The organism is Bacillota bacterium (assembly GCA_023511455.1).
Taxonomy (GTDB): domain Bacteria; phylum Armatimonadota; class HRBIN16; order HRBIN16; family HRBIN16; genus HRBIN16.
The window spans coordinates 1-57,671 of record JAIMBJ010000017.1 but is presented as its reverse complement, the minus strand read 5'-3'; the positions used below and the strand labels follow the sequence as shown (position 1 = coordinate 57,671).

General features: G+C 58.6%; 51 protein-coding genes (1 of these 51 running past the window's edge). 31 read left to right on the top strand and 20 right to left on the bottom strand.

The window, feature by feature from the left end; genetic code table 11:
* The 7 genes from gyrA to K6U75_10480 form a co-directional block, all read left to right on the top strand.
* Positions 1–233, top strand: the 3' end of a protein-coding gene (gyrA, locus tag K6U75_10510) for a DNA gyrase subunit A (protein ID MCL6475470.1). The gene continues 2,242 nt to the left of window position 1, outside the view; 233 of the gene's 2,475 nt are visible here — the last part of the coding sequence; the start codon falls outside the window, past its left edge; it ends in the stop codon at positions 231–233.
* Complete coding sequence (locus K6U75_10505; protein ID MCL6475469.1) at positions 230–628, top strand: HEPN domain-containing protein; 399 nt, start codon at positions 230–232, stop codon at positions 626–628. Before gyrA ends, K6U75_10505 begins: the two co-directional genes overlap by 4 nt.
* Entirely contained in the window at positions 573–1,052 is a 480-nt protein-coding gene (locus tag K6U75_10500) for a nucleotidyltransferase domain-containing protein (GenBank protein MCL6475468.1), read from the top strand. The genes K6U75_10505 and K6U75_10500 overlap by 56 nt, the downstream gene beginning before the upstream one ends.
* 206 nt (positions 1,053–1,258) lie before the next feature.
* Complete coding sequence (locus K6U75_10495; protein MCL6475467.1) at positions 1,259–1,693, top strand: archease; 435 nt, start codon at positions 1,259–1,261, stop codon at positions 1,691–1,693.
* Between the two features lie 60 nt (positions 1,694–1,753).
* Positions 1,754–2,908: an acetoin utilization protein AcuC gene (locus tag K6U75_10490; GenBank protein MCL6475466.1), complete on the top strand. Its 1,155-nt coding sequence runs from the start codon at positions 1,754–1,756 to the stop codon at positions 2,906–2,908.
* The gene (locus tag K6U75_10485) at positions 2,883–3,773 is read left to right on the top strand and encodes a hypothetical protein (protein ID MCL6475465.1); all 891 of its coding nucleotides are present in this window, start codon (positions 2,883–2,885) and stop codon (positions 3,771–3,773) included. The genes K6U75_10490 and K6U75_10485 overlap by 26 nt, the downstream gene beginning before the upstream one ends.
* 739 nt (positions 3,774–4,512) lie before the next feature.
* Positions 4,513–4,788 carry a PEP-CTERM sorting domain-containing protein gene (locus K6U75_10480; protein MCL6475464.1) on the top strand — a complete coding sequence of 92 codons (276 nt, stop codon included), beginning with the start codon at positions 4,513–4,515 and terminating at the stop codon, positions 4,786–4,788.
* Positions 4,789–4,858: 70 nt separating this feature from the next.
* On the opposite strand, the gene K6U75_10475 is transcribed toward K6U75_10480, so the two are convergent.
* Positions 4,859–6,172, bottom strand: coding sequence for an IS4 family transposase (locus K6U75_10475; protein ID MCL6475463.1), 1,314 nt, complete (start codon positions 6,170–6,172; stop codon positions 4,859–4,861).
* Between the two features lie 240 nt (positions 6,173–6,412).
* Here K6U75_10475 and K6U75_10470 point away from each other — a divergent pair, with 240 nt between their 5' ends.
* The 6 genes from K6U75_10470 (at position 6,413) to K6U75_10445 (ending at position 10,927) form a co-directional block, all read left to right on the top strand.
* Positions 6,413–7,390, top strand: coding sequence for a hypothetical protein (locus K6U75_10470; GenBank protein ID MCL6475462.1), 978 nt, complete (start codon positions 6,413–6,415; stop codon positions 7,388–7,390).
* Between the two features lie 13 nt (positions 7,391–7,403).
* Positions 7,404–8,366 (top strand): 6-phosphofructokinase, encoded by a 963-nt coding sequence (gene pfkA / locus K6U75_10465; protein ID MCL6475461.1) that lies wholly within the window; start codon positions 7,404–7,406, stop codon positions 8,364–8,366.
* Between the two features lie 73 nt (positions 8,367–8,439).
* A complete protein-coding gene (pfkB, locus tag K6U75_10460; GenBank protein ID MCL6475460.1) occupies positions 8,440–9,372 on the top strand; it encodes a 1-phosphofructokinase in 933 nt (310 codons plus the stop codon).
* Positions 9,373–9,389: 17 nt separating this feature from the next.
* Entirely contained in the window at positions 9,390–10,079 is a 690-nt protein-coding gene (locus K6U75_10455) for a uracil-DNA glycosylase (GenBank protein ID MCL6475459.1), read from the top strand.
* Positions 10,080–10,193: 114 nt separating this feature from the next.
* Positions 10,194–10,460 (top strand): nucleotidyltransferase domain-containing protein, encoded by a 267-nt coding sequence (locus K6U75_10450; GenBank protein ID MCL6475458.1) that lies wholly within the window; start codon positions 10,194–10,196, stop codon positions 10,458–10,460.
* A gap of 44 nt (positions 10,461–10,504) precedes the next feature.
* A complete protein-coding gene (locus K6U75_10445; GenBank protein MCL6475457.1) occupies positions 10,505–10,927 on the top strand; it encodes a hypothetical protein in 423 nt (140 codons plus the stop codon).
* On the opposite strand, the gene K6U75_10440 is transcribed toward K6U75_10445, so the two are convergent.
* Positions 10,928–13,417 carry a prolyl oligopeptidase family serine peptidase gene (locus K6U75_10440; GenBank protein ID MCL6475456.1) on the bottom strand — a complete coding sequence of 830 codons (2,490 nt, stop codon included), beginning with the start codon at positions 13,415–13,417 and terminating at the stop codon, positions 10,928–10,930.
* Positions 13,418–13,550: 133 nt separating this feature from the next.
* On the opposite strand from K6U75_10440, the gene K6U75_10435 reads away from it, so the two are divergent.
* Together K6U75_10435 and K6U75_10430 are read left to right on the top strand one after the other, a co-directional pair.
* Positions 13,551–14,639 (top strand): uroporphyrinogen decarboxylase family protein, encoded by a 1,089-nt coding sequence (locus K6U75_10435; protein ID MCL6475455.1) that lies wholly within the window; start codon positions 13,551–13,553, stop codon positions 14,637–14,639.
* Positions 14,636–15,724, top strand: coding sequence for a uroporphyrinogen decarboxylase family protein (locus tag K6U75_10430; GenBank protein ID MCL6475454.1), 1,089 nt, complete (start codon positions 14,636–14,638; stop codon positions 15,722–15,724). The genes K6U75_10435 and K6U75_10430 overlap by 4 nt, the downstream gene beginning before the upstream one ends.
* A gap of 53 nt (positions 15,725–15,777) precedes the next feature.
* Here K6U75_10430 and K6U75_10425 read toward each other — a convergent pair whose 3' ends face one another.
* The 9 genes from K6U75_10425 to K6U75_10385 form a co-directional block, all read right to left on the bottom strand.
* Positions 15,778–17,307, bottom strand: a complete 1,530-nt coding sequence (locus tag K6U75_10425; protein ID MCL6475453.1) for a sialate O-acetylesterase — start codon at positions 17,305–17,307, stop codon at positions 15,778–15,780.
* Positions 17,308–17,339: 32 nt separating this feature from the next.
* Positions 17,340–20,027: a hypothetical protein gene (locus tag K6U75_10420; protein ID MCL6475452.1), complete on the bottom strand. Its 2,688-nt coding sequence runs from the start codon at positions 20,025–20,027 to the stop codon at positions 17,340–17,342.
* Positions 20,028–20,068: 41 nt separating this feature from the next.
* The gene (locus tag K6U75_10415; GenBank protein MCL6475451.1) at positions 20,069–22,222 is read right to left on the bottom strand and encodes a hypothetical protein; all 2,154 of its coding nucleotides are present in this window, start codon (positions 22,220–22,222) and stop codon (positions 20,069–20,071) included.
* Between the two features lie 14 nt (positions 22,223–22,236).
* Positions 22,237–22,467 (bottom strand): preprotein translocase subunit SecG, encoded by a 231-nt coding sequence (gene secG / locus K6U75_10410; GenBank protein ID MCL6475450.1) that lies wholly within the window; start codon positions 22,465–22,467, stop codon positions 22,237–22,239.
* Positions 22,468–22,917 carry a twin-arginine translocase TatA/TatE family subunit gene (tatA, locus tag K6U75_10405; protein MCL6475449.1) on the bottom strand — a complete coding sequence of 150 codons (450 nt, stop codon included), beginning with the start codon at positions 22,915–22,917 and terminating at the stop codon, positions 22,468–22,470.
* 71 nt (positions 22,918–22,988) lie between these two features.
* Entirely contained in the window at positions 22,989–24,113 is a 1,125-nt protein-coding gene (locus tag K6U75_10400) for a PmoA family protein (GenBank protein MCL6475448.1), read from the bottom strand.
* Positions 24,114–24,168: 55 nt separating this feature from the next.
* Positions 24,169–24,522, bottom strand: coding sequence for an HAD family hydrolase (locus tag K6U75_10395; GenBank protein MCL6475447.1), 354 nt, complete (start codon positions 24,520–24,522; stop codon positions 24,169–24,171).
* Positions 24,477–24,911, bottom strand: a complete 435-nt coding sequence (locus K6U75_10390) for a hypothetical protein (GenBank protein MCL6475446.1) — start codon at positions 24,909–24,911, stop codon at positions 24,477–24,479. Before K6U75_10390 ends, K6U75_10395 begins: the two co-directional genes overlap by 46 nt.
* A gap of 10 nt (positions 24,912–24,921) precedes the next feature.
* A complete protein-coding gene (locus K6U75_10385) occupies positions 24,922–25,485 on the bottom strand; it encodes a hypothetical protein (GenBank protein MCL6475445.1) in 564 nt (187 codons plus the stop codon).
* 121 nt (positions 25,486–25,606) lie between these two features.
* Between K6U75_10385 and K6U75_10380 the strand changes: the two genes are divergently transcribed.
* Positions 25,607–27,970 carry a beta-galactosidase gene (locus K6U75_10380; protein MCL6475444.1) on the top strand — a complete coding sequence of 788 codons (2,364 nt, stop codon included), beginning with the start codon at positions 25,607–25,609 and terminating at the stop codon, positions 27,968–27,970.
* A 4-nt stretch (positions 27,971–27,974) separates the two neighbouring features.
* Here K6U75_10380 and K6U75_10375 read toward each other — a convergent pair whose 3' ends face one another.
* The 4 genes from K6U75_10375 to K6U75_10360 form a co-directional block, all read right to left on the bottom strand.
* Positions 27,975–29,660 (bottom strand): carboxypeptidase, encoded by a 1,686-nt coding sequence (locus K6U75_10375; protein MCL6475443.1) that lies wholly within the window; start codon positions 29,658–29,660, stop codon positions 27,975–27,977.
* A gap of 17 nt (positions 29,661–29,677) precedes the next feature.
* A complete protein-coding gene (locus K6U75_10370; protein MCL6475442.1) occupies positions 29,678–30,331 on the bottom strand; it encodes a peptidoglycan recognition protein family protein in 654 nt (217 codons plus the stop codon).
* 269 nt (positions 30,332–30,600) lie between these two features.
* Complete coding sequence (locus K6U75_10365) at positions 30,601–31,047, bottom strand: hypothetical protein (GenBank protein ID MCL6475441.1); 447 nt, start codon at positions 31,045–31,047, stop codon at positions 30,601–30,603.
* Positions 31,044–32,405: a methyltransferase domain-containing protein gene (locus K6U75_10360; protein ID MCL6475440.1), complete on the bottom strand. Its 1,362-nt coding sequence runs from the start codon at positions 32,403–32,405 to the stop codon at positions 31,044–31,046. Before K6U75_10360 ends, K6U75_10365 begins: the two co-directional genes overlap by 4 nt.
* 287 nt (positions 32,406–32,692) lie before the next feature.
* Between K6U75_10360 and thrS the strand changes: the two genes are divergently transcribed.
* The 12 genes from thrS to K6U75_10300 all read left to right on the top strand — a co-directional run bounded on the left by thrS (position 32,693) and on the right by K6U75_10300 (position 46,942).
* Positions 32,693–34,441: a threonine--tRNA ligase gene (thrS, locus tag K6U75_10355; protein MCL6475439.1), complete on the top strand. Its 1,749-nt coding sequence runs from the start codon at positions 32,693–32,695 to the stop codon at positions 34,439–34,441.
* A 306-nt stretch (positions 34,442–34,747) separates the two neighbouring features.
* Complete coding sequence (locus tag K6U75_10350; protein MCL6475438.1) at positions 34,748–37,681, top strand: tetratricopeptide repeat protein; 2,934 nt, start codon at positions 34,748–34,750, stop codon at positions 37,679–37,681.
* A gap of 216 nt (positions 37,682–37,897) precedes the next feature.
* The gene (locus K6U75_10345; GenBank protein ID MCL6475437.1) at positions 37,898–40,132 is read left to right on the top strand and encodes a hypothetical protein; all 2,235 of its coding nucleotides are present in this window, start codon (positions 37,898–37,900) and stop codon (positions 40,130–40,132) included.
* Positions 40,133–40,208: 76 nt separating this feature from the next.
* Complete coding sequence (locus tag K6U75_10340; protein MCL6475436.1) at positions 40,209–40,727, top strand: PEP-CTERM sorting domain-containing protein; 519 nt, start codon at positions 40,209–40,211, stop codon at positions 40,725–40,727.
* Between the two features lie 130 nt (positions 40,728–40,857).
* A complete protein-coding gene (locus K6U75_10335) occupies positions 40,858–41,703 on the top strand; it encodes a Uma2 family endonuclease (protein MCL6475435.1) in 846 nt (281 codons plus the stop codon).
* 81 nt (positions 41,704–41,784) lie between these two features.
* The gene (locus K6U75_10330; protein MCL6475434.1) at positions 41,785–43,191 is read left to right on the top strand and encodes an ROK family protein; all 1,407 of its coding nucleotides are present in this window, start codon (positions 41,785–41,787) and stop codon (positions 43,189–43,191) included.
* A gap of 5 nt (positions 43,192–43,196) precedes the next feature.
* On the top strand, positions 43,197–44,045 hold the full coding sequence (locus K6U75_10325; protein ID MCL6475433.1) for a PIG-L family deacetylase: 849 nt from the start codon (positions 43,197–43,199) through the stop codon (positions 44,043–44,045).
* Positions 44,046–44,181: 136 nt separating this feature from the next.
* On the top strand, positions 44,182–45,027 hold the full coding sequence (locus K6U75_10320) for an ROK family protein (protein MCL6475432.1): 846 nt from the start codon (positions 44,182–44,184) through the stop codon (positions 45,025–45,027).
* Entirely contained in the window at positions 45,024–45,194 is a 171-nt protein-coding gene (locus tag K6U75_10315; GenBank protein MCL6475431.1) for a hypothetical protein, read from the top strand. The genes K6U75_10320 and K6U75_10315 overlap by 4 nt, the downstream gene beginning before the upstream one ends.
* Positions 45,195–45,217: 23 nt before the next feature.
* Complete coding sequence (locus K6U75_10310) at positions 45,218–45,565, top strand: nucleotidyltransferase domain-containing protein (GenBank protein MCL6475430.1); 348 nt, start codon at positions 45,218–45,220, stop codon at positions 45,563–45,565.
* Positions 45,534–45,998: a hypothetical protein gene (locus K6U75_10305; protein ID MCL6475429.1), complete on the top strand. Its 465-nt coding sequence runs from the start codon at positions 45,534–45,536 to the stop codon at positions 45,996–45,998. Before K6U75_10310 ends, K6U75_10305 begins: the two co-directional genes overlap by 32 nt.
* Positions 45,995–46,942 (top strand): endonuclease/exonuclease/phosphatase family protein, encoded by a 948-nt coding sequence (locus K6U75_10300; GenBank protein MCL6475428.1) that lies wholly within the window; start codon positions 45,995–45,997, stop codon positions 46,940–46,942. Before K6U75_10305 ends, K6U75_10300 begins: the two co-directional genes overlap by 4 nt.
* Here the strand turns inward: K6U75_10300 and K6U75_10295 are convergent.
* The gene (locus K6U75_10295; GenBank protein MCL6475427.1) at positions 46,934–48,235 is read right to left on the bottom strand and encodes a Gfo/Idh/MocA family oxidoreductase; all 1,302 of its coding nucleotides are present in this window, start codon (positions 48,233–48,235) and stop codon (positions 46,934–46,936) included. The genes K6U75_10300 and K6U75_10295 overlap by 9 nt on opposite strands.
* Before the next feature lie 14 nt (positions 48,236–48,249).
* The gene (locus K6U75_10290) at positions 48,250–49,782 is read right to left on the bottom strand and encodes an alpha-N-arabinofuranosidase (GenBank protein ID MCL6475426.1); all 1,533 of its coding nucleotides are present in this window, start codon (positions 49,780–49,782) and stop codon (positions 48,250–48,252) included.
* Between the two features lie 231 nt (positions 49,783–50,013).
* Here K6U75_10290 and K6U75_10285 point away from each other — a divergent pair, with 231 nt between their 5' ends.
* Complete coding sequence (locus K6U75_10285; protein MCL6475425.1) at positions 50,014–52,896, top strand: hypothetical protein; 2,883 nt, start codon at positions 50,014–50,016, stop codon at positions 52,894–52,896.
* Positions 52,897–52,967: 71 nt separating this feature from the next.
* On the opposite strand, the gene K6U75_10280 is transcribed toward K6U75_10285, so the two are convergent.
* A complete protein-coding gene (locus tag K6U75_10280; protein ID MCL6475424.1) occupies positions 52,968–54,242 on the bottom strand; it encodes a hypothetical protein in 1,275 nt (424 codons plus the stop codon).
* 352 nt (positions 54,243–54,594) lie between these two features.
* Between K6U75_10280 and K6U75_10275 the strand changes: the two genes are divergently transcribed.
* On the top strand, positions 54,595–55,194 hold the full coding sequence (locus K6U75_10275; GenBank protein MCL6475423.1) for a phosphatase PAP2 family protein: 600 nt from the start codon (positions 54,595–54,597) through the stop codon (positions 55,192–55,194).
* Here K6U75_10275 and K6U75_10270 read toward each other — a convergent pair.
* Complete coding sequence (locus K6U75_10270) at positions 55,169–56,203, bottom strand: hypothetical protein (protein MCL6475422.1); 1,035 nt, start codon at positions 56,201–56,203, stop codon at positions 55,169–55,171. The two genes, K6U75_10275 and K6U75_10270, sit on opposite strands and share 26 nt — an antisense overlap.
* A gap of 33 nt (positions 56,204–56,236) precedes the next feature.
* A complete protein-coding gene (locus K6U75_10265; GenBank protein MCL6475421.1) occupies positions 56,237–56,683 on the bottom strand; it encodes a hypothetical protein in 447 nt (148 codons plus the stop codon).
* A 412-nt stretch (positions 56,684–57,095) separates the two neighbouring features.
* Between K6U75_10265 and K6U75_10260 the strand changes: the two genes are divergently transcribed.
* The coding region (locus tag K6U75_10260) for a hypothetical protein (GenBank protein MCL6475420.1) at positions 57,096–57,671 on the top strand (576 nt) is incomplete at its 3' end.

The window sequence follows — 57,671 nt, the reverse complement described above, 5'->3', positions numbered from 1 at the left end:
AGCGCACGGGGCCGCTGGTGGATGCCAAAGGCGTACTTCCCGACGACCGCATCATCGCCGTGACGGCGCAGGGTAAAGCCATCCGTGTACCCGTTTCGCAAATCCGCCGAACGGGGCGCAACGCGCAGGGAGTGCGCATCATGACGCCGGACGCAGGCGATTACGTATCCGCCCTCGCGCGCATCGTGCAGCGCATCGACGACGAGGGTGTGGAGGAAGGTGAAGAGGCTTGAGGCGTGCGCCAGACTGGCTGAAACAGGCGGAAAGCGAGTATGCCGCTGCGCGTTCACTGTACGAGGATGGGCACTGGGCATGGTGCTGTTTTACCTGCCAGCAGGCAGCGGCAAAATCGCTGAAGGCGGTGCTGGAACATTTCGGAGACGTGCAGACAGGGCGCAACCTCAACCTGTTGCTGGAGGCTGCAGCAGAATACGCCCTGCCGCCGGATGAGGTCCGTCATGCGTGCGCCCGTTTGAACAGGCTCTACATACCGACACGGTATCCCGATGCCTTTTCGGAAGGTGCGCCCGCCGACCAGTACACCAGGCTGGATGCTGAAGAGGCAATTCAAGATGCCGAAACTGTGTTACGATACGCTCGCGAAGCTGTCGAATCGCCCGCACTTTGAACGTTTTCGCGCGAGCGTGGAACAAATGCTCGCCGCACGGGGCGATGACATTGCCTTCATGGTGTTGTTCGGATCGATGGCGACCGGCAAATGGATGCCATACAGCGATTACGACCTGCTGATTGGGCTGAACAAGGACGATGGCTTGCGGTTCATTGACCGTATCGGCGAGTTCCAGCGGTTTGTGCAAACGGACATTGACGTGTTCCCGTACAGTAAAAGCGAGTGGCAAAAGATGTTTGAAGACTATCACCTGTTGCTGCTGGAAGCGATGGATAAAGGCATCGTGTTGTGGGACGACGACAGCTTCGCACGCATGCGCGAGCGGTTCCTGCAGTGGCAAAGGGAAGGCATCTTGCAGCGCAGGGAGCGCGGCTGGCGTGTGGTAGTCAAGAGTGCAGGTTCTTATCAAGCTGGGCATTAGCGAAGCGTCTCGTTTGCGGTCAAGAAGTTTGCGAAGGAATGAGGGAGATTCTTCGCTTGCGCTCAGAATGACGTTCCGTGTCATGCTGAACGGAGTGAAGCATCTCTGAGATTCTTCGCTTGCGCTCAGAATGACGTTCCGTGTCATGCTGAACGGAGTGAAGCATCTCCAATTCTTCGCTGAGGCTCAGAATGAGGAAGTAGATTATGGCAGGGCGTAGCGGCTACGAGATTCTGGAACATACCGCCGACAAAGGGGTGCGGGCGTGGGGCAGAACGCTGGAAGAGGTGTTTGAAAACGCCGCACGGGGCATGTACCGGCTGGTGATAGACCCTGTGGGCAAAAAGGCAGATGTTTCCATGCCCATCTGCGTGGATATGCCCGACCCTCTGGACCGCTCTGACCTGCTGGTGAAGTGGTTGCGCGAGTTGATATACCTGACCGATGTCCAGAAGGTGGTTTTCACCGACTTCACCGTGCATCGGGTCACGGAGACCGGCGTCGAGGGCGAAGCGCGAGGGATTGTGGTGGAGGATAATTCGATGCTGGACGGCGCGCCGGTGAAAGCGGTAACTTATCACCGATTACGTTTGGAGCGAACGCCCGAGGGTTGGGAAGCGGAGTTCTACGTGGACGTGTAGAGGAATGCCACTCTGGGCACCGAAGATAACAGCTAAAACAATGAACGCGGGTTTTCGACGATGAATACTTTTGTATACATTACCTGTCCGGGTGTAGAAAGATACCGGTTTTCTGCCCACCATCCCTTACGTCCCGAGCGAGTGACATTCTCTCAGGAACTGGCGCAGATGCTGGGCGTGCTGCGAGAGGAGGATTTCGTCAAAGCGGAGCCAGCCTCTGGCGACCTTGTTGCCGAGGTGCATTCGCCGCGCTATGTGCGGGTGGTACAGGCTCTGAGCGAAGGCAAGCCCGTGCCGGGCAGTCATGTCTTTGGGTTTGCCAGCAGCGACAACCCGCCGTTTCGGGGTATGTTTGAAGCCTCGCTGGCGGTGGTGGGCGCGTCGGTGGCTGCAGCACAGGCGGTGATGGACGGTGTGCAGGTGGCGGTCAATCTGGCAGGCGGTCTGCACCATGCCCGCCGCGAGGAAGCAGCGGGCTTCTGTATCTTCAACGACCCTGCGGTGGCTATCCATGTGCTGAAACAAAAGTACCGTCGGATTGTCTATCTGGATATAGACGTGCATCACGGCGACGGCGTACAGTGGCTGTATTATCGAGACCCGCAGGTATTGACGATATCGATACACGAGTCAGGGCGGTTCTTGTTCCCCGGCACGGGGCACCCCGATGAGATTGGGGAAGGAGAGGGGCGGGGTTACTCCGCCAATGTCGCGTTTGGGCGATACGTGGATGATGAGGTCTGGTGGTGGGCATTCCAGCAGGTGGTGCCGCCACTGTTCCGGTGGTTTCAGCCAGAGGTGGTGGTGTTGCAGATGGGGGCAGACACGCACTATACCGACCCTCTGGCGCATGCGATGCTGACCACGCAGGGCTGGTTGCGTGCGGTGCAATGGGTGGCGGAGCAGGGTATTCCTGTCGTGGCAACGGGTGGAGGCGGTTATTCGCTACCTGCTGTCGTAAGGATGTGGGTACTCGCGTTAGCAACGTTGAAGGGTGTGCCGGTACCCAACTGCATCCCGCCCCAGTTTGCATTGCATGGCGAGGTCAAGACCCTGTATGACGTGGATGTTCCCGATGTACCGGATCGCATGCATGAGGCCGCAAGGCAATTTGCCGGGCAGTCGGTGGACGAGCTGAAGCAGTATCTGCAACCGTATGTGGAATGGAGTGGTATGCATGAGGAGGCGAATGGGTCTGTCCCGCAATATCCGTGAGATTCTGCAAATCAGCAAGGAGCTATCTACCGAAGAGGTGCGCGAACTTGCCGACAAACGGTTCCGCATTGCCCTGGTAGGCAGCACCATGCGCACACACGATGTGACGGAGCAACTGCTGGAAGGCTTGTCCCTGCCTGAGCGGGAGACCTCGCGTGCGTTCCTGCTTTGCGCTTCGACAGTGCCTTCGGAACCCGCTGATATCCTCATTGACTGCGGTGGTGCAGAGGAACCCGTGCTGGGTGAGCATTACACCTGGCTGTTGCCGGAGGATGGTGCCCTCGTGGCGAGGCGCATTGTGAGCGACCTGCCCGGCCTGGCGGTCGCGCTGGCGAGGCGCTTTCCGATGTTTCGCGAGCCGGCTATTGAATACCTGATTAAAGAGGCGTCCCGCGTGAACGGGCAGATTGCGATGCTGTCGGCGATACCGGGAGTCATTCCCGCTGCCAGCGTGTTCCTCCCCCCTGCAGCGGTGGCGGACATCGTGATGCTCACCAAAAACCAGATAATGCTTTTGCTGAAAATTGCCGCCGCGCTGGGCATGCCTTACCACACGCGCGACCGGCTGAAGGAGATTGTGCCGGTGGTGGCGGGAGCGATGGGCTGGCGTTCGCTGGCGCGAGAGTTTGTGGGGATGGTGCCGGGCGGGGTGGGGGTGCTGGTGAAGGGCGCCATCGCCTATGCCGGTACCTACGTGGTGGGCAAGGGCGCAGAGTGGTTCTGGCGCACCGGGCGCGAGTTGAGCCGCCAGCAGAAGGAACGCCTCTACCGGCAGATGCTGGAAGAGGCGACGCGGGTGCTTGCGCCTCCCTCCTCGCAAAACACCGCTCGCTCTAAGCAGGAAGAGGACACCAGCCATCCGTAGAGTGAAGGCAGGTTCTTCCTGGTTGTCCTGCTGAACCAAGTCAAGCATCTCTGAGATTCTTCGCTAACGCCCGCAACGACATCCGCTGTCCTTTAGGACGGCGTGGAGACTGTCGGGCATTCTGTCATGAGGCTTTGCGCACCGCAAGATATGCTACGGATGCCACTGCGAAATCTTCTCTGAACCGCTATCCGCTCCCGATAAAATTGCCAGTTTATTCCTCAGTTCTGACGTAAACTCGTAGGATACACAGGTACAGCAGAAGGTCTCATGTTCTATAGTGGAGCTAAGAAAAAACTAACTCAAGGAGGGGTTCGCTATGAAACGACTGATGACCGCCTTTGCACTGGCGTCCGCCCTGACGCTGATGACAAGCATGGGCACACTCGCGGCGACTTTCACGCCCATTTCCAGCCCCGACGCCGCGTATCTGGCAGCGACGAACTACATCGACCCGTCTGCTATACCGAATTACACCTATGTGTCTTCCATCTCCGATGGAACGCAAACGGTGTCCTTCCAACTTCCAGACGGTTCTGGCTCTTGGTCTGTTGTGAAGCTTACTGCTCCAGGTGGCGGCTGGGCGATGTGGAGTCACGAGCCGCATTCGCAGCGAGACGCCTCTGGCACTCTTCCCGTGTTCTCCTCGAACACAGCCACCATACTGCGCTTCCAACTGGCGACGCCGGTGAACATCTTCGGCTTCGAGGCGGAGCCTAATCCCTTCGAACTTCACACGATGGTCGCGAAGTTCTACGACGCCTCGGATAACCTGCTGGGCACCATCTCGCGGGATGTGGACGGCAATGCCGGCGCGCGCCTTTTCGCGGCGCAGTCAGATGTGCCTATCGCCTACGTGGTGTTCAGCTCGGATGTCGACTGGGCAGTGGGCGCGTTCCGCTACGGCTACGGCACGCTCGGGGGTTATCCAGTCATTCCCGAGCCGGGCACGATGCTGCTGATGGGCATCGGCGGTTTGGCGATTGGGCTGGGCCGGCGCTTCGGACGAAAGTAGCCCTCACCCCTGCCCCTCTCCCACGCTGTGGGAGAGGGGTGATTGTTTGCCCTCACCCATACGCATCAAGCTAAGCCCCCACCCCCAGCAAGAGTTGATAACTTCGCGGGTGGAGCCTGCTTTTGTTCATGCGACAGCCTTGCGCCACACAACCCGCAATCGTGCCGAGCACCTCGCACAATTGCCCAGCATCCCCAAAGGCACGCGCCAAACCCAATGCGAAACGCCGCACCGTTTTGGCTGCCTTCGGTAAACTCCTATCGGCATACCGCCAACAACTTACCAGCAGAACCCAGTGCTGCACCAGCATCGCCAACAACTTGGCATACACTTCACACAATATCCGCCACGGCTTCCTATTGCGCGACGTCTCCACCCGACCGTGAGACTTCCACAGTTTGAAAAGCAATTCTATCTGCCACCGCAGGCAACCCAATACCAACCCTTCGCCAACCGTCAGCAACCTCGTCGGCACGTTGGTGATGTATATCGTCCAATCTGCCCAAGCCAGTCGCCTCGGGCTGACCATCCGACCCTTGCGACGGGCTTGTGCCTTGAGGCGGCGACGACGCTGCTCTGCCTCTTGGGGTGACACCCGACGCGCTAACAACCCACAGGGCAGACATCGGTCCTTCCCCAAGCGCACGGGGATATCTACCGTGTCTTGACCTTGCGCCTGCAGCAGTTCCAAGACATCCCTTTCTTGCCCAGTCGCACCCAACACCGCCGTCTGCACCTGCAGGCGCATCAGCCAGTATACCCCGCGCGCATCCAAGCCAGCCAAACAATCGAGGCTGAAATAGCCCAAGTCAGCCAGCCACAAAGCGCCCGCCGGAAGGTCATCCGCAGGCAGAGGCGCTCTCCGATCCGAGCCACGCCCAGCCTGCAAGGCAGGTCCTTGCAGTTGACCAGTGGTCAGGTTGAGCCGCAGTTGGATTTTAAGAGAGGATTGCGTCCTTTGCTCCGTCCGCCCGCCACAGCCACGCCAGATGCCCGCCAGTTCGTCCGGCAAGGGAATAGTGGAACTATCTTGCACATAGACGCCATTGAAACGCTCTAACAGAGGGAGGGCAACGGGTTCGTCCGCCACCAGTTGTTGCAGACCCGCTTCCAAGACCTGTTGCAGACACTGTGCCGCTTCGGGGGTGAAACGCTCATCCAGCCCTTGTGGGGTAATCTGGACGCCTAAGACGGCAGCGGTTTGTGCCAGTTCCTCCAGGGTGGCTTCGGGGTTGGAGAGCCAGCCGAACACCAGCGTTTGGGCAAAAGTGCCGCCTGTCAGTTTGACTTGTCGTTGGATAAAGCCGCTGCGGCGCCCGGCGGCATCGGCTTCGTCGGTCAAGACGGTTTGCATGCATCGAGCCACTTGTGGTAAAGTGCTCATGGGAAGCTCCTCCTGGCACGAGTTGGGTATGGTCTCATTATGCCAGAGGTGCTTCCCCTTTGTCATCCCTTAGCTTGATGCGTATGGGGTTCATTGTTTCCTCACCCCCGTCCCCTCTCCTGCAAGGAGAGGCGTGTCCTTGTCTGTCTTCCGCGACCATGAAAGGGATTTAGTGGAACAGGAGTTAGCGGTGTTCTGGTGGTATTACTGGTGTGAGTTTGGTGCAAAGGAGGGGTGACGTTGGCGGAGGTGGTGTGCCTGGGTGAGGCGCTCATCGATATGGTCGCTCAACAGAAAGGCGTCACGATAGCGGAGGCGAAAGGCTTTTCGCCCGCTCCGGGCGGTGCGCCCGCGAATGTGGCGGTCGGCGTGGCAAAGCTGGGCGTGCGCAGTGCCTTTCTGGGCAAGGTCGGGGCAGACCCGTTTGGTTACCTGTTAAGAGATACCCTGTACCAGTATGGGGTAGATGTCGGAGGTATGCGGTTCGAAGAGAAAGCGCGTACCGCACTGGCGTTCGTGTCGCTAACGAAGGAGGGTGTGCCCGACTTCATCTTCTATCGAAACCCCAGCGCGGATATGCTGTATGAACCGGGCGATGTGGACACTCACCGCGTGCGCCGGGCGAAGATATTCCATTTCGGTTCCATCTCCCTGCTGGACGAGCCGGTGCGCAGTGCGACGCTGTTTGCTTTGCAGATAGCCCGTGAAAGCGGTTGCCTCATCTCGTACGACCCCAACATGCGTCCTGCCCTGTGGCGCAGCGAGGAAGAGGGCAAGCAGCAGTTGGAGGCGGGTCTGCGCTTTGCCGACGTGGTAAAGATGAACGAGGCCGAGCTGCAGTTCCTCACCGGGGTTCGCACACCAGAGGTGGGCGTTGCCCATCTGCTGAGCCTTTATCCGCAGCTGGTGCTGGTTGTGGTAACATTAGGGGAGAAGGGATGTTACTACGCGACGCCTGCCCGTAGCGGGGCAGTTTCAGGGATACCCGTGGAAGTGGTAGAGACCGTTGGCTGCGGGGATGCCTTTGTGGCAGCGATGCTGGTGCAGCTGCGCAAGAGGGCAAAGGGACGCGAGGGGGTGCGCAACCTGAGCGACTCAGACCTGCAGCGCACGTTTCTCTATGCCAATGCAGCCGGGGCAATAACCGCCACCCGCGCGGGGGCTATTCCGGCTTTGCCAACGGACGCTGAGGTGGCGGAGATGTTGCAGAGAGTGTGACGGGAGGAATGTGATGAAGCGTATCGGTGTTTTGACCAGTGGCGGAGACGCCGCTGGCATGAACCCAGCCCTGCGTGCCGTGGTGCGGACGGCGATTGTGGCGGGGTTAGAAGTCATCGGTATCGAACGCGGGTATGAGGGGTTGCTGAACGGCTGGCTTCGACCCATGGACCTCTCGTCGGTCGGGGGCATCATCAATCGCGGGGGTACTGTCCTGCGTACCGCTCGCAGTGAGCGTTTCAAAACCGACGAGGGTTTGCAGCTGGCGGCGCAGGTGCTGAACGAGAACGGAATCGAAGGGCTGGCAGTTATCGGCGGGGACGGCTCTTTTCGGGGGGCGGCGAAGCTGGAGGAGGTTTCAGGAGTAGCGGTCGTGGGCATCCCCGCCACGATTGACAACGATATCGGAGGCACGGAGTATACGCTGGGGTATGATACCGCTCTGCAGGTGGCGATGGACGCAATTGATAAGATTCGCGATACCGCGGACAGTTTCGAGCGCATCTTCGTGATTGAAGTGATGGGACGGTCGCGCGGCTTTATTGCGGCGGCGGTGGGGCTGGCTGGCGGCGCGGAGGCAGTGCTGGTTCCCGAAATCCCCTTCGACCTGATACAGATATGTGAGAAGCTGAAGCGGGGCATCGCGCGGGGCAAGCGTTCTGCCATCATCGTCACTGCAGAAGGCGCGGCAAAAGCGCAGGAGGTCGCTACGTTTGTAGAGATGTATCTGCGCGAGGAGGTGCGCGCTACCGTACTCGGCTACACCCAACGCGGTGGCTCGCCCACTGCGACCGACCGCATCTATGGCGCGCGTTTTGGTGCGCTGGCGGTGGAGGTACTGCAGCAGGGGCAGAGCGGCATGATGACCGCGGTGCAGGGAGGACAGGTGGTGGCAGTTCCGCTGAGGGCGTGCTGGGAACAGCCTCGCGTGCTGGATGAGAGCCTGTTGAAGCTGAACGAGGTGTTGGCGTCGTAGCAAGAATGCCTGCGGCGAGCCGGGAGACCGTAAGATATTGCCAGAGAGTTTCGTGTAGGAGGAGCAGATATCGATGATACTCACCGTGACCCTGAACCCTTCCGTAGACCGCCTGATCTACGTCAGACAGCTGGTGCCGCATGATACCAACCGCATCCTGCGCATTGAAGAAGACGCCGGTGGGAAGGGTGTGAACGTGGCGCGGGTGCTGAAGCGGCTGGAGGTGCCTGTGGTCGCCACCGGCTTTCTGGGCGGCAGGGCCGGAAGGTACGTGTTGCATGAGCTGAGTGAGGTAGACGGTGTGGAGTGCCGATTTGTTTGGGTAAACGGCAACACGCGTACCAACCTTGCCATTCAGGAAGAGGACGGTTCTCCACCGACCGCACTGAACGAGCGCGGACCGCAGATTTCATTGGAGGAACTCGACAGCTTGCTGCGGGCGGTGGAGGAACTTTCGCGGAGCGCGCGGTTTGTGGCGTTAGGGGGCAGCCTGCCGCCCGGAGTGCCGACGGATATCTACGCTATGCTGGCAGAAATCGCCGCACGTCACGGGGCAAAGGTGGTGCTGGACGCCGATGGCGAGCCTCTGGTGCAGGGGTTGAAAGCTTCGCCCTTCCTCATTAAGCCCAATGAGAACGAAACCGAACGGCTACTGGGGCGAACGATAGACACTGTTGAGGACGCGGCAAAAGCGGCACGGGACTTACACACGGGAGGAGTTCCGGTAGTCATCGTCTCTATTGGCGAGAAGGGGGCAGCCCTCGCCTGTGCGGAGGGATGCTGGGTGGCGATACCGCCCAAAGTGCAAGCGGTGAGCACCATTGGCTCTGGCGATTCGATGATTGCGGGCGTGCTCAGCGTGTGGATGCAGGGTGGTGCGATGGACGAGGCTCTTCGCTGGGGCACGGCAGCGGGCGCAGCGACCGCCATGACCGACGGCTCGGACATCTGCACCGCAGAACAGGTACGTGAACTGCTTCCGCAGGTGGAGGTGAGAAGGTGGTAAGCGACGGAGGCAGATGCCTGCATAAACTGAACGTCGCTATCACGGCGTGCGAGAAGTGTCCGCGTCTGGTAGAGTATATCCGACAGGTCGCTCAGACCAGGCGACGAGCCTACCGCGACTGGGAATACTGGGGCAAGCCTGTTCCCAACTTCGGCGACCCCGATGCCAGGATAGTGGTGGTTGGTCTTGCCCCTGCCGCGCACGGAGGAAACCGCACCGGGCGCATCTTCACGGGCGACGAGAGCGGAAACTGGCTTTTTCGCGCGCTGTACGAGGTGGGGTTAGCCAACCAGCCGGAGAGCCTGCATCGCGAGGATGGCTTGGAATTGCGGGACGTGATGGTAACCGCCGTCTGCCACTGCGCCCCTCCTGCCAACAAACCCACGCGCGAGGAGTTACAGAACTGCCAGCACTGGATGAAGGCGACACTGCGTTGTGTGGGGGAGTGGAGGGTTATCGTGGCGCTGGGCAGGATTGCCTATGAGTGGACCCTGCGTGCATTGAAGGAGCTGGGTTTCGAGCACTCACTGAGAACATCCGCGTTCGCTCATGGTGCGGAGTTTGCGTTGCCCGGCGACCGCTGGTTGCTGTGCAGCTACCACCCCAGCCAGCAGAATACGTTCACGGGCAAGCTGACGCGCGAGATGCTTCTTGCGGCGTTCGAGCGTGCGAAACAACTGGCACATTCCGCAGCGGAGCCCGCTTGACAAACCGGACGCAGGTTGTCAGACTCTAAATGGTGAGAAGCCGTGTTTGACACCTCCACATGGGACAAACTGCTACAGGAGCGCATAGCCGAGCGCGAGCGGCAGCGTCAGCACATGCTGGTTAAGGCGGTAGAAGCGTTGCGACGCTACTTTCGCACAAAAAAAGTGAAAGCCGTTTATCTGACAGGCTCCATTCTGGAGGAGGGTAAGTTCCTCCCAGAGTCCGACGTCGACGTGGCGGTGGAGGGGCTGCCGGAGGAAGAGTACCTCATCACTCTTGCCGATCTGGGATGCCTTCTACACCGAGATGTCGACCTGATCGAGATAGAGAAGTGTCGATTCCGACGGCACATCCTGGAAAAGGGGTTGCGTGTGCTGTGAGAAGAGAGCAAATCGCGCAGTTACTCGGGTATATGAGGCATCAGATGGATGTCATAAAAGGCATCCTGGAGCAAATCAGGTCGTTAGATGTCGCCAGTGTGGAGCGTACGGTCACACTGGGATACTACCTGCATAATTTTTACTCTGCGATGGAAGATTTGTTCGCGGAGATTGCCAGCACCTTTGAGAATCGAATTGAAAGCCCAACCGCTTATCATCGCGAGCTGGTTCGGCGGATGGCAATGGAAATCCCTACCATCCGCCCACCCGTGTTGTCTGCGCCGAGTGCAATACTGCTCGATGAGCTGCGAGCATTTCGGCACGTATTTCGGCATTCTTATAACTACACCCTTGACCCAGAGCGTGTCAGCAGTTTGCGGCACAAGCTGCTCGCCAACTGGGATAGCATCGAGCAGGACCTCTTGCGTTTCGAGCGGTTCCTCTGGGAACAGCTTCAGTCGGAATAGCTACCTCCATACAAACTCGCCCTTCTGCACGCTCCAGTCCGCGCCGAAGAAGCCCGCTCCGAGCACACCTTGCATACCCTTGGTCAGCATGTCAGTGGACAGCACCAGACAATCGGGCACGCCTGCACCGGCGGTGAAGTAGGGCAGTCGGTTGGTCAGGTGCATTCCCGCTAAACCTGTGCCGGAGACTGCACCGACCAGTGCGGTGGCAGAACCTGTTCGCGGGCGAATGAACAGGCAGGCGATACCCTCGCCGCTGAGGGTTTTATCCCCGACGTGCACCGCGCCGCGATGCACCTGCACCGGGCTGTCGCCAAGCAGCAGTTTCCAAGCAGCGTTGGTCTCGGCATTGCCGTAAAGCACGATGTTTCGGTCACGGTAGCGTTCGGGCTGGAACTCGATATCGGGGATTACCTCAAAGGTAGCGTTGCCGCGATACCAGAACGTCTCCGAATCGTAACGTGCTTTCGCCAGAGCCCATGCGTTCTCCTCAGGCGTACCTCTGGTGCCGTACACCAGCACCGGTCGGTTGGTGAAAACGCTCTTGAAGCCGCCGTACCGCTGGGGAGACTTCATCGCAGGTGAGGGTGCAGCTAACAGCCTCCATTGTCCTCCCTGTTTCTCCAGCCATATCTGTCGCTCACGGATGGGGTATGAAATGTTACCGATAACCTGTCCGTCCAGCTCTACGCTCAGCGGTGCGCCCGGCTTCAGGTGTTCCACGCGGAGCGAAAGCCTCGCGACGTTGGTGGTAGTGCCCACGAATCGCCGTTTGCCGGGGTCAAAGCGCAGGTTCACCGAGCTGGCTTTCATTTGCTGTTCCTGCATTTCGATGCTCGCCCAGTGGCAACGCGCAGATACCCCCGGGCTCATCGTGGTGAACTCGACCCGCCGCACGCTGTCGGTGGTCGGCAGGCGGTGGCGGGCAAACAACTCGAAAATAGGCATCCAGTCCACGCAGTCCACGCCCGGCTCGTCCGATACGTCCCACCAGTGCCCCGCGCCGGGTTGTTCGTAATACTCAAAGTCGCGGTGGATGGAAGAGAGGCTCTCACGCATCAGGCGTGCCTCGGTAACGGGCAGGTTGTCGTCGGCGTCGCCGTGCAGTACGTACACGCCTTGCAGAAGGCTGTTGCGCACCAGCGACAGAGTGTCGCTGGGAGAGGCACACCGCAGCAGGAAATCCTCCATCGGGTCGGTCTGTTCGTCGCCAGTGCGTTCACGCTGTCCAAGTCGCGCACTGGTGGCGTATGTCCAGATACTAACCCAACCCGCACTGGGGGCGAGGACAGCAAAGCGGTCGGGATGGGTTAAGCCTACCTGCCACGTGCCATGTCCGCCCATCGAATGCCCAGTCAGGTACACGCGGTAAGGGTCGGTTCGCCACTGCTTCTGGGCCAGTTCCAGTACCTCCAGGGCATCCAGCCGTCCCCATTCTTCCCAGTTGAAGCCAAAGGGGCGGCGATTGGTGGGTGCGACAAGGGTTGCCCATGTTTTGGGGGAGTAGGAATCTACCTGTCCGATTGCTTCCACGCCTGCCCCATGCAGTGTCAAAACCAGAGCCGGAGCAGGAGAGTCTTTGCTCAGCCTCTGCGCAGGCAGCACGGCGTAGTACTGTACGCTCCCATCTATCGTACTGATGAACGTGCGCTTCTGCGATTCGTGGGGTTCGCGGATGCGCAGGGTGAGTTCTGCAGTGTCCACAGTGAACTTCTGTTTGCCTTCCTGGCGCAGCAAGCGCAGTTCCACCTTGCGCACACCCGCGGCGCGGGGTGCCATGCCACGCAGACGCACGGGCACTTTGTAAACCCCAAGAGGTGGCAGCGCAGGCACAGCGCTTTCCACCGTGCGTCCCCCCTCATGCGAGGCAGCGATAGATAGTCCGCGCTGGGTTTGAGTGCTGGCGTTGATGACCACAACACCCAGCCATACGTCCATATCCTCACCGACCACCAGGTCTGGCAGAGTAGCATCGCCGACGTTGAGCAGAACACCATCAGCAGGAACACTGCTCAGCCGAGCCAGCAACTTGCCTGCGCGACTGCAGCGGAAAAGCAGCTCATTCTGCCCCTGCTTTAAGAGCACTGGTATCTTCACGTAACCGTGCTGATACACGTCACCGACGCGCGTTTCGCCGTTGATGGTAACCGACACGTTGCCCTGCATCTCGAGCAGGACGACCTTCTCGCGTTCAGAGGACACCACCGCATACGCATACCCGTTGCGCAGGGCAGGATGTTCAAACCAGCCGTCCGCGCTGGCAGTAACCGCCTGCCACTGCTGTATCGAGCCATCGGGAAAGGTGACGGTATCGCCTGCTTTTGGAGGTATCCACGCGCCGGATATCTGCACAGCCTGTATCGGGTCGGTGTAGAGGATAGAACGGGAGGTTCCCCCAGGCATCGGGAGCACCAGGCACTCGCGAAGGGGTTGAGCCTCACACCAAATTGTCGTCGCCAGCAGTAAGACCCACAGGAACAGAGTCCTCATCTTCTCTTTCTTCCGTCCCAACAGAGTGATAGGGGGCAGATTCTGTACCTGCCCACTATCCTTTCTGCACAAGGAACCGGTTATTCCTTCACAGAACACTAGCGACAGTCATAAAGACTGGAGGGTTTTGAAAGTGTCGTTGCTCTACAAACCAGACTGGGACCAGGTAAAGCAGCGCTACATGACGTGGTGGGCGCGAGAGGAGATGGATGGACCTCTGCTGATTGTGCATGCTCCTCTGGAGAAACCGGTTGTACACGTTCCTGCGCCCAAGCCTGATCCCACACCGGAAGAACGCTGGCTCGACGTCGAGTACCGCATCATCGCAACCGACTGGCAGCTGGCTCATACCTATCATGCCGGGGATGCTTTCCCATGGTTTGACACGAACCTGGGACCGGGCAGTCTGGCTATCCACCTGGGCAGTCCTCCTACTTTTGACCACAACACCGTGTGGTACGGCAGGGTGTTTGATGACATCACCACCGCGCAGATACCGCCTTACAACCCCGAGGAGAAATACTGGAAAATCAACACCGAGATGGCACGGCAGGGGATGGAGCATTTCAAGGGCAAGGCGCTGGTCAGTTTCCCCGATCTTATCGAGAACCTGGATACGCTGGCGTCTCTGCGCGGCACACTGGAGCTGCTCACCGACCTGGTTGACCATCCGGAGCATGTACACCGCCTCCAAAAAGATATTCTGGAGCGGTATTTCGATTACTACGATGCTTTCGAGCAGATTATTCGGGATGAAGATGGCGGCACCGTCTTCTCAGCGTTCAATATATGGGGTATCGGGAGAACCTGCAAACTGCAGTGCGATATGTCCTGTATGATTAGCCCTCCGCTGTTCAACGAGTTCGTGCTGCCGTACCTGGAGCGGCAATGTGAACGGCTGGATAACACCATTTACCACCTGGATGGTGTGGACGCTATCAAGCATCTGGACGCGCTGTGCAGTATCCAGAAACTCAACGCGATTCAGTGGACGCCGGGTGCAGGTCAACCCCATGCCGGGGACCCCTGCTGGTATCCGCTGTATCAGAAGGCATTGAGAGCAGGCAAAGGCGTGCTTGCGCTGGGGGTACCTCCTGATAGCGTGCAGCCGCTGATAGAAGCCATCGGCACGCGCGGCGTCATGGTCAGTACGTGGGCGAACACACGTGAAGAGGCGGATGAGCTGGTACGCCAATCCAAGAAGTGGAGGAAGCAAAATTGATACGCGAGCTGGAGTGGAAACCGGACTTCGGTCGAACAGTGGAGCGTTTTGAGGCGTGGTGGCACGGCGAAATCGTGGACCGCCCACCGGTTACCTTTCATATTGCCCCGTCACGTCCGTATCGTGGTCCTGTCAAAGAGCATGCCTCTCTCCGCGAGCGGTGGATGGACGTGGAATATGTGGTGGATTCTGCCATTGCGTGGATGCAGTGCCACGACTACGTGGGCGACAACTTCCCGATGTTCTGGCCCAACCTGGGACCCGAAATCACCGCCACGCTGTTCGGCTGTGAACTGGAGTTCTCCGAAAGCACTAGCTGGTCTAAACCAGTGGTACACGAGCCTGAGGACTGGTATCGCATTCTGGAGATGGAGCCAGACTTCGACAACCCCTACTGGCAGGTCATCGAGCGCATGACCGACTATGCCATTGAGCGGTGCGAAGGGCGGTACGTCGTGGGTATGACAGACCTTCACGGCAACTACGACATCCTCGCTGCCCTGCGCGACCCTCAGTCCTTATGTATAGATTTAGTGGATTATCCTGAACTTATCATGCAGGCGGGCAGGCATGTGGCAAATGCGTTCGTGCAGAGCTTCGAGCGCAGCTATGCGAAGATATCGGCTGCGGGCTTCGGCTGTACCACCTGGTGTAATACCTATCATGAGGGTAAGTACTACGTGCCCAGCTGTGACTTCTGGCTCATGATCTCGCCTGGGATGGCGCGGGAGATGATCCTGCCTGACATACTGTTTGAGATGGAGCCTCTGGAGCGAAGCATTTTCCATCTGGACGGTGTGGGCGCGTTGAAGCATTTGGACCTGATACTGGATATCCCCAATCTGCACGCCGTGCAGTGGGTTTACGGTGCTGGGCACGGCCCGGCGTCGCGCTGGATAGAGGTGTACCGCCGCTGCCTGCAGGTGGGCAAAAGCGTACAGGTCATTGCTGAAACCGCAGAAGATGCGCTCACGGTGCTGGAGGCTGTGGGCGCGAAAGGCGTCTGGCTCACCGTTGCCGAAGGATTCCGCAGTGTGAGCGAGGCAGAGGCGTTTCTGAAAGAGGTGGAGCGGCTGCAAATCTGAGGTAGTGATGTTGTTTGGAAGCCTCCCCTCAAGAAGAGGGGAGGCGGCGAGGGTTACTTCCTTTGCTGAGTCACGCCGGGCCAGTCATCCGTGCGGAAAGGAGAGGCGGGAAGTCCTGCGCGGTTATACAGGTTGCACACCGGGTTATCCGCCCATGCATACCGCACTGCTACCGGTTCCGGCACCTGGAGACTGGACACCACCACCGTGTTGCCCTCGATACGCGCCTCCGCCCACACAAACTTGCGGTCCGCGCCAGCGATGGCGAAGCCCTTAAGCGGCTCTCCGTTGGGAGTGGTCAAACCGCCGTCCACATGCTTGAAGTACAGGCGAATAGCGTTGCCCTCGCGTTTCATCCGTTCATAAATGGGACCGGAGTATACCACCTTCTTGCCGTAGGCGATTGCCAGTGCGTTCAGCGCGAGGCGTTTACCCACATCCTGCTTGTTGCGCGGGTGGATATCGTTCGCATCGCCGATGTCGATAGCCACTGCTATACCCGTGTTGGGCAAGGAGAGCGTCATCAGCTGTGCCTCGCGCAGCTCCGCCCATGCGCTTTCGCCCGGCTCAGGCCTGGCTGGCATGAAATTTGCCAGCTGCACAAACAGGAAGGGGAAATCGCCCTGTGCCCACGCTTCACGCCAGTCCTGAATCATGGCAGGGAACAGAGTGCGGTATTCGTACGCCCTGCCCGCGTTCGATTCACCCTGATACCAGATGGCGCCCTGGATGGCGTAGGGCACGATAGGTGCGATCATCGCGTTGAACAGCCCGGAGGGCTTCCATGGGTTGGTACGGGGGTCTTGCGGTGGGTCGGGCTTCTTCGGTTCGGGTTTACCTTCGGCGCGCGCCTGCGCTGCCGCCCTCTCCCACTGTGCCAGTTGCTTCTGGTAGTTTTCCAGAGCCTGCGGATAGCTCGCCTCGGCGCGCCGCCAGTTTTCCAGCAGGTAGCGCAAAGAGGGATGCGCCATCAGTGTGGGCTTGCTCGTCCATGATTCTGCAGGGGTTCCGCCCCACGCGGTTTCGATGACCCCCACCGGCACTTTCAGCGCACGTTGCAGCTCCCGTGCGAAGAAGTAACCCACCGCCGAGAAGTTCCGCACGGTTTCGGGGGTGCACGGCTGCCATGCGCCGCTGCTCAGGTCTTTGAGTGGACGGTCGGAAACCGCTTTGGGTACGATGAAGAGCCGAATTTGAGGGTTGTTTGCCTGGGCGATTTCCTGCTCCGCGTTGTTGGACAGCGCGACGGGCCACTCCATGTTGGACTGCCCTGAAGCCACCCAGACTTCGCCAACCAGCACGTCGTTGAGCACCACTGTGTTGTTACCGCGGACGGTCATCTGGAAGGGACCTCCCGCGGGCATTGGCTTGAGCGTCACGCGCCATTCGCCGGTGTCACCGGCAACGGTGCTTATCTTCTGTCCGCCGAACTCCACTGTGACCTTCTCGCCGGGTTCTGCGGTGCCCCATACGGGAACAGGTTTGCCCCTTTGTAACACCGCATGGTCGCTGAATATGCGTGCCAGACGCACGTCGGCGAACGCAGAGGCTGCAAGCAGCAGCCAGCCAGCTGCGATACACATCCAGACATTTCTGAAGCGCATGTTGACCTCCTTTAACGAATGGTAATCTCTACTTCGGTTTCGCCCTGCACCTGCAGGATCAGGTTGCCACCATCTTGCAGGAATTGATGTGGACTGGCGATAGCCACCAGTTGTCCATTTATCTTTATCTGCGGCTGTCTGGTCAGCCCGTTCACCAGCACATAATAGGGTCTATCTGTCCAGCTTTTTACCCTGAACTTACAACCGTCTTTGCGGTCGGAGATTACCCCAATGGCGCCCGGCGCGTGGATGATGGCCCCGCTGTTGCGTAACACCCGATAATCGTATACGGCGGGCAGGTTATACAGGCGGACGGCGTTTGCCTGCACGGTGCCCGGGTTGATCGGAGGACCGTCACTGCGCTGTTCGCGCAGGCGGTAGAAATCCGGCAAGCAGCCCTGCCGTTCGGGGTCGTCCTGCTTCCATGTGTGCTGGATACCGGCGGCGGTGATGCCATCGGCGATGTGTTTCCAGTGCGCTTTTGGCTCGATGCGTGCCAGCCAGTACAGGGCATCTGCATACACCAGCCCGCACCACTGCACCGGCTGTCCAAACCACACTGGCGCCTGCCAGTTGGTTGCTCCTAACACGGCGATGGTGCTGTAAGGTCCAACCGGCTGTCCCGTCGGGTTGATAAGGTAAGGGAAGGGTACACCCGTCCATGCCCAGTAGCGTGCCCGGCGTAAGAACTCCGGGTTAGCCGTCAGCTCGTAGCCGATGACGTACGCCTTCACCATGTGTGCGGATGCGAGAATATCCGGCGTATGGAGAGGCATCTCCCACGTCTGTGCGCCACGCGGCACGGTGTTGTCAAATCGCTTGAACTGTTCCAGCCGGCGAAGTCCTTCGGCTATTAGCTCCTGATCGCCGCTGTACAGTGCCATTTCCAGCAAGCGCACCAGCACCGCCGCCGTTAGCCCATTGGCGGTGCGTTCCCAGTGAGTGCGGGCATAGTCTGGACCGCCAGGGCGGGGTTCATAAAGCACCGTGCCATCTGGCTGGAACGAACGGAGCGAATCACGCCCGCTGCGGCGAGCGGCTTCGATGCTTTCGGGCACTGCGCCGTACAGCAGAGGAACCACTGGATAAGCCACGTGTGACACCCGGCTGAACAGATACTGCTCTCTGGGCACGATGGCAATGGCTTCTTGTGCCGCCTGTCGCAGGCGGCGCACGATGTCGGTCTGCCCGATATGTGCGGCAATCCACTCCATCCACACCGCAGCATCCGCTGCAGGATGGGGATTAAAACCAGGCCAGATGGCGTGGCGATAGAGGTTGCCCTCCCGTATCTTCGAGTCCAGCCATCCCGCTGCTGCCAGTCTGAGATATTCCTGAGCATTCAGTCCGGTATTGGGCACTGGCGGCAACCCGCGCAGGCGAACGTACTGCTGTACTGCCGGAATAACCGTATCGCCGTCACCGCCAATGATGGCGGCATCCAGCACCAGCGGTGTGTTTGCGGTTAAGGTTTCGGGGAAGTAGGGCAGGAGGTTACCTTCCTCGCGGTTGTCGCCGTTGGAGCCGGGGTAAAGCACACCCATCACGTGCCCGCCCGACTGAAAAATGCGGTCAGGGGAGTCGAACAGCGCACTGAAGTGGCTGGAAGGCTGCCAGATGATGCCCACATATCGCCCCTGTGCCTGTACCACCATCAGCGGGGCGGTAATCTTCACGCTGTCCGGGACCTGCCGTTTGGATGCAGGACCGATGATGTCCGCTTCCGAACTGCTCGGCTCGTTCTCCAGATACTCGAGTCCGGCGAACAGCGCCTGTCCCTTTTCGCTTCCGAAGGAACCAGCACCGGGGAAAAGCACCAGCATGGGCAGGAAGTACACCTGTCGGTCTCGGTCCACGGTGACTACAGTGCGCACGTCAATCACGTCCTTGTGCGTGGATGGGACGAAGACCTGTTCGATTCTCCAGGTCGCGCCGTCGGGATCGCGGAAGGTGCGGGTCATTCTCAGCCTGTTGCCCTCTTTAGCCAGCGAAGCGGTTGCCACCTCATGCAGTGATAACCAGCGCACGCTGTCTCCAGCCTCGTAACACAGTTGTGCCCTGTTCCATCCCGTCGCCATCGGCTGTCCCTTCACGGAGACCAGCAGCGTCCCCACGCGGTCAGGATGGAAAGATACTTGCAATGCGCCGGAGGTTACTTTAGGGGCATCCGCCGGTATCGCTTCTAAAGCAGGCGGTTGCCACTGCGGCGATGATGGTGTGATGCGCGGCGCGAAGCGAATGTAGGCTATGGTGCATTTGCCAGATGTGCCAGGAGGGTCTATCCGTATCCACGCGCGGGGACCCAGCGCGGGCAGGGGCATTCGCAGCGTCACCCAGTCGGTCGTGTGGACAAAGCGGCGTGCAGAACGTTCTTCAGCAGTACCCTGTCCCGCCCTCGCATAAAAGATTTGCAGCATACCGGTTTGGTCGCTCTTCAGGCGAATCTCCAGCCAGAGCGGGACATTATCGGGGAATTGGCGGACGGGGCCGTGCGTGTAGGGGTCGTATCCGCCGATTTCGATGACCATGCCCTCGGGCGAATGGCTGATGCCTGAGATGTGGTGTGTCGGTTGCCATTCGGCGACGGTTTTGGGGTCGGTGAAGTCGAAAGCGGGTAGTTCCCGCGAGACCTGCGCAGAGCACGCCACGCACAACAGCGCGCTGGCAATCAGGAAAGTCGTGTGAACAGCGAACGCCATCGGTTACGTCTCCTCATGTTAAGGCAGTTTTATCGGAAACTCTACTTCGTGGCATCGCGTGGTTTCCCTGCCAAAAGCCCGAACACGAGGGTACCGGTAACGGCGGCACTTCCCAGCAACGACAGATACAGCCCTGCGCGGAACGTATCGGGTTGATAGCGCCACAACACACGGGAGCCGGGAGCGGACACGCTGACCACACGAAACACGCCGTCCGAGATACGGTAATGATGAGATTTACCGTTTACCCGGACCTTCCACCCGGGATAGGCTGTGTCGGCAAGCACCAGGTCACCAGCAGGTACGCTGGATACCTCCACCTGCTGAGGTGACACGTCGCGCACAGGCAAGTGTTCACCGGTTCCCGCCATCCACGCGCGCAGCGGCTCAACGGGCAGGGGAAACACCCGCCAGGTGTCGGCGGTTTCGCCTGTTGCCACCGCTCCGATACCTGCCCGTTGCAGTTTGTGCAGCAGCCGACCATCCTCTGGCGACCGTTTCCATTCTTGTGCCAGGCGTATGTAATACCTCACCGCTCGCTGGACTGCTACCGGCTCGTAACCCGATGCCTCGAACACTCCCCACATCATGCCCATATTGGAGCCGAGCATCTCCTGCCAGTGGCGCAGGTATTCGGGTGTGTTCGGGCCGTAGTCCACATAGCTGACGTACTTACGCCACATAGGCACCTGTTCGGGCACGAGGAGCCTGCCCCCGGTACGTGAGACCGTCTGTACCGTGGGCGGTGGTTGGGTAAACGCGGTGAGGTGTGCGGTAGGATTGGCAGGCATTGCCACAGGCAGAAGTTCAAAAAGAATCAGTGGCATTGCCGCCCACCAGCGGCGCGCCGGTGTGAGCCTCAGGATGAGCACGGCGAACAGCGCTACCACAATCGCTCGCAGAAGACCGGTAATGGCAGTCGCATGAGCCGAAGAGACGAGGGCGGGGGAGACGGTCTCCGGTCGGCTGGCGCGGATGACATCGCAGCGTGCTGCCCACTCGATCATGTTTGCTCCCTGCCAGGCCCAGAGCGACGCCAGAATTATCAGAGCCAGCGGTAACAGCAACCACTTGCGCGAAAAACGCAGATGCTCCCAACCCAGGGCGGCGGCGACGCACAACGCAAAGTCGGTAACGATAAGCCAGCGGGCAGGGTCGTGAAAAGCTTTCAGTCCGGGCAGCAGGTAATAGGCGACGATGTAAAGCCCTGCGGACGTGCCTGTGGCGAGCCACATGCTCAACCCGGCGACAACCATCCAGAAACGTGCCTCCGCACGCGCTTTCCACGCAGCAAATGCCGCCATCAGAGGCAAAATGCCCACTGTGCAGGCGACTTCCCAGTAGTTGCCTCTCCCCAGCCAGTTGCCCTGCCAGGGTGTGCCGTACAGGTCGGGTACGAGGAGTAGAGGTATCTGTTCAGGGCGAAGGGGAAAGCGATCTGCCCCCCATACCGAGAGGTTCACGCGAGGAGTTTCGTACAGCAGCTGTAGCAGCGGCAGCCAGTGTGCGGCAGACAGCAGCAACCCGCCGGTACCGCCGAGGAACAGGGACGGCAGTGGGCGCCAGCCGTCTTTTGCCATCTGCCAGCCTGCCCACGCCGCAGTGAGCAGTAGTGCCATGTACGCGACCTGTGCATGACCCGCCAGAAGAAGCAGGGCAACCGCAAGAGCCAGTATCGCTACGTTCACCGCGCTATTCGCCTGCCGCACGCGCTCCACCGACCACATCAGCCATCCCATCCATGCTATAGTCTGGAACATGCCGGGGAACTGCGCTCGTGGCACGAAAGCTCCGCTCAGCATCCATGCGGTGCTGCCCAGCAGTGCGGAGCGGAAAGGAACGCCCAGCGTGCGCAGGAATAACCACATGCCAACCCCACCGAGCCATAGATGCAGCACGGCGTTCCACGAAAGGTAGCGGGCAGGATGTAACAGCGTGAGCAGTAGCGTGGAGGGGTAGAAGAGCCACTCTTGCGGGTTACCCGCAAACGGTTGTCCGAACAGTATGTGCGGGTTCCACAGGGGCAATATGCCTTGCGTCAGCCAGCGTGCCACGAAGGTGGTCATGGGCAGGAAGTAGAGCATGATGTCGCCCCAGTAGAGCACCTGCTGCGCAAAGACAACCTTCCAAAAAACACACGCCGCTACGAGGGCGAACCAACCCAGCGCAGCGGCGTGTTGCCTGCGGTGTGACACCGCTGTAACTCCGCTTAATCGGGACTGGCTATGGCCACGAGCAAGCTGACGACAAAGAAGCCCACGGCGATATAGCGGGTAATCATCGCCAGCTGCTCATCACGTCCCAGCTTGCCGCGAAATTGCGAACTGACCTGCCCGCCGACCGTGCCTGAGAGCCCCTCATGTCGCGTGGTCTGCATGGCAACGATGAAGATGAGCGCAATGGCGAACAGCACCTGCACGATGACCAGAAAGGTATACATCTACACTCTCCTTCGCGTATTCCGATGCGCTGCAGACGGGCGGGGCGTAGTCAGTACACGACGGTGGCTCGAACGTGCCTTGTCAGAGGAAGCCTCGGAACCTGTTTCGGTATCGGATTCGCTGTACACATTGCTGTACGGCTCATCCGGACTGGGGGCGACGTTCACGTCATCTGCTACGATGTCGCTTTGTGAGACGGTTTGTTCCGAGTAGCTGTTCGGCTCGCTGTAGCTGGTATAGGTGCTGTAGTCCCCATAGCTTCGGCGCGTGGTCGTGTTGTAATCGTTTTCCAGAGAAAGGGTGTTCATGATGTCGTTAGAGGCGCGCCGAAACTCGCGGATGGCGTTGCCCAGCGATCGACCTATCTCAGGCAGCTTCTTCGGACCGAAGATAATCAGCCCGATGATGAGTATCATCATCACTTCGCTAAAGCCGAGGCTCCCGAACATCGTGTCCCTCCCGCTGCTGTCGCAGCACATCGTTGCTGGTAATATTTTACCACAGTTTGCCTGTAGCCATCTCAGACTGCCACTTCCACCTCTGGCGGAGTCACGAAGTCATTCCACCGCTGGGCGACCTTACCTTCAGCCGCATTGCCCCTGTGGATACACACGCGGAAGCGCCAGCGCAGGCTTTCACCGTGTGGCAGAGTGTAATCACCGTGCTCCTGTCCCTGTGTAAATGCTGCCAGACCGAACGGGTTCACCGTCATCAATCCATAGTCGCGCACGTGCCACCACGCCGGGTGGCGAAAGCTGGAAGGGTGCTGCATGATAGCGATGCCCACAGGAATCCCCTCTACCTGTCCGCTGTAGTCGCACCAGTGCGCTCGCTTACCCCATGTTTGCGGCTCGTTGATTCCGCCTTCGGAGTTCTCTATCCGTCCTCCGCGAGGCACATCCATGGAGGACGCCACCCGCACCGACAGGATGCCCCCTTCTTTGGTGTCACCGAAACGTACATCGCCCTCTGTGGCAGTCAGGATCACTTCCACATCCATCAGGTGTTCTTCTTCAGGCAAGGGGAAGACACGTACCTTCAGGTGTTGCTCCAGCAACTTCTTTCCCTGCGAGTCTGTCCAGTCACTCAGCGTCTCGAAGCCACCGCACACATAACCACTGTACGTGGTCAGGGTCTGGCGGTGCAGGGTGTAGCCGTGTCCGGGCTCTTCGCTCCAGTTATCTACTCCGTTCACGTCGCCAAAGGCAATCCACATGGAGCGATGGTGCACGTGGTCATTGGTTTCGCCGGGTACGTCGTGGCGCATCGGCCAGTGACGTGTCACACTCACTCCTCCCGGACCGCGCAGGGGATAGAAGCAGGGGCGCGCAGGGTTGCCAGCCTTGATGTAAGCGGTGAACAGTTTACCATCAGTATATATGACGATACGGTCTTCGCTTTCTTCCACGCTAACTCGATGCGGATGTTCCCCTTCGCTCTGCTCCAGCGTTGCAATGACGGTTTCACCGGCAGTTAGTTCGGGGAACAAGCACCACAGTTCGTTGCCTGCGGTCTGTACCGGCAGACGCAAGCCTCCTGTAGAAAGCCAGTACACTGCGCCGGGTTCGCCTGATACAGGCAGGGAAAGTGGACAGTTGTTACGCGAAGTCGAGCCGGGCTGAATCATAAGCCTGATCGCTTGCATGAGCCTCACCTCTGCGTACTGACGTGTGCATTGATGATTCGTTATGGGGCTATGGTCATCCTCTTATCAGCACGTCCGGCAGTTCAGTGAGCGAGGATATCCGTGCAACAGGGGATGCAGCGGAGAGGTTGTTCTCGCATGGGTCTGGTTCCACGCGCCACTCGCGGGTGTAAACACTGCGCATTCCAGCGCGAGACGCTCCCACTACATCCGCACACCAGTCATCTCCGACGTAAACAGCTTCGTCGGGAGATACCCCTAACTGGTACAGGGTAATATGAAATAAATCAGGATTCGGTTTCACTATCCCCACGTCTGCAGATACCACGATGCACGAGAGATACCGGGAAAGACCGTGCCGGTTCAGTACCCTGTGTACACACGGGGTGTATGGGTAGTTGGAAAGCACCGCCAGCAGGTACCGTTGTGAGAGCTGACGCAACAGAGGATCAGATACGGTGCAGGCACCACAGCCTTCTCGCACGCGAGCGCGTAGTGCATCATCATGTCGTACACCCGTTTGGGATTTGGAGGCGTCGCGGTCAATCGTCGCCAGAGGGTTGCCATGCGCTCGTAGAAGTCGTTCTCCCGTAATTCGGGCAGGTTGCGCGCATACTGTTCATCGCGGATATGCACATAGTGCTGTACGAAGGCATCAAAGGGCACATGGGGAGCGGCCGGGTGCACATACTCGTAAACGCCCTGCAGGATGCGCAGGAACTCGGCTTCGCGCAGCGGCACCAGCGTGTTGACAAAATCAAACACTATCGCCCGCACGGGACTTCGTATCGGGGGCAAGAGTGTACTCCTATTCCTCCGGAATTAGCTCTCGCAGCTGAGTTTCTGTACGGTGTAAACCGGCAATGTCTTCTATCTGTCTGTAAAGGTGTCGGGCGTAGCTGAAGGCGTTAATCGCACGCACTATCTGTTCCTGTCGCTTTGCCAGTATACCAATATTCTCCACGCACCGCGCTGCTTTCGCCCAGAGGTGATGTGCTTCGAACGTCTGGTAGGAGCGAACAAGGTGACGTTGTGCCTGACGCCATTCGTCGGTGTGCAGCAGGGCAATACCCAGCTCCATCTCCGCCTCAGCCTGTGCCAACTCCGCATCCCACTCCTGTGCGAGCAGATTCAGCGCCCACCGACAGTAGGGGATTGCTGAGGTGTGTTCACCTCGCAGGTTATAGCACCGTGCCAGCTCAATATAGCACTGGGCACGGTCGGAGGCAGAAGCAGGTTCTTTTTCCAGCCGCTTTAGCGCAGAGCGCAGGAAGAGGATCGCCGAGCCGTAATCTGCACGTGCGATACGGTCGCGTGCCAGTCGCAGCCGCGCCCGTGCCTTGCGATGGGTTTGGTGTTGTGGAGCCTTCATCTTTCAGCAGATGCGATTTTGCTATCCGTTTACATTATACCGCGAAAATGCATGGGCAGAGGAGATTTTTCCGATGTATGCGAAATACGGGGTGAACTGGTGAGGAGAGGTACGGCAGGAAATGCGATTTTTGCTGGTGTGGGCAGTTGTGGTGAGTATCGCGGTGGCCAGCGGGTTGTACGCACGCTCTCAGCAGGGTGCTGGGCAGAGCGGGTTCGAAGCGCGCTTCGTGGTAACGGCAGAGGGAACTGAATCGCAGGGCGTCAGGGTATTGAACGGAGCAGACGGTTTCGTGACATACACCAGCAAGGGAGGCTTGCGCTGCCTGACGACTATAGAGGGTACACAGCCAGCCTCGGTGTTTTTGTATTTCGATCTGGGCGAGATGGAATGGTCTGCACCCGTTTATGTGGTGGTAGAGTATTACGACGATGCACTCGCCGGGATGCTGACACTGGAATATGACAGCGACACAGGAGACAGCCTGCAGGCAAAGTATCGCCGTGCCGAAGAGCAGGTAGGAGGGCGTCTGCTGGGCACGGGCGAATGGAAGAAAGCCATCTTCATGCTGAAGAATCCGCTGTTTGCTGGGCGGCAGAACCTCGGAGCGGATTTTCGTTTGTCCGCTTATTACGGGAAGGTGTACGTTCGTGTTGTGCGTGTAAAAAAACAGCGTCCTTTGGAGTGGGGGCAAATCATGCGAGAGGAAGAGGAAGACATTCGCCACCTGAAGGTCACCCCGCTGGTTAAAATCGGGCGAGGGGGACAGCTCATCGTGGGGGGATTTGACCCGTCGCGTAAAGAGGATGTGGAGCCGATGACCCGTGCGTTGGAGGCGGCGATGCCTGCGCTGAAGCAGCTGGGGGTCACCAGCCACGAAGGCTATGTGCGCTGGAATCTGTGCGAACCGGAGCCGGGCAAGTACGACTGGAGTGTATACGACCGCTATGTAGAGATATACAGGCGATACGGCATGAAATGGGTGCCATTTCTGATTGTTGGCTCTGCCTACAGTCTGCCCAGATGGTATTACAAGAACCGACAAGCCGGTTATCAGGGTTATGTCTGTCTGGAACATGGGGAAGAGTCGGATGTACAGTCACTGTGGAACCCTGCGCTGAGAGAACATGTGGCGAGGTTCATCCGTGCGTTCTGCGAGCATTATCGGGGAACCGGTGTGATTGAGTCCATCCTGCTTGGTATCACGGGCAACTACGGTGAAGCCATCTACATCGCCACAGGTAACGACTGGACAGCGGATATTTATGGTCATTACCATACCCATGCAGGGTATTGGGCAGGTGACCCGTATGCCGTGAAGAGTTTTCAGCAGTGGCTGGCAAAGAAGTACACCAGTATAGAGGCTCTTTCCCGCGCGTGGGGCAGGACGTATGCCCAGTTCGAGGACATCCGTCCTTTTCTCAAGAAAGACGCACCCAACGAACGTGCCTGGCTGGATTTCACAGACTGGTATATCGGCTCGATGAACGAATGGGCACGTTTCTGGATGAAGGAAACTCGTAAACACTTTCCCAAAGGTGACATCTACCTCTGCACAGGGGGACATGCTCCGCCAGAACACGGCGCGAACTTTGGCGAGCAGTGCAAGATTGCCGCTGAGGTCGGTGGTGGGGTACGTATCACCAATGAGGCAAGCAATTACGCACTGAACTTTTCGTTGACACGCTGGGTGGCTTCAGCCGGCAGACAGTACGGTGCTTACTTCAGCTTTGAGCCAGCCGGTTATGTGGACCCTAACGGTGTCATCGTCCGCATCTACAACGCTACAGCCTCCGGGGCAAGGGGCCTGCACTACTATTATCCCAACCTGTTTGATACCGAGACCGCTCGCCAGAACTTCATCCGATGGGGGAGCGAGTTCAAACAGCGCAAACCGATTGTGGAGATTGCCGTCTACTATCCGCAGACGCACATCAAGCTGAACGGCAACGATTTTCTGGGTTACGTGCAACCTCTGCGTGACTGCTTCGATTTCGATTACATGAGCGACGAGCAGATACTGGACGGCGGGCTGAAACGGGTTAAGGCGTTGATACTGCTGCACGGAAATGTCTCCGAGGGCAGTGTGTGGCGTGCGGTCATTGGGTGGGTACGGGCAGGTGGCTTGCTGATAGCCCCTGCGAGTATCGGCAGGTTGCGTGACGTGGAGGGCAATGACACCTATCATGATGACCTGTTCGGCGAAGGAGCAAACACCGGCAAGGGAAGGGTGCTGTTGTACAACGGCCCAGGAGGCAGTGCGAAGTATCGTGCTTTTATCAGCAGCAGCTTAGCGAAAGCTCCCGAATTGTCCACCGCCAGCCGGCAGATGGTACAGGCGGATGGCGAAGAGGATGGCGTATTCGTCACGCTCTGCGCCCCGAACGAGCTGCTCTGGCTGAACACGACAGATGCAGAAGCAAGCAGGCAGGGCAAAAAGCTGCCACCGCATTCCATCGTGTCCTGGCAGGTTACAGGGCGGTAGATTGCTATTGCAACCGAATGCTTGCTCTTACTGTGCCCGCTCGCTCGTGACGCGCCGTGACCTTCACCTCGCCGCCGTTGGGGGCACGTACCACCCATTCCACCTTCAAACGGTCGTCGGTGGGGTCGGCAACCCAGCCGGTAGGAGCTGAAGACTTGTAAGCGCGCCCTTCCAGCTGTCCCAACTCCTCGCGCGGCTTGCCTGTCTCCAGCGTGGCTCCTTCAGGCAGCTCTATCTCGCACACGACGCCACGGGTTACTTTATTCTCCAGAGCCGCTTTGGTCACGTAGGTTGGTAGCCAGCCGGCGTTGTGTACTACCAGACGGATGCGGTACGCGCCGTCGCCCAGCGGGGTTGCGCTGGCTTCCAGAATCTCCAGCCTGGGCGAAATCAGCCCCTGCCATATCACCCAATCCGCCAGAGAGGCAATCTCCTTCTCCAGAAACTCAGGCGGAGGGTTACGGAAGGCATATTGCGCGTTCCAGCCGCCGATTTCCACCTCGCCCAGCTGGGGATGCTGAACCTTATACCAGTCCACGTAGCCTTTGCCTTCCAGCACCTCATCGCTCCACCTGAGCATCTTCAGGTCATCTTCAAAGGGGTGTTCGCGGTACCAATCGATATATTTGTAGTCGGTGATGCCTGCTTGCCTCTGCGGGCTCCAGATTTCCACCGTCCACGCAAACACGCCCAGATGTTCGTACATCCAGTCGTCAAACACGCCCGTGATGACCTCGTTGGGGTGGTAGCGAAAATCGTGATAAACGGAGATGTGCGGGTAGCCGGTCAGTTCCGTACCCTTCTGCCCGATTTTCTGGTATGTCCAGAGGTCTTCGGCGGGGAACTTTTCGTCGGGCTTATCACTGAAGGGTCGCAACAGCAAACCGCCATAGGTATGGAAGGTAACTGCGCCGGTGATGTTTGGATGAGAGACGATGAACTGCGCTATTGCCCGCACCTCTGGCTCGGAGGTAGGAAACGGTCCCGCGCCGCGCTGTTCCTTTTCCTGCCGCCAGTTAGCCGGGAAGTTGCGGTTGAGGTCGAGCCCCTCCTTCTTGGGCTGCAGGGGTATCAAAACGCCGTCGTAGTTATCTATCATGTCTTCGGGAAGCAACCGATAATACTGTCCGCCTGTCTCGGTGGGGTCACGGCGCACCATCAGGCGAGGCTCGTCTGGCGAAATCTTCCATGCGCCGTTCGGGTCAGGGATACGCATGGTAAGCATCCGCCCGTCGCCGTCGATATCTTCCTGACGTAAGCCCTCGATGGGGTCTTCATCATAGGGATACGGGCGGGTGCTGGAGCGGATGAGTTTGGGTTTGTCTGCCAGCGCCCATTCCGCACCGTCCGGGTTCACGCGCGGGCACAGATAAAAGGCGCGTGTATCCAGTGCGCGCGTGATGTCAGCGTCCTGTCCATACTGCACGCAGAGCTTGTTCAACAGGTAAAGCACCGCACTGGAAGCGGAAACCTCTGTCGCATGGATGTTACCATCTGCCCAGAACGCTGGCTTCTCGGTATCAGCACCCGTATCGAACCGGGTAACGGTCACGACCCAGATTTCACGTCCTTCGTAGCTTTTGCCTGCGCTCTCCACGCGCACGAGGTGAGGATACTCTTCCGCGTAAGCCTGTAGAATGCGCGTCAGGTCTTCGTAACGGTAGAAGCGGTCAAAAGAGACGTCCGGCATCTGTTCTCCTCCAGCAGTTAACGGGTCGGTTGCGTTACAGAAGCATTCTGTATTCGCCTCTCCAGTTCCTGCGCGATGAGCATCTGCACCCGCCTGTAGGGAAAACGGTCCCCCGGGCAGTAGGTTTGGCTGACATCGCGGTGGCGACGTACGTTCTGCAAGGGGATGTTGTATTTCTGCATCAGTTTGGCACAGAGCTTCACCAGCGACTCTATCTGCGCCGGGGTTGGCTGTTTCGCGCTTCGTCTGCCATTCCACCTGCCGTGGCTATCAAAGTCACCGATGAGGCAAATACCGAGGTACCTGCTGTTGTAGTAACCGTTTCCAGAGTGAGCTCCCTGGCAGTTTTCCGGGCGACCGGGCTGAATGCGCCCGTCCGGCAGTATCACGTAGTGATAACCAATATGATAGGTTTTTTCGCCACAAACTATACTAAAACCGCGCTGTCGATGCATTTCGTCTATTTTCTTCGCATCCACCATGCGGCCTTTCAGGCGGAAGGGTGTTGCGGAGTGGTGGATGAGAATGCCTTCGGGTACGGGCGGGCGAGGGGGAGTGATACGTGTCAAAGGCGCAGGCAGAGGATAGCCTGTGCGATAAAGATACCAGACTACAGCACATCCGATGAGGATACACAAGATGATAACGGAAAATGTCCGGACAAAACGCATCTGTTGCCGTCTCCTGTGAAACTACGGGTTTTGATTGTATCCTGTAGAAGCAGGGCGAGTCAAGGTTCCGAGGGGTGGTCGAGAAAGCCACGTGAACGCCTCTTGGAGGGCGAAGATCCTGCCGAGCCCGTCCTACCTCATTTACGGCTCATCCAAGCTTCTTCCTTAGCCGCGCCACGTGGCTTTCTGGATAACCGAAAAGCGGTCGGTAACCCCAAAGTCTCTGTAAAGGCTTTCGGTTAGAGAACCTTTGGGATAGTTTGTTTTTCCTAGATACCGATGAGCTCTGTTACGACCAGTAGAAACTCTACGGTAAATTCACCTACTCCGTCCAGCTCGCGGAAGGGTTCAACGTGGTGCGGTTGGAAGAACTGCAGGGTGGGAGGAAACCTGTCTGTGGGCTGAATGTGTTGGAACATCTGGAGAATGTGTTCTCGCAGTTTCATGGTTAATGTTGGGTTATAGGCGTGTTTCACATACATTTCCACGATGAGATGCACATGGCGTGGTGTGCGCTCTCTTTTACCAGATTCTTTGAACCTCACGATAAAGTCGAATGGTGACTGTGTTTTCTTGCCCGGATACACCCGGATTTCGACGTTGTTGGACGTGGTGTAGACGACGTCATCCTTCTGGCAGCGTACAGCACGCAGAATGCGGTAGAAGCATAGCAGGTTGTAGTACACCGCTACCAACAAGCACCAGAATTGTCTCATGCGGTTACCTCATAGACCAGCAGATAACGGTGTATGATGTGTAACCCCTCCGTGGTAGACCAGACCGGCAAGTTGCTGGGCACTACAACGATGATTTCCTTGAGCCATAATCGAGAGACAGGCTGAAGCGCGTCCACAACTACCTTGGCAAGGGGCACTACCTGTCCACCGAAACGAACGTCTCTCGTTTCCACGATAACGAACTCTCCTTGCTGTAGCCTAGACAACGCCTGCTGCGCGGATGCCTGTATGCTTGCGTGGCAGTCTTGCGTATCTTGTCGCGTGTTCTGTTCAGTTAGATGTATTAATACGAGATTGTGTCCTTCTCCAGCATACCTCTGATGGAGATTGGCATCCACCTGTTGCTTAAGTTTCTCCTGCGGGAATATCCATACGGTAGTCGTTTGCAAAGTGGACGTCTCTACCTTCGTGGCGTGTAGCGTTTCAAAACCGGGGGAAGGTAGACGAGATTCCTCATACGGTACGTCAGTCGCCGGTTTCTCGAAAACGGGCAGGTATTCGTGCGCGAGGAACAGGAAATTGTGCTTTACGCTCCTGTCCGCCCAGAAGCCTGTGGTCCTGCAGTTATGCTGACGCTTGATGACCAGCTCCTTCAGGCGAAAACCTGCCTCGAGAAAAACTTCTATCGTCTTGAAGCCTATCGGTACCACGTGTTTGCGTTGTCTGGTGTCGCCGATGAGCACAGCGCATTTGCTGCCCGGTTTTAGCACCCTGTAGCATTCGGAAGCAACCTGACGCATCTCGTGCAGGAAATCCCCAACACCAAGCTGGGAGAGGTCGCCTTCAATGCTCGAAGTATACGGGATAATTCCGGCATAAGGCGGGTGAGCGCAAATCAGGTCTACGCTGTTGTCGGCAATGCCCTCCAGACAACGGGCATCTCCGACCGAAACCTCAGGCTCGTAGATGGGAGATTCCGCAAAAAGACTACGTGGCAAGCTGAAGCGCAGGTTTTCCAAAGTCATTTCCACACATACTGGGTTAATGTCACGGGCGATACACCGCCGTCCCAGCAGTTTCGCTTCCACTGCGGTGGTGCCGCCACCCACGAACGGATCGAGCACGAGGTCGCCGGGATTGGTGTAGCGCAGTATCAAATTGCGGGGAATGTAGGGCGACCAATTGCCACGATACCGTCCATCGTGCGTCGCCCAGTTGCCACGCTGTTTGAAACTCCAGACGGTGGTATTCTCCAGGCGGAATTCTGCCGGCTCCCAGGTCTTGATGCGTTTGGGATGCGAGAGCGTGGAGACGTTTACCCCAACCGCTTCGGTGATGATGCGTTCCAGTTGTTTGAAGGTAATCCCGAACTGTTCCCCGATCTGTGCGTCGCTCATCCCGGCACGTTTGGCATCCAGTACCGCTTGAACGAACGCCTGCTCTCCGTGTTGCTGACGGATGTGTCCGCCAACAGGCTTGTCCAGTTCCAGCCCACAGAGGGGACACACATATTTGCCTTGTAGAAGCAAATTCGTCATCTTCTGCTTACCTTCGGGTGGTGTTCCACTGAATGGTAACATCGGTTCATGCGCGGTGTCAAGTGAAGGAATGCAGATATGGTATAATACCATCGCAGCGCCGTTCGTACAGGCGTTGACTTCACTCGGAGGAGTGTTTTTCGAAAATGGCTCAGGCGACGATGACCGACCTGGAGACGTTGCGCCACAGTACGGCGCATCTGATGGCTCAGGCTGTTTGTGAACTCTTCCCCGGCACCAAGCTGGCAATCGGCCCGCCCATCGAGGATGGCTTCTATTACGATGTGGACCCACCGCAGCCGATCACGGGAGAAGACCTGCCGCGTATTGAGGAGCGAATGCGCGAAATTGCGGCGCGCGACCTGCCTATTGAGCGTATCGAACTGCCCCGTCTCGACGCGCTCAGACTGGTGCGGGAACTCGGGCAGGACTATAAGGTGCAGATTATCGAGGAGATCCCCGAAGAGGAGACCATCAGTTTCTACCGGCAGGGCGATTTCATTGACCTGTGCCGCGGCCCCCACGTGGAGCGTACCAGCCAGATTAAACACTTCAAACTGCTCTCCATCGCAGGGGCGTACTGGCGCGGCGACGCACGAAACAAGATGCTGACCCGCCTTTACGGAACCGCATGGTTTACGGAGGAGGAGCTGCACGACTACCTGCAGCGCATGGAGGAGGCAAAGCGGCGTGACCATCGCAAGCTGGGCAGGGAGTTGGGTATCTTCCTTATCAGCCCGGAGGTGGGCAGCGGATTACCACTGTGGCTTCCCAAAGGGGCTATCCTGCGCGACACGCTGGAGACCTTCCTCAAGAAGGAACAGTTGAAACGCGGCTACCTGCCGGTGGTGACACCGCATATCGGCAAGCTGGACCTGTACAAGACCAGCGGGCACTGGTACAAGTATCAGGAAAGCATGTTCCACCCGATTCAGGTGGAAGATGAGGAATACATGCTGAAGCCAATGAACTGCCCGCACCACATCCAGATTTACAAGTCGGAGACGCGCAGTTACCGCGACCTGCCGTTGCGCCTGGCGGAGTTCGGCACGGTGTATCGCTATGAGCAGAGCGGCGAGCTGGGTGGGTTGACGCGCGTGCGCGGCTTCACGGTGGACGATTCGCACATCTTCGTCACGCCAGACCAGCTGGAAGACGAGTTCAAAAACGTGGTGGAGCTGGTGCTTTATGTGTTCGAGCGGCTGGGGCTGGAGGAATACCACGCCCGTGTGGGCTTACGCGACCCCAAGAGCGACAAATACGTGGGCAGCGACGAGGCGTGGGAGCAGGCGCAGCAAGCCATCCTGCTGGCAGTGGAACACATGGGCATCCAGTACACTGTTGCCGAAGGCGAGGCGGCGTTCTACGGACCCAAGCTGGACTTCCTTGCCAAAGACTGTCTGGGCAGGATGTGGCAGTTGGGCACGGTGCAGGTGGACTACACGTTACCCGAACGCTTCGACCTGGAGTATATCGGTCCCGACGGTCAGCCGCACCGTCCGGTGATGATACACCGCGCGCCCTTCGGCTCGCTGGAACGGCTCATCGGCATCCTGATCGAGCATTACGCAGGAGCCTTCCCGCTGTGGCTGGCGCCGGTGCAGGTGATTGTGCTGCCCATTGCCGACCGGCATGTGCCTTACGCGCAGCAGATCCGCCAGCGTCTGGAAGAGGAGGGCTTCCGCGTGGAGGTAGATGCCCGCAACGAGAAAACAGGCTTCAAGGTGCGCGAGGCGGAGCTGCAGAAAATCCCGTATATGCTGGTCGTGGGTGACCGCGACATGACCAACCAGACCGTTTCCGTGCGCAAACGCAGCGCAGGCGACCAGGGCGCGGTGTCTCTGGAGGCGTTCATCGCCCGTTTGCGTGAGGAGATGGGCGGAAAGGGATACTGAGAAGCGAGCAAACGCCGGCAGGACGACAGCAGCCACCCTACCAAGTCGCCTGCCGGTGTCCTTTTAGGAGTTACGCAGCTGCGACGAAGATCGGGTAGGTCATTCTTTTTCAGTGAATGCAGAGACTTTGTCATACTGAGCGTCCTCGAAGATCTTGGAGCCCCAAAAGAGATTCTTCGCTTCGCTCAGAATGACAGATGATGTCACTGTATGTCGCAAACTCATGAACAGTCTTTCAACTGCGTAACCCGTATCTTTTTGAATGTGTCTCTAGTGCACGCACAGCCAGAAGAGGAGATGACACCTTTGTCCGAAACACTGTGCCGGGTAGAAGTGTTCGGCGGCTTGCGCCTGATTGTGGGGGAGCAGGTTATCACCCGCTTTCGTACCGAGAAGACCGCGCTTTTGCTGGCTTATTTAGCCACCCACCTGCACCAATCCCATCCCCGTGAGATATTGCTGGACCTGCTATGGCCTGAAAGCACTGCTGAGAGTGGTCGTACCAGCTTGCGGGTTTCGCTCAGTGCGTTGCGAAGGATGCTTGAAGAACACGGGGTGGTGCCAGAGAGCGTCTTCTACACCGACAACTTCGGCATCGGTCTGCGGGCGTCGGCTGTGGTCACGGACCTGCAGATGATGGAGAGTAGCCTGCGCTTAGCCCGCCAGAGCACCAGCGTTGCGGATCGAAGGCAGCATCTTGCGAGAGCTGTAAGCCTTTACACCGACCTGCCGCTGAAGGGTTATTATGAGGACTGGGTGTTGCAACTGCAGGAGCAGGTTTCAGAACGCTATTTCCTCGCGCTGGATGAGCTGCTGAAGATACTGGAGGCTGAGGGACAGCTGGATGTGGCGATAGAATACGCTCTGCACGGTATCGCGCAGGACCCCCTGCGGGAAGAACCGCACCTGGCGCTTGTTCGCATCCATCTGGCAAGGGGCTATCCGGCTGAGGCGCGGAAAGCGTACGCAGAATGGGAGCGGTTGCTGCAGGAGGACCTGGATTCTACCCCATCCCGCGAGACCCTGATGCTGGCGCGAGCGATAGACTCGGCAGCGCAGCAGGCACATCAGACCACAGAGGCAATGTGCCGGAGCGCGTTACCTCCCGCACCAGGAAGGCTCGTGGGAAGAGACCGCGAGGTGGAACGCTTACTGCAGCTGCTCAAAACCGAAACCGAGCGGCTCGTGACACTGGTCGGCGAGGGGGGCATAGGCAAAACCCGTCTGGCGATTGAAGTGGGGCGACGGTTCATCGCGCAAACGCGGCACCCCGTGTGGTTCGTGGATGTCACGGACGTGAGAGACGGCGCGTTATTGCTGGGACGTATCCTGCAGGCGTTAGGCGTTACCTCACATGTCGCTACCGTAGAGGAAGAAGTCGCGAGGGTCTTGGGTAGTGCCCCGTCGTTGCTGGTGCTGGATAACTTCGAGCAGATGGACGCGAGCGGTAAGCAGACGGTAAAGAGCCTGATGGAACAACTGCCAATGCTGCGCGTGCTAATCACCTCCCGATTGCATTTGGGATTGTCCGAGGAGAGGACCGTGCGAGTGCAGCCGCTGGAGACCCCCTTCGCGGGGGGGTGGAAAGCGAACGGTGCGCCTCATACTGAACAGGCTTCTCTGGAATCGTTGCTTCAATGCCCAAGCGTGCAGCTTTTCCTGGCGCAGGCGCAACAGGTGCGCCCGGGGTTCGAGTGGAACGCGCAGAACGCCGCGTCCATTGCGGGTATATGCGAGCGTCTGGAGGGAGTACCTCTGGCGCTCATCCTCGCGGCTTCACGGGTCAGGGTGCTGTCGCCGCAACAGATACTGCACTCTCTACAGAAGCATCCCGACCTGTTGAGTGCGCAGCAGTCCTGTTTGCCGGAGCGGCATCGGTCTTTAAGGGTGTCCCTGGAGTGGAGTTATGCCCTGCTTTCCCCGGAGATGCGCCGGCCGTTCCGAATGCTGTCGGTTTTCGAGGGAGGATGGGACCTTGCGGCAGCCCGAAGCGTCCTGACGGGATTTATCTCTACTGAGATCGGACGCGCCGATGCAGTGCTACTGGACACACTGGACGCCTTGATCGAGAACTCGCTGGTGCAGATGGAGGAGACCGACGGCGAAGCGCGCTACCGGATGCTGGAGACGGTGCGCGTGTTCGCAGAGGAGTATCTGGAAGCGAGCGAGGACGCGGCAGATGCCAGAGCCAGACACTTTCTCTTCTACAGCCACCTTGCCGAAGAGGCGGATAGACAGCGCACGGGACCGCTGGTGGCGCAGTGGGCGTCCTGTCTGGGGCGTGAGCACCGCAACTTATTGAGTGCGCTGGAATACAGCGTGCAACGGGACAGCGCGAAGACCGATGCTGGTGCGTTGCGTATGGCGGCGTTTCTGTGGGTGTACTGGATGATGCGCGGCGCGCTGGTGGAAGGCAGGCAGGTACTGCATCGTTTGCTGGACGCTTACTGCGCGTCGGGAGAGGAAGAGGTTTCACGATGGTGGGCGTGGGTGGCGATGGGTGTTGGTGCGCTGGCATGGATGCAACGCGACCTCGATGAGGCGGAGCGTTGCCTGACGGAGAGCCTGCAGCGATTTGAGAAAAGGGGTGATAAAGCCGGTCAAGCCTTCGCGCGGCTGTGGCTGGGCAACGTGCTTTACCGCCGACAAGGTTATTCACAGGCGCGCGCCGCCTATCAAGAAAGCCTTGCGCTGGCGGAGGAGATACAGGATGTGGAGGCAATGACCTACGCGCAGATGTGGCTGGGCAACCTGGCGCAGAGGGAGGGGGAGACGGACAAAGCGAAGTCTTTCTACCTTTCCTCTCTGGCACTGGCTGAGAAAGGAGCAGACTGGTACGCACGGGGCTTTTTGCATTACAATCTGGCGCAGCTTGCCCACTGTCGGGGAGAACATCAGGTGGGTATGGAGCATCTTCGACAGTGCCTGCAACTGCGTCTACAGATACGGGACTACCCGGGCGTCGTGGAGGCACTGGATGAATTGAGTCTGTGGCTGGCGAACACAGGGCAACATGCGCAGTTAGGCGCACAGTTGAAGGGCACCAGCGACGCTCTGCGCGAGCAGCTGCACTTGCCCGTCCGCACAGAACACCAGCAAAGGGTGGACGCCGTGTTGCGAGCGCACCTGAACGAGTACGAGATACACAGTTGCATTCAACAGGGACGGCAAACCGCACTGGATGAGCTCGTGCCGCTGCTGGAGAGCGTGTTGGAGGGTGAAGCTCCTTCCTCGCTCTGAGCCGGGTGCAGCATCGTCGCACCAAATCTCTTTGGGTGTTAGCGGAGAGTCTTGGGGTTTCTTCGCTTCGCTCAGAAGGACACCTGTCTGTCATGCTTAGCGGCAGCGAAGCATTTCACCCGTATTTTTTCAGAAAAAATATCCTCGCACCGATTTGTAACGTTTTTGTAACGGTGCTAGAGTAGACTGGGGTCACTACTCGAAGGAGGAACGCAAATGAAACGAGGGTTCTGGATGGCTTTTATGCTCGCCGCGATGCTGTTGGGCAACCTGACAACGGGGCGCGCGCAAACATTTGAGTACCTGAGGGCGCCAGGTGCCCTGTCCATAAGCCAGCTATCACGTGACGGCGACTTCTTCGCCGCGAGGTTGACTACCTTGGAAGCGGCTGAAGCGGTGTTGTGGAGCATCACCGATGGCTGGGAGCGTCTGTTTCCCGGGTTATGGGGCAGTGCGAACGGCGTCTCTGCGGATGGCAGCGTCGTAGTCGGTGGCGTGGGGGACAGCGCATTCGTCTGGCGGCGGGGCGGAACATTTCTCACCTTCGCGCCGCCCAGCAACGCCTGGAGCATGAATGACGCCGGCAACCTGTTCATTCTCTGGAGGAATTACGGCGCCTTGCGTGACCTGACCTCCGGTGCTGATCTCAAGGTGTGGCCCAGCCAGGGAACTGGTTCCGCATTCACGGCACAACCTGTGAAGCTTTCTCGCGACGGCAGCACGGTGATTGGTTATAGGAGCGGTTCCCGCCGGGACGGGTTCGTCGACCGGGTCGGTGGAGGCTCCTTCAATTTGCCCAACTATGCATTTCCGCAGGCGGTTTCTGCAGACGGCGCGTGGGTGGCGGGCCCGTACCATGACGGCACTTTGTGGCAGACGTTCTTGTGGAGCGCAAGCACCGGGTTTAGAGTCCTGCCGCAGCTGCCCGGGCCCCCCATTACGCAGGGCAATACCACGCCGCGCATCGCCGGAGTCTGGGTGGGAGTAGGAGGTCCACGCGTCGTTGGCATGGTACGCGTTGCGAACGACGACCCCGAGGCGGGCTGGTATGGATCAGAGGGCGAGCGGTTTGCTGCCGTCATCTGGGTGGACCCCGAGCTGCCTCCGCAGTATTTGCGCCAGTATTTTCAAAACGTTCATCAGTTGCAGGGCGACCCAATCTACCCGCTGGGAGTAGTTTATGATGTCTCCGCCGACGGCAACGTCATTGTCGGTAACAGCGTTGTGGGGGGACCGTGGCGGGCGGAGCTGGCAACCACTGCCAGCATGATTACCACGCCGGAACTACATGCCATCTCACCCGAGACCGTTGCCGCAGGCGGCGACTCCTTCACGCTTCGCACCGAGGGGCGCGGTTTCCGTCCGTACTCGGTGGTGCAGTGGAACGGCTCCGCGCTGCCCACGACCTTCATCAGTCCCACGCAGCTGGACGCGGTGGTGGACGCCTCGCTGATAGCCTCCCCGCACGGCGTGCAGATTGCGGTGAACACCCCGTATCCGTGGGACCCGAACGACGGCAAACGCAGCAACGAGTTGACATTGACCGTCGGACAGGGTGCCTCGCCTGTCATCAGCGCACTGTCGCCCGTGGGCGTGCGCGCGGGCAGTACCGCGATTTCGCTCAGCGTGATGGGACAAAACTTCACCAGCCAGTCGCAGGTGGAGTTCGATGGGCAGCTGCTTTCAAGCACGTTTATTTCGCCCAACGAGCTGCAGGCAAACGTACCGCCGGAGTTACTGGAAAATCAGGGCTCTTTTGCGGTTCGGGTGTATGAGCCCTCGCTGAACGACTACTCGAACACCCTGTCTTTTGTGGTGACCGTCGCCGTGCCTTCCATCAGTCGCATCACACCCACTTCGGTGCTGGAGAAGCCGAGCAGCGACGTGCCTCTGACCGTGCGGGGTGCGGGCTTCCAGCAAGACTCGCGCGTGGTGTTCAGCGGATTAGAGCTACCTGCCACCTTCATTTCGAGTAACGAGCTGCGGGCGGTGATCCCCAAGAGCCAGTTGGCCACGCCGGGAATCTGGTACCTGTCTGTCTTCAATCCAAGCGTGGGGATGTATTCCAACGGCGTGACTTTCCGCGTGCGTGCGCGTCCTGTCACGCCGCCGCCACCGCCTCCGGGCACAGGGCCGGGCGGCTCACCATCGTTGCAGGCGGTTAGTGCCTCCATCGCGCCCAACGTCATGAGCCAGGTGTTCATCACCATCAAGAATGTGGGCGGCGGCGATATGACCGGTGGACGCCTGACTTCCGCCACTTTGAGCGGGTTCCCCACTACCCTGTTGCCGGATCCTGGGCTGTCTGGACTGGGGGCGGGACAGTCGGTTCAGCTCATTTTCAATTTCATGACGCCGAACATCCGGAGCGGACAGTCGTTTGTTATCCGCGTGAGCGGCACCAGCAGTCAGGGCAGCTGGAGCGTCTCTCGCATCGTGACGGTACCCTAGCATGACCTCCGCCTCTGTGTGCGCGCACACAGAGGCGGACACAAACCTGAAAACATTCTAATCTGGAGGTGTAAACATGTGGAAACGAATATGGCAACTGGCAATCGTGGCACTTGCGCTGTTCAGCTTTGCTTCCTCGCGCTGCCATGCCCAGTACGAGTTTAGTTTGTATCCGGACAGCCTGGTGATCCATCCCGGCGGGTTCTACGAGTGGGTTTACGGCTGGCTAGTTAACACAGGCACGGATCCGTTAGATATCCGGTTCACGGCTTTCAACGATGGTCTGGTGGCGGTGGGCGTGACGGTGGACACCACGCCGTTTTACGACTGGGTGTTCACGCTGGACGATTTAACCCTGCGTCTGGAGCCGTGGGTTCATCACTGGATTCCGCTGTTCAATGTCTACGTGGACCCTGACGCGCCCGCTGCGCTCTATGAGCCGATAGCCATTCTGGAGTTCGACGAGATTGGTGGCGCTTCGGTGGAGCTTGGCGCGAGCTGGGAGCTGCACGTGGTGCCTGAACCGGCAACGGTGGTGACCATGGGCGGCGGGTTGGCGATGCTGCTGTTCCGCCGATGGCGTAAGAGACAGTAGCGTCTTTTGCTGGCAGCGCATGATTGCGTTCGCCGTGCATGGAGAGGGTAATCGTGCCAGGATGCGAAGAGATGCCCTCTCTTTTACTTTTGACGGACAAAGCGGTTATAATAGAGATGAGGTGAGTGCAATGGCGATCACTCAGGCGCAGCAGAAGGCAGTTCATTATCCCTGCTCGGATAGGAAGCCCATGGCAGAGACTCCTGAACACCTGGAAGCGATGGTATACCTCGTAGCCGCCTTACAGGCGTACTTCGCACAGCGAAAAGACGTGTATGTGGCGGGTAATCAGTTCATGTACTGGATCGAGGGCAACCCGCGCCAACGGGTTGCGCCAGACGTTTATGTGGTCTTCGGGGTGCCGAAGACTCCGTTGCGCCCCACATGGAAGGTATGGGAAGAGGGCAAAGCGCCAGACGTCATCATCGAACTGACCTCTCGCAAGACGGCAAGTGAGGACCTGGGACGGAAGCACCGTTTGTACCAGAGGCTGGGCGTCAAAGAGTACATCATGATCGATGTCACGCGGGAGTATCTGATTGAACCAGTCATACTACATCGGCTGGTTGGCGAGGAATATCAGACCGTTCCCAACGAGCGCCCGAACGACCGGGAGTGGTGGGTTCACAGCGAGCATCTGGGACTGAGCATCGTCGTCAGGGCAGAGGATACCGGCTACGTCGTTCGGCTCTGGGACCCAGTGGGGCAGCGCTTCCTGCCTACCCTTCAGCAGTCCGTGGAGGAAGTGCTCGAAGCCTATCATCAGCTCGAAGAAGCGCGGCGGATGGTGGAGGAGCGAGAGCAACTTCTTGAAGCAGCGCGCCAGCGCGTGGAGGAGGAAAAACGTCGCGCTGCAGAAGAGGCACGTCGGGCAGAAGAGGAAGCGAGGGCACGGGCAGCACTGGAAGCGAAGTTGCGCGAAATGGAGGAGGAACTGCGGCGACTCAGAGCAAATGGCGAACGCACCGAAGGGTAACCGTTGCCCTCGCCGGCAGGATAATCGCTAACAGCGCAGAACTATACAACCGGTAAAGACCGACGGAAAGGTGAAGGAGAAATGGAACTGGTAAAGCCTCGTGTGCTCCCTCCTTTGGACGAATCGTTTCGTCCCGCCGTGCTGGCGAACCGTGCCTTTCGTGAGAAGGTGAAGGCATCGGGACAGGGCGTACCGATGGTGATCGCCGTGGAGCGAGCGGACGGCACCCGCTCGGTGTATCGCACGGAGGTGTTTGCACCCGGCTCGGCGGACTTTGAGCAGAATCTGCAATACGTGGAACGCATCGTCAAGTTCCTGCTCTGGCAAAAGGGCGGCTACAAGGTCTACCTGGGCGGTCCGGGCCAGATTGGGGAGTATATTCAGCAGGTGTATGCCCCCAACGGGGAGCGCGCCTTCGATTACGACTTCATGGGCGAGACGGTGTACGAACGCCCCTTTGAGGTGGTCATTACCGACGCCGATAAAGTTCCTTCCGCCAACGAGACTGCCAAGTCGCTGGGGCGGCATCTAGATGGGTGTCGTATCGGGCTGGATTTGGGAGCCAGCGACCGGAAGGTCTCTGCGGTCATCGATGGCAAAGATGTGTTCAGTGAAGAGGTGGTGTGGGACCCGCGCCCGCAAACCGACCCGAGTTACCATTACCACGAGATTATGTCTGCCCTGCACCGCGCGGCGGCGCGGATGCCCCGTGTGGATGCCATTGGCGTGAGTTCAGCGGGGGTATGGATCAACAACCGCGTGATGGTGGCATCGCTGTTTCGCGGTGTGCCCCGCGATGTGTTCAATGCGCGGGCGAAAGACATCTTCCTGCGCGTGCAGAAGGAGTGGGGAGTACCGCTGGAAGTGGCGAACGACGGCGAGGTGACCGCACTCGCTGGCTCGATGAGCCTGGGGGTGAACGGTATTCTGGGCATCGCCATGGGTTCCAGCGAAGCCGCAGGCTACGTGACGCCCGAAGGCAACATCACCAACTGGCTGAACGAGCTGGCGTTCGCACCGGTGGACTATGCCCCGGATGCGCCAGTCGACGAGTGGTCGGGCGACAAGGGGGTCGGTGCGCTGTACTTCTCGCAGCAGGCGATTTTCCGACTGGCGCCGGTCGCGGGCATTGCGCTGGATGAAAGCCTGGGGCTGGCGGAGCGTCTGAAGCAGTTTCAGGATTTGCACGCCAGCGATGATTCCCGCACGCGCGCTGTCTACGAGACGATTGGGGTGTATCTGGGATACGGCATCGCACATTATGCGGACTTCTATGACCTGCAGCACGTGCTGGTGCTGGGGCGCGTTACCTCGGGCGAAGGAGGGCATATCATTCTGGAGAAGGCCAAAGAAGTCCTGCAGACCGAGTTCCCCGAGCTGGCGGTGCGTATCAGCGTGAACCTGCCCGACGAAAAGGCGCGGCGGGTTGGACAATCCATCGCGGCAGCGAGCCTGCCCGAGATTAAGAAAGAGCAGAAGGAGGGATAGCACCAATGCAACTGAACAATCCTGGCGCAGAGATTTTCGTGCCCGACGGGATGCCGATCGAGGAGGCACTGGCGCGTACGACCCACCTGGCCATTGGGGCGCATCAGGATGACCTCGAGATTATGGCGTATCGGGGCATTTTGGAGTGCTTCCAGCAGGCGGAAAAGTGGTTCTGCGGAGTGTGCGTGACCAACGGCGCGGGCAGCCCTCGTGATGACCTGTATAAAGACTATACCGACGAGATGATGCAGGTGGTGCGTCGCAAGGAACAGAAGAAGGCGGCAGTAGTGGGCGAATACACCGCGCAGATTTTTCTGGACTATTCCAGTGCGGCTACCAAAGATGGAAGCAACCCGGAGGTGAAGGAAGACCTCAAAAAGGTGTTCCTCGCCACGCGACCGCAAATTGTGTACACGCACAACCTGGCAGATAAACATGATACGCATGTGGCGGTAACCCTGCGAGTGATCGCCGCCCTGCGCGAACTGCCGGACGATGCGAAGCCGCAGCAGGTGCTGGGTTGTGAGGTATGGCGAGACCTGGACTGGATGGCGGACAGCGACAAGGTGCCGATGGACGTCTCGGCGCATGAGAACCTTGCAGCGGCGTTGCTGGGTGTGTTCGATTCGCAAATCTGCGGGGGCAAGCGATACGACCTTGCCACCTTGGGGCGAAGGCGAGCGCACGCCACCTACTTCGAATCGCATGGCGTGGACGTATCCACCAGCCTCATCTACGCGATGGACCTGACACCGCTGATCAGGGACCCTTCACTGGATGTGCTGAGTTATGTGCAGGGATTCATTGACCGTTTCGCGCAAGACGTGCGGTTGCGGATTGAGAAAGTGCGATAGCGTTTTGGGAAGGCGAGACCTTTGCTTTGGTGAACCATGTGAACGTGCCTGCACAGGCTTCGGCGCAGCAACAGGCTCGTCTTCCCCTTCACACGCTTAGATTGCTCTAGGGAACAAACGGTGCAGGGGGAAGAAGATGAACCTGTCGGAATACGAAGGCTATGTGGGTATCGACATCGGTGGTCAGTCGATTAAGGTAGGAACCATCCGTAACGGCGAGCTGGTCACGCGGGATATCGAGACTCCGCCGGATTACGCGAACGCTCGCGCGCAGATGATAGCAGCGGCTACCGAGCTGGTTGGTGGGAAGCCCAAGGGACTGGGTATCGGCACACCGGGACCCATCGACTGGCGCACCGGGTTCCTTTACTGGACGCCCAATATCCCGTGGAAGAACGTTTCCTATCCCGAGCTGGGAGACGCGCTGGGATGTCCTGTCTACGTGGATAATGACGCAAATGTCGCGGGACTGGCGGAGGCGGTGCTTGGTGCGGGAAGGGACTATCGCATTGTGGCAGGTTTCACGCTGGGCACGGGCATTGGTTACTTCGTGGTGATGGATGGACACATCTACCACGGGAAGCTGGACGTAGAGGGCGGACACCAAGTGTTGAATCCGAATGGGCCGCTGTGCGGCTGTGGGGCACGCGGCTGTCTGGAGGCGTATGCGTCGGCAAGCGCGATCGAGGCACGCACCGGCAAGGAGCCGGAGGACATCGATGACCCCGCGTTCTGGGCGGAGATTGCGGGTTATCTGGCATGGGGCATTGTCAACGTGACCACTCTGGTCTGTCCAGAGGTGTTTGTACTGGCAGGCGGTATGATTAAACGGGGAGAGACGCTGTTCCAGCCGCTGCGCGAGAAGCTGGCGCAGATGCTGAAGATTGTGCCGCCCCCTCCAGTGAAACCGGCGGAGCTGGGACATCGCGCGGGGGTGTACGGCGCGATTGTGCTGGCAAAACGGGGGCATAAGGCGGAATGAAGCGGTTTCGAATGCACAAGCAGAAAGTCGTCAAACCCGACGGACGGTGGATGTATCTGTACACCTTCGAGGAAGAACCGTCTGCGGAAGAGGAGGACTCCGCTACTGAGCGAGAGGACGCCTCCGCTGCCCCGCGAAAGCGGCAGAGCACAGAGGTAGAATACTAACGAACGACTTCAACAAGGACGTGATGGCAGTGGGACGCCAGCGTAAAGGGGATATCGTGGCCGCCTTGCCACGCGAGATTGCAAAGGACGTCGAGACGGCGGTGGCTATCTTGCGAAAACATGGTGCGCGTCGAATCGTTCTTTATGGCTCTCTGGCGCGGGGCGACTACCGTACGGATTCGGACATTGACCTTTGCTATGAAGGTATTCCCAGCGAAGACTATTTTCGCACCGTAGCAGAATGCATCATGCAGATACCTCGCCGCGTCTGCGTGGTGGACATCAAGGACGCGCGAGGGCTATTCCGTGAGCGCATCATGCGTGAAGGAAAGGTTCTATATGAAACTCGACCGCCTTCGCGAAGAGGTTGAATTTGGTTTAGGTAATCTAAACAAAATTCATGAACGCATCAAGGAGTTTGCACGCGCGAGTGTAGAACTCTCAATACTTCAATCGGCGTTGACGTATGAGTGTATCGGTTATTACAATGCGCTTGAGCACTTAATTGTACGAGTCCTTAAGGGGTTGGGAAAACCTATTCCTTCAGGCCCCTCCTCTCACAAGGATACCTTGCGTCTTTTTGGTGAGATACTAACGAAAGTAGGGATGCTGGATACACAGAGCGCGGTGGAATTTATAGAGGAATTGATGGCGTTTCGGCACGTGACGACCAAAATATATGGCTTTTTGATTGACTGGGGTAAACTGAAATCAGTCGTTGACCAAATCCAGCAAAGACATGGGCTCTTGGAGACTTTATTCGACGAACTCATGCAACGCCTGGAGCGGAACAAGGAAGAGTGAGCCTGTTTTTCCCCATCCTTTCTCTTCTCCTTTGGATTCTCGTCGCAACCTGTTATCTGTTGCGCCCCATCTCCTGCGCTGCAGTGACGGTGTTTCCAACGTGGCTGTGGTTGGTTCCCGGGCTGTTTCTGGCGGGGTTGGGATGGCGGAGGGGACGCCTCGCAGGGGCAGTGGGTGGACTGTGGCTCCTTTTCCTGCTGGGCTTTGCGGAGGAGCCATGGAGTCTGTTGAGAGGAACTATTCCCGCGCGCCATGAAAGCCCGACGCGGGTGATTCGGATTGTGAGCCTGAACTGCGCAGGCGGCTCGCTGGAGGCAGCGATAGAGATCAAAAGGTATCAGCCAGACATCGTGCTCTTGCAAGAGTCGCCGAGCCGAGACGCGGTGCAGCAGCTCGCACGAGAGCTTTTTGGCGAGGAAGGCGGTTGGGCGCATGGACCGGATGCCAGTATTATTGCGCGGGGAAACCTGCAGCCCTACCCGCTCAGCCGGGACGAAAAAATCTTCCTGACTCACGCCCGAGTCACGCTGACCGACGGCAAGCCGATGGAGGTTATCAGTCTTCGGTTATCTCCCCCCACCGTGCGTGCAGACCTCTGGTCACCGGATTGCTGGCGGCAGCACGCTGAGGTGCGCCGCCTTCACCACGAACAGATCAAGGCGGTGATGCGCCGGATAGAGCGGATACCTCTTGAGACGCCAGTAATCGTGGGGGGCGACTTCAATATGCCGCCTGGCGAGGCGCCGCTGAGATTGTTGCAGAAGCGTCTGCGCGACAGCTTCCGCCTCGCAGGCGCAGGCTGGGGCTGCACCATCACCAATGAATACCCCTTCCATCGTATCGATCAGATATGGCTCAGCCCGCACCTGCGCCCAATCCGCGTCCGCGCCTATCGCACCCAGCACTCAGACCACCGTCTGGTGGTGTGCGACGCGCTACAGTGACCACCCCTTGCGGTACTCGCGGCGGAGGTAACGCTCCGCTTCGGCGCAGTTCTTGGCTCGCATGTTACGGGCGTCGTAGTTTATCTTGTGCCCTGTGCGGAACGCCACGTTGCCCAGCAGCACCATCTCCGTGAGCTTCGCCGCATAGTCGAAGTCGCACATCGCCTTGCCGCGCCCCTTGCAGGCATCGACCCACTCCAGATGATGACCGCGCGGCGCACGCGGGATGGTGGGCTGGGGCGGCTGGTATCCTTCGAACTTCTCACGCGGCAGGAGTAGTGGCTCACCGCCGTGGGGCACCCATGCCCTGCCATACTCCCCGATGAACAGCGTGCAGTTCGGCTCAATGTTAATCTCGGGCGCGAGCTCCTTAGGGGGCAGCTTCCCACCGTCGTACCAGTAAAGGGTAACGGGCCGCATCCCCTTGCGGGCAGGGAACTCGTAACGCACGATGCTCCACTTCGGAGCTGTTTCACGGTGATGCGGTTCGCCCTCCGCCTCGACACTCGTCGGATACCCCAAATCCAGTGCCCAGAAGGCGGTGTCCAGGATATGACACCCCATATCGCCCAGCGCGCCCGTGCCGAAGTCCCACCAGCCACGCCACGCGAAGGGATGATATGCGGGGTGGTAAGGACGTTCGGGCGCGGGGCCGAGCCACAGGTCCCAGTGTAAGTTGCGTGGGACTGGCGGCGTATCTTTCGGGCGGTCGATGCCTTGCGGCCAGATGGGGCGGTCGGTGCTGGCGTGTACCTCACGGATAGCCCCAATAACGCCAGACCTCAGGATTTCCACCGCACGCCGCAACCCGTCGCTGGCGTGTCCCTGGTTTCCCATCTGCGTAACGACTTTGTAGCGCTTTGCGGCCTCTGCCAGCTTGCGTGCCTCATACACGGAATGGGTCAGCGGCTTTTCGCAGTAGACGTGCTTGCGCAGCTGCATGGCAGCCATAGCCGCAACCGCGTGCGTGTGGTCTGGCGTGCTGATGACCACCGCGTCAATCTCGCGGTGCCGCTCGTCCAGCATCTGTCGGAAGTCCACATACCTGTACGCACGGGGGAACCGCTTTGCCGCCTCGCCAAGGGGGTTCTCGTCGACGTCACAGATTGCCACGATGTTCTCGGTGGACACGCCGTCGATGTTGCCCCAGCCGCGTCCGCCGCACGCAATGATGCCGATGTTCAGCTTATCGTTCTGGGCGTAGGTAGGGCTCCAGCTGTGCGCTACCAGCCAGAGGCTCATCCCGTACTGCGCGCTTCGCTTGATGAACTCCCGGCGCGTTGTCTTCTGCATGGTGCATCTCCTCCTTAAGGTGACAATTTACCTGTGATCCGTATGACCGAAGCGGCAGGTGCAGTGAGGCGCAGAGAATTGCCCTCGATACGCACCGCCTGGGGCTCGGATGGCTTCACTCTTTCAGGCTCTTCGAAGGTGTTATGGGCGTGGATATCGTCGGCAGTCAGGAAAACCGCTTCCGCCTGTGAGACCAGCCCACCCAGCACCTGCACCTCCAGTTCCGCCGGCTGTTCAGGATGCGTATTGCACAGCGTGATACAAAGCGTATTCTCCTTCACCGATGCGGAACCCTCAATTACCTGCAGGCTAAACGGCTCTTTTTGCAGATATTGCTGACGGCAGAAGTCGCGCACGGCACCGCCATCGGATAGTGTGTCGGACATCGTCTCGAAGCGCACCGCTTGTGCCCCCTTGTGCGGCGCATACATCTGCCAGACGTAGTAGGTGGGAGTCTTGATGCACTTATCCTCCTGCACCAGCAGCAGCGATTGCAACACGTTAATCAGCTGGGCGATGTTGCCCATGAAAATCTGGTGGCAGTGCCGGTGGAAGATGTCCAGAGTCAATGCGGCCACCAGTGCATCGCGAACGGTGTTCTGCTGGTACAACCCCGAACCCGGTTTACCCGGCTCTACCGGGTGCCACGCTCCCCATTCGTCGATGATCAGGTTGATTTTCTGTTCGGGATCCAGTTCATCCATGACGGTGCGATGTCCCACCAGGATACCTTCGATGGCTTTTGCCTTACACAAAAGCTCTGTCCACTGCTCGGCGGTATATTCGGTGGCAGTTCCAGCGGTTCCGCAGTAGTAATGGGCGGCAAGTGAGTGCACCAGATGGCGTCGGCTCCAGCCCTTGCGCCGCAGACTGTTCAGAAACTTCCACGTCCAGTCCCAGTCGTTGCCCGCTGCGCCGCAAGCAATCGCATGTACAGGCGTGTCCGAGTAGTTGAACAGGAACGTGCGGAACTGGCAGAAAAGTTCCGCGTAGTATTCGGGGTGCATGTTGCCGCCGCAGCCCCAGTTTTCGTTGCCCACGCCCCAGAAGCGCACGCGGAAAGGCTCTTCGGCTCCGTTGGCGCGGCGTTCGTTTGCCAGTGCCGAGCCGCCAGCGAAGTTGCAATATTCCACCCAGTCGCGCAGCTCGGCGGGCGTGCCGGAACCCACATTGCCCACGATATACGGCTCCGTTCCAATCAAGCGGCAGAAGGCGATGAACTCATGCGTGCCAAAGTGGTTGGGTTCTGGCGCCATGCCCCAGTGGTAGTTTAAACGCAACGGTCTGCTGTCGCGGGACCCGATCCCATCGCGCCAGTGGTAGGCGTCAGCGAAGCAACCGCCCGGCCAGCGCAGGACGGGAATCTGCAAAGGGCGCAGGGCATCCACCACGTCTTTGCGGATGCCGCCGATATTGGGGATGGACGAATCTTCTCCTACCCAGATGCCCGGGTAGATGCACTCGCCCAGATGCTCAGCGAATTCGCCATGCAGATAGGGACTGATTGTGCCAATCGGCTCGTGGAGTAACACAGCCACCCGTTGCATCGCCGTACTCTTCTCCTTCACAAGGTATTTGCAAATTCATTCGTGGTTCGGAAGGAGATTCCTGTCGTTCGCGCGTTGGACGGGCGTTTGCTACCGTAGCACATGCGGGCGCCAGCCGGTATCTTCCCCCCACCGGAGATTTGGCGTGATTCTTTCGGGCAAGCAGGCAATCAGGGTACGCCTATCGAAGATTACCCTAAACAAATAGAAGGTTTATTCAGGAGGGGGAACATGGCACTGGATGAGCAACTCGATGCGGCATGGCAATCTTTGCGTCATACCGACAGGGAAACACGCAAGTGGATTGACCGCCTTCAGGCGCAGATAGATTTCGCCCGACAGCTGGCACAAGCCAACCCATCCAGACAGGCGGAGTGGGAAGGTCTGATTATCCGCGCTGCTCAGGAGTGCGCGCAGGCGGTGTCGGAAGGTAAGTCTGTGGCGGAGGCGGTGAAACGGGCGGAAGAGACTCTCAGCCCCATCGCGCCCGTTGCTAAAGAGTACACCATCCACTGCGTGGGGCACGCGCATATCGACATGAACTGGATGTGGAATTGGCCGGAGACGGTTGCGACCGCAAACGATTCGTTCTCGACCGTCGACAAACTGATGCACGAGTTTCCGCAGTTTCGCTTTTCGCAGGACCAGGCGTCCACTTATCAGCTGATGAAAGACTACCTGCCCGAGCTGTGGCAGCAGGTGAAAGAGCATGTGCGTGCGGGCAGGTGGGAGGTAACCGCCAGCCAGTGGGTGGAAGGCGATAAAAACATGGCCTCAGGCGAAATCCTGTGTCGGCATCTGTTATACACGAAGCGATTCTTCCAGCGGGAGTTCGGGCTACCGTACGATGCGGTACAGCTGGATTATGAGCCAGACACTTTCGGACACGCCCACACCGTGCCCGGTATCCTGGCACGCGCCGGTATCCGCTACTACTATTTCTGCCGAACAGGAAAAGGGCCGTTTCTGTTCTGGTGGCAGGGCAAGGATGGGTCGCGGGTGCTGGCGTTTGACGACCATCGCGAGTGGTATCTGGGACCCATCACGCCACACATCGCGCGCCATGTGGTGGAGTTCGAACGGCAAACCGGACTGAAAGAAATGCTGTTCGTCTACGGTGTCGGTGACCACGGAGGTGGTCCTACCCGACGCGACCTGCAGCTGGCGCACGAAATGATGGAGTGGCCGGTTTTCCCCAAAATCCGGTTCAGCACCTATCACGAGTTCTTCCGTATCGCTGAGCGCGAGGCGAAAGAGCTGCCTGTAATCGACGGCGAGCTGAACTTCGTGTTTGAAGGCTGCTACTCCTCGCAGAGCAACATCAAATACGCCAACCGCAAGAGCGAGAACACCCTCGTGGAGGCGGAAATCTGCGCCCTGCTGGCGAAGGGCGTCACGGGTCTGGCGTACCCTTCAGAGCAGCTTCACACTGCATGGCGTCATGCTATGTTTAATCAGTTCCACGACATCCTGCCGGGTTCCGGGGTGCACGCCACCTACGAATACGCGCAGGGGCTGTTCCAGGAGATTCTCGCCCACACCTCCATGATTAAGACCCGTAGCCTGCGTGCTATTGCCGCAAAGGTGAACACGAAGGCAATAGCGCCCACCGCGGTTCCCGTCATGCAGCATCATGGTGAAGGACTGGGCGCAGGGCAGGGCGACCTGCCAGCCGACGGTTCTCTAAGCCGTTACGGGGCGGGCGGCCTCGGCAGCGACCCGTTTGTGGTTTTCAACCCTTCCCCGTGGACGCGCAGTGAGGTGGTGACCACTCGCATCTGGGACCGTGATATCGAGACGCCTTACGTCGCTGTGCGGGATGACAAGGGCAACGTGTTGAAGGCGCAGGTGCTGGCACGAGGACATTACTGGCAGCACAACTACATCGAGCTGGCGTTTCCTGCGCACGAGGTTCCCCCGTTGGGCTACCGGACCTACAACGTGCATCGTGCAGTGACGGCGGGCGATGGCACGGGGTGCACCAGCGACGGAAAAGGCACCATCGAGAACGAGTTCCTGCGTGTGACAGTGGAACAGCAATCTGGCGCGATAGTGAGCCTCGTGGACAAGCGCACGGGGCTGGAACTGGTGCCTCCGGGTGAGCGCATCGGGTTACTGGAGTACATTCTCGAAGCCCCGCATGGCATGACCGCCTGGGTGTTGGGGCAGATTCAAGAATATCTGCCGTTCACGGAAGGAGCGACTCTGACCTTTCCGCATAACGGTCCCTACATCGCCAGTGTGCAGGCGCATCATCGCTTCAACGATAGCCGATTCACCCTCACCATCAGCGTGACGGCAGGTGTGCCGCGGGTGGACTTCACGCTGGAGGTGGACTGGCTGGAGCGTGGCTCGCCAGAGAAGGGCGTGCCCACACTGCGGGTGCAGTTCCCGCTCGCGATCGACGAGGCGAAGTGCCGCATGGAGTGCCCCATGGGCTGGGTGGAGCGTTCCACCATCGGCTATGCGGAGCCTTCGGAGACCTTCAGACATGTGGGCGGACCGGGTATTGCCATGTACCCCATGGATATGCCCGCGCAGAAGTGGGTGGACCTGTCGGGAGTGCACTCGGAGACAGGCAAGCCGGCAGGCGCGGTGCTGGTGAACGACCGGGTGTACGCGCACAGTGTCTGCGATAACACATTGGGCATGACCCTGTTGCGCAGCTCGTACGACCCTGACCCACTGCCGGAACTGGGGCGTCATACCTTCCGCTTTGCGCTCATACCGTTCGGGGAGGGGTGGACACCCGCAGACTCGGCACGAGCAGGTTACGACTTCAATCTGCCCTTTAACGTGGTCAGCACCGACGTCCATGAGGGCGAACTGCCTGTTTCCCAGGCATTCGCGGAGGTCTTAACGCCGAACGTGATGCTGAGCGGCATGAAGAAGGCGGAAGACTCGGACGCACTCATCCTGCGGCTGTACGAGGTGGAGGGCAAGGCGACCACCGCCGAGGTGCGGCTGAGCAGCGCGCTGGCACGACCGAACGCACCAGCCGTGGAGACAGACATCCTCGAGCAGCCGCTGAGCAGTAGCACCGCCCGCATGAACGGCGACGTGCTGAGCGTGCAGATACCGCCCTTCGGGTTGGTAACAGTGAAGGTCGGGTAGCAGCGGATTTAGGCACAGCATGTGTGGGCGACGAGGGGGCACTCGAGGGGTGTCCCCTCTGCATCTGGCTACTACTTGTGCTTGATGTACTGTCTACTGTCATATAGTCCCACCCACAGCAATCTGCCCGTTGGGCTTGTTTTGAACACCACGCTGTCGTGATCCAGTCCACCCTTTGTTGCAGACAAGGCGACGTACAAGTTGCCCTGGGAGTCCAGCTGCGCCTTGCGAACCAACGCTGCGTCACGCCCGAGCGGATAAAACTGCCTTTGATACTTGAGGGTACCTCTGGAGTCCCATTTCACAACCGTCAGTGGGGGTAAGTTGATGAAGACGTACACGTTACCTCCGCTGTCCCTTACTAAGATAGGTTTCTTCTCCTCCTCGAACAGAGGGTCTTCCCCCTGTTTAGAGCGAGCAGTCGTGGATGCCTGCCATAGTCTGCGCCCCGACAGGTCAAACGCGAACACTCTAAGTTGGTAACTAGCTTTTCGCGGAAATACCTTGCAAGAGTAAAACACACCTGCTCCGTTGTGGTAATAGGGTATGGGCACCCGTTTTATAGTGGTCAGGCGGCCGTTATGCTCGAATACGCGGAGACGCGCAGTGTCCGCCCCAAACCCGACGTCTCCAACAGCAACCCCGCCTGGAATGGCAAAGAGGTTCGCATCGGAAGAGACCTTACTGACGAATTCGCGTTTCCACAGTAATTTTCCATCAGGAGAGAGACACAGCAACTGGTTTTCCAGGAGCAAGTAAGTCTGCCCTTTTGGTGTAACCAGCAGGTCTCTGAAGTAGCCCTCCGCGACGTAAGTGAATACGGTTTCACCCTTCGCGTTGAACTTCGCAAGGCGACAGCCACGTGACGTAGAAAACGGACCAGTCCCGCGGAAGTTGACCAAAGAAGCAACGTACAAACTACCTTCATTATCGCACGCTGCGCGTTCGCTGCACTCGAAATAGGCTTCTGGCAACGTGTAAGTTTGTCTCCATACTTGTCTGAAGGGTAAAGTATATCGTGCTACCATGACACTATCCTCATCGTCACAAACGATATAGAAGCTGCGTTTGTCTGGAGCCGGCACCAGCATTCCAGCCAGCGTGTAGCTGCTGAAAGCGCCAGGCAACCTGTGGAAGTCAGTGCGTACGCCGTTATCGAGATAGCGCATCAGTAACGTGTTCATTGCGTAGGGGGGTGTGAACAGGCGCGTGTAAGTCACGACGTAAACACTGCCGCCTGGCGACACCCACAGGTCCATCGTGAAGTCGCCGCGCTCCTCCGGCGTCGCCTGGACGAACCGGGCAACGGCACACAGGCAGACCACTATGGCAACAGACCGATACATCTCCTCCACCTCCCGGTTACCGGGTCGCTTTCCAAATGTTAGACGAACACGACACGTGGAGGTTTCATGCCTTCGGTGTGGCGGTCAGCAGTGAAATAAATAGTTTTTGAAAACTATTTCTGCCCTGCAACTGGACGTTTCGGGCAAGCGACAAGGAAGCCGCCTGCGCAGGCTGAAGCGTGCTACAGCGGCTATTACGTCACGTTGCGCTCGACCTTCAGTCGCTGGGGCAACCCACAACGTGATTTATCAAACATTCTCTGAGAAGTCAGCAGGATTTGTCGCCACAGGCATCGAATAAGTACTATATCGGCGTAGCGAAAAATAACAAGCCAGTCGACAACGGCGACCAATGCTCGAACAATTACAGCAGGTGGACCTCTCTCTGTTCTACGGCATCAACCACGCCCATCACCCGATAATGGACGCAGTTATGCTGTTTGTCACCGACATTAAGAAGACGGGCATCCTGCTACTGGTGTTGTGGGCAGGGCTATTGTGGAAGGGTGGGTCAAGAGGCAGAACGGTCGCTTTGCTGCTGTTGCCCCTGATACTGATTACCGACCAGCTGAGCAGCCATGTGCTGAAAGATTTGTTTGACAGGTTGCGTCCGTGTGAAGCGCTGGAGAGAGTGCGTGCCATAGACGGCTGTCGGCACAGCCCGTCGTTTCCCTCTTCCCACGCGGTGAACAACTTTGCCGCGGCAACGCTGTTCGCGCTGTACTATCGTGGGTGGGTGGCGTGGCTTGCCATTGGGCTGGCGGCGCTGGTCTCCTACTCACGTATTTATCTCGGACTGCACTATCCGTCCGATGTGCTGGGTGGCGCGTTCATCGGCGTACTATCCGCGCTGGGCGTAGCTTGGGTTTGGCGGGCAGCTGCTCGGCAAGCGCAGAAGACGCTTGGTAGCCGCGATGAACCGTCCATTAAAACACGTGGCTTTCGCCGGTAGCAGGGTCTGTTAGCTTTACCCCCAGCCACCGGCGCATCGGCGTCGGAAGCTTGATAGTCGGCTGGCACTCAGCCAGCTGTTCCCGTAACCTCATCAAAGGCATCTGAGCATCGAGCGCGAGTTGAGAGATGAGCTCCTCCAGCGAATCGGAGATAAAACGGAGGGCACGCGCATGAAGTTCTGGCGAAAGACGCGAAAGGGGTATCTCTACCTCCGCCCCCTGTTGAAACAGGGAGAGCTCTTCGGCGCTCAACTCCTGAAGCAGCCCGTCCAATAGCTCATCGGTGTACTTTTGCTTGACCGACCACTGCTCAGTCGTTTTCTGTCGTGCCTCCAGCTTTTGCTCTGCCGCCTTCTGCTCGGCGGTGCGCGAAATGCTGACTTCCACCCCGCCTCGGAGCAGCAGGGCAATTGCCTCCACGACCTCGCCTGGTGAGGCAGACTCCCAGCTTGCAAAGATGCGCACGGTGTGTAACTCTGCCTCTACTTGAAGACGCCAGCCGGTCTCTTTCTGAAATTGCTCGCAAAAACGTGACAGTGGTACTCCAGATGCTTTTACCGACATCTGGATGCCCCCATCAGCGTTTTTCCAGCTACGCATCTCCAGCAGGTCGTATCCTTTCCACCAGACGGCGGGGAACCGAACGCTGCTCTGGGTCTCTTCGAGACGCCTCACTGCGGCAATATCGGTCGCAGGGCGCAAAATAATAACGTTGCGGGTGCGCACGACCTCCCTACGATAGACCGCGGCGACGGTTTCAAGGCGCCAATCTTCCCCGAGCATCGCTGCGTTGGTGGGCGGAATAAGTTCCTCGGCGTAATAACATTCTGCCAGCAAACCGAGCCTCGTTTTCTGGGCAAGTTTCTCCAATATCTGCGTGAAACGAATCGGTTCACCTGCCTCTGAAGATGGCGACAGCGGGGGTTGTGCCGATGCCTCCATGATAACGAAAACGAAGCACATCCACACTACCCCGCTGCGTGCCCATCGCGCCGTTCGTGGTTTCATGTCTGTTTACCTCCAAGCTTCCGACCAGCCTTGCTACGGGTCGACGACCACCGCTTGCGCCAAGAAAAGGTCGGGGTCCTTGTATATGTCGGTTGACCATCGCGCGTTATATAAGACGAAGCGGTCGTAGAAGGTCGTTCTCTGTGCGACGTATCGAGCACGTGTCTCTACGCGCCATCGGTAGGTGTTGTCCTGCGTTACCCCGCTTAAGGTAATCTCGATTCGGTATGTTCCGCTGTTCCATTCGATGCACTCTACATTCCACGTCTGGTCAGATACTAACATCTGCTGCGGAGGATAACCTACCACCACTGTGTCCATATCTCGCTGGACGAGCATGTAGGTAAACCATTGTCCGCTCTGAGTATTCACAGTAGTTTGCTCGCATCCTCCGGTCTGTACAGGTAGATAGCCTCGATACTGCGCCGCAGCGAAGGGGGTTAAGGCTATCAACATCAGCAATATTGTTACGGCTTTCATGGCTGAGAACCTCCTTGCATTGAATTGTACAACAGTATATCATCGAAAAAAAAGTCAAGGGTAGCGGGAGGGTGTTCGATAGATGGGTTTTCCCGGCAAGTGGAAGTTGGGGGCAACCCAAAACGAAGCCTCCTGCGGAGGCTGGAAACCTGCATATGAAGTTTCAAAAATAGATTCAGACACATGGCAGTCCGTGCTGCGAGCCTCAACCGAGTGTTCCATAAACCTGCCTGCTGTAGCCGCAGGCTTTAGCCTGCGCCAATCGCGGCGCATCCTGAAGGATGCGGCTACATTGGGTGTAAAGAAGACACTTTGGTAACATAGCCTGCCATGTCAAAGGAGCACGTCCGCCCACGATTGAAATTATCGGCTATGTGAAATTGGGGGGCAGGAAAGCAGGAGTAGACAGGCGGTGAACTTCCGAGAGGTTCTCTTTCTGGTGAATCCGCAGGCGGGTGGGGGAAGGGCGGGGCGCATCGACTGGCAGAGGGTGTGTGCTTCTCTGGACAACCCGTGTCGGGTCGTCGTGTCGCAGTCTCCAGAAGAGGCACTACTTTGCGCCTCGCAGTTTTGCCGGAGCGGGGGTAAAGTGCTGGTGGTTGCTGGGGGAGACGGCAGTGTCCATGTGGTGCTACCTGCGCTGGTGAACAGCTCCGCTGCTCTGGCGTTAGTGCCGTTGGGCACCAGCAACGTGCTGGCGCGGGAGCTGGGCTATCCGCTGGGTCGGAGGGCAGTTTCGGGATGTTTGCAAGCACTGCGGACGGGCACCTTGAGGCGGATAGATGTGGGGCTTCTGCGAGGCATCCCGTTTGTGCTGATGGCGAGTACCGGTTTCGATGCGTATGTGTTGCCCCGTGTATCGGAAGAGATGAAGAGACGGTGGGGCGTGTTTGCCTTCATCTGGACCGGCTTGCGCGAGCTGCGGCACTACCAGCCCACACGCTACCGCGTCGTCTCTGAAGCGGGCGAGCAGAAGGTGGAGGCAGTT

What these genes read in the sequence shown, in the direction of transcription:
- K6U75_10500 (MCL6475468.1), top strand. Translation starts at nt 573, where the DNA reads ATGCCGAAACTGTGTTACGATACGCTCGCGAAGCTGTCGAATCGCCCG.
- K6U75_10495 (MCL6475467.1), top strand. Translation starts at nt 1,259, where the DNA reads ATGGCAGGGCGTAGCGGCTACGAGATTCTGGAACATACCGCCGACAAA.
- K6U75_10490 (MCL6475466.1), top strand. Translation starts at nt 1,754, where the DNA reads ATGAATACTTTTGTATACATTACCTGTCCGGGTGTAGAAAGATACCGG.
- K6U75_10485 (MCL6475465.1), top strand. Translation starts at nt 2,883, where the DNA reads ATGGGTCTGTCCCGCAATATCCGTGAGATTCTGCAAATCAGCAAGGAG.
- K6U75_10480 (MCL6475464.1), top strand. Translation starts at nt 4,513, where the DNA reads ATGGTCGCGAAGTTCTACGACGCCTCGGATAACCTGCTGGGCACCATC.
- K6U75_10475 (MCL6475463.1), bottom strand. Translation starts at nt 6,172, where the DNA reads ATGAGCACTTTACCACAAGTGGCTCGATGCATGCAAACCGTCTTGACC.
- pfkA (MCL6475461.1), top strand. Translation starts at nt 7,404, where the DNA reads ATGAAGCGTATCGGTGTTTTGACCAGTGGCGGAGACGCCGCTGGCATG.
- pfkB (MCL6475460.1), top strand. Translation starts at nt 8,440, where the DNA reads ATGATACTCACCGTGACCCTGAACCCTTCCGTAGACCGCCTGATCTAC.
- K6U75_10450 (MCL6475458.1), top strand. Translation starts at nt 10,194, where the DNA reads ATGCTGGTTAAGGCGGTAGAAGCGTTGCGACGCTACTTTCGCACAAAA.
- K6U75_10445 (MCL6475457.1), top strand. Translation starts at nt 10,505, where the DNA reads ATGGATGTCATAAAAGGCATCCTGGAGCAAATCAGGTCGTTAGATGTC.
- K6U75_10440 (MCL6475456.1), bottom strand. Translation starts at nt 13,417, where the DNA reads ATGAGGACTCTGTTCCTGTGGGTCTTACTGCTGGCGACGACAATTTGG.
- K6U75_10425 (MCL6475453.1), bottom strand. Translation starts at nt 17,307, where the DNA reads ATGTGTATCGCAGCTGGCTGGCTGCTGCTTGCAGCCTCTGCGTTCGCC.
- K6U75_10420 (MCL6475452.1), bottom strand. Translation starts at nt 20,027, where the DNA reads ATGGCGTTCGCTGTTCACACGACTTTCCTGATTGCCAGCGCGCTGTTG.
- secG (MCL6475450.1), bottom strand. Translation starts at nt 22,467, where the DNA reads ATGTATACCTTTCTGGTCATCGTGCAGGTGCTGTTCGCCATTGCGCTC.
- tatA (MCL6475449.1), bottom strand. Translation starts at nt 22,917, where the DNA reads ATGTTCGGGAGCCTCGGCTTTAGCGAAGTGATGATGATACTCATCATC.
- K6U75_10400 (MCL6475448.1), bottom strand. Translation starts at nt 24,113, where the DNA reads ATGCAAGCGATCAGGCTTATGATTCAGCCCGGCTCGACTTCGCGTAAC.
- K6U75_10385 (MCL6475445.1), bottom strand. Translation starts at nt 25,485, where the DNA reads ATGAAGGCTCCACAACACCAAACCCATCGCAAGGCACGGGCGCGGCTG.
- K6U75_10380 (MCL6475444.1), top strand. Translation starts at nt 25,607, where the DNA reads ATGCGATTTTTGCTGGTGTGGGCAGTTGTGGTGAGTATCGCGGTGGCC.
- K6U75_10375 (MCL6475443.1), bottom strand. Translation starts at nt 29,660, where the DNA reads ATGCCGGACGTCTCTTTTGACCGCTTCTACCGTTACGAAGACCTGACG.
- K6U75_10370 (MCL6475442.1), bottom strand. Translation starts at nt 30,331, where the DNA reads ATGCGTTTTGTCCGGACATTTTCCGTTATCATCTTGTGTATCCTCATC.
- K6U75_10365 (MCL6475441.1), bottom strand. Translation starts at nt 31,047, where the DNA reads ATGAGACAATTCTGGTGCTTGTTGGTAGCGGTGTACTACAACCTGCTA.
- K6U75_10360 (MCL6475440.1), bottom strand. Translation starts at nt 32,405, where the DNA reads ATGAGCGACGCACAGATCGGGGAACAGTTCGGGATTACCTTCAAACAA.
- thrS (MCL6475439.1), top strand. Translation starts at nt 32,693, where the DNA reads ATGGCTCAGGCGACGATGACCGACCTGGAGACGTTGCGCCACAGTACG.
- K6U75_10345 (MCL6475437.1), top strand. Translation starts at nt 37,898, where the DNA reads ATGAAACGAGGGTTCTGGATGGCTTTTATGCTCGCCGCGATGCTGTTG.
- K6U75_10340 (MCL6475436.1), top strand. Translation starts at nt 40,209, where the DNA reads ATGTGGAAACGAATATGGCAACTGGCAATCGTGGCACTTGCGCTGTTC.
- K6U75_10335 (MCL6475435.1), top strand. Translation starts at nt 40,858, where the DNA reads ATGGCGATCACTCAGGCGCAGCAGAAGGCAGTTCATTATCCCTGCTCG.
- K6U75_10330 (MCL6475434.1), top strand. Translation starts at nt 41,785, where the DNA reads ATGGAACTGGTAAAGCCTCGTGTGCTCCCTCCTTTGGACGAATCGTTT.
- K6U75_10325 (MCL6475433.1), top strand. Translation starts at nt 43,197, where the DNA reads ATGCAACTGAACAATCCTGGCGCAGAGATTTTCGTGCCCGACGGGATG.
- K6U75_10320 (MCL6475432.1), top strand. Translation starts at nt 44,182, where the DNA reads ATGAACCTGTCGGAATACGAAGGCTATGTGGGTATCGACATCGGTGGT.
- K6U75_10315 (MCL6475431.1), top strand. Translation starts at nt 45,024, where the DNA reads ATGAAGCGGTTTCGAATGCACAAGCAGAAAGTCGTCAAACCCGACGGA.
- K6U75_10310 (MCL6475430.1), top strand. Translation starts at nt 45,218, where the DNA reads ATGGCAGTGGGACGCCAGCGTAAAGGGGATATCGTGGCCGCCTTGCCA.
- K6U75_10305 (MCL6475429.1), top strand. Translation starts at nt 45,534, where the DNA reads ATGAAACTCGACCGCCTTCGCGAAGAGGTTGAATTTGGTTTAGGTAAT.
- K6U75_10295 (MCL6475427.1), bottom strand. Translation starts at nt 48,235, where the DNA reads ATGCAGAAGACAACGCGCCGGGAGTTCATCAAGCGAAGCGCGCAGTAC.
- K6U75_10290 (MCL6475426.1), bottom strand. Translation starts at nt 49,782, where the DNA reads ATGCAACGGGTGGCTGTGTTACTCCACGAGCCGATTGGCACAATCAGT.
- K6U75_10285 (MCL6475425.1), top strand. Translation starts at nt 50,014, where the DNA reads ATGGCACTGGATGAGCAACTCGATGCGGCATGGCAATCTTTGCGTCAT.
- K6U75_10280 (MCL6475424.1), bottom strand. Translation starts at nt 54,242, where the DNA reads ATGTATCGGTCTGTTGCCATAGTGGTCTGCCTGTGTGCCGTTGCCCGG.
- K6U75_10275 (MCL6475423.1), top strand. Translation starts at nt 54,595, where the DNA reads ATGCTCGAACAATTACAGCAGGTGGACCTCTCTCTGTTCTACGGCATC.
- K6U75_10270 (MCL6475422.1), bottom strand. Translation starts at nt 56,203, where the DNA reads ATGAAACCACGAACGGCGCGATGGGCACGCAGCGGGGTAGTGTGGATG.
- K6U75_10265 (MCL6475421.1), bottom strand. Translation starts at nt 56,683, where the DNA reads ATGAAAGCCGTAACAATATTGCTGATGTTGATAGCCTTAACCCCCTTC.